Source organism: Marinifilum sp. JC120, from assembly GCA_004923195.1.
In the GTDB taxonomy this organism is placed as follows: domain Bacteria; phylum Desulfobacterota; class Desulfovibrionia; order Desulfovibrionales; family Desulfovibrionaceae; genus Maridesulfovibrio.
This window is the reverse complement of sequence record RDSB01000020.1, coordinates 1-57,671: the sequence shown is the minus strand read 5'-3', so window position 1 is coordinate 57,671 and position 57,671 is coordinate 1. Positions and strand designations below refer to the sequence as shown.

Here is a 57,671-nt window from a genome sequence, read left to right as displayed (position 1 = left end):
GTCTGGCTCAGGCTCCGTCCCGGAACTGACACACCTCTGCTGTCTTCCATTGCCCGGGTTATTCTGGATGAAGGGCTTGCCAATGTGGAAACCGTGGCCGCGGTCACGGAAGATTTTGAATCCTTCCGGGAAGGATTGCAGGCTTTTGATCCCGAAAGTGTCGCCGCCATCGCCGAGGTTCCTGCCGAAGATATCCGCAGGGCGGCCCGTCTTATCGGCGGTTCTGCCAACGCTGCTTTTTATTACACCATGGGCGTGACCCAGCACACAACCGGCACCAATAACGTTCTTTCCGTGTCCAATCTCGCACTGCTTACCGGTAATCTCGGGCGGCCCAAAACCGGTGTGAATCCATTGCGGGGCCAGAACAACGTTCAAGGTTCATGCGATATGGGCGCACTGCCTAATGTGCTGACCGGATACCGTCCTGTGAGTGACGATGGTGTGCGGGCTGTTTTTGAGTCTCATTGGAATGTGACGTTGCCTGAAGCACCGGGAATGACCATCCCGAAGATGCTACATGCCATTGAAGAAGACCGCTTCAAGGGACTTTTTGTTTTCGGCGAAAATCCCATGCGTAGTGACCCGGACATCTCCCATGTGGAACATTGCCTGCGTCATGTTGATTTTCTTGTGGTTCAGGATCTTTTCCTTACCGAAACAGCCGAGTTGGCTGATGTTGTCCTGCCCGGGGCCAGTTTTGCCGAAAAAGATGGCACTTTTACCAGTACCGAAAGACGTGTTCAGCGTGTCCGCCAAGCGGTGAGTCCGGTTGGGGACAGCCGTCCTGACTGGAAAATACTGACAGAGCTGTTGGAGCGCATGGGACGTTCGGAACGGTATGCGAGTGCTTGCGATGTCTTTGATGAAATGCGCTTGCTGACTCCCACACATACAGGCATCAGCTACGAGAGACTTGAGTCCGGGGGGCTTCAGTGGCCCTGTCCTGACGAGTCGCATCCGGGAACCCCTATCCTGCACGTGGGCGGTTGCATGCGCGGTCCCGGAAAATTTGTGCCGCTGGTTCACCGCGAGCCTACGGAATTGCCGGATGCCGAATATCCACTGACCCTGACCACGGGAAGGGTCGTGGCCCATTATCATACGGCTACCATGACCCGTCGCTGTTTCGGTCTGGCAGGGACATGGCCTGAAGAGCTCGTGGAGATTCATCCGATTGATGCTGCCGAATATGGCATTGCCGACGGTGATCTCGTGCAATTAAGTACCCGCCGGGGAACCGTCAGGGCTCGTGCATGGGTTACGCAACGGGTTCGACGTGGTCTCGTTTTTATGACCTTTCACTTTTCTGAAAGTCCGGCCAACCTACTGACTACCTCGGCAGCTGATCCGGTTACCGGCACTCCTCAATTGAAAGTATGTGCCGTTTCCATTTGTAAATTTAAGGAGTCTACCGATTCGGTGTCTCCGGTATCCATAAAGGAAGAAGTTTCATGTCATACCCTTTGACCCCATTTATCCTTGCCAATGCAGCCAAATGTATTGGTTGCCGGGCCTGTGAACTGGCCTGCGCTGCTGCCCATTTGCGGGGCGGTGTTTCTGTGGGGAGTCTACAGGGGCCCCTTTCCCCGCGGCTTTACCTGATCCGGACTGATGACGTTTGTGTCCCGGTGGGATGCCGTCATTGTGAGGATGCCCCTTGCGCCGCAGTTTGTCCCAATGGAGCCATCCACCGTACCAAGTCCGGTGTGCAGGTAGATGCTGAACGTTGTGTGGGTTGTAAAACCTGCCTTGCTGCATGCCCCGTCGGAGCCATGGAGATGGCCCAGATATGGAAGAATGGTCAGCCGGTTCTTCGCCGTGTGACTGACCCGGTCGACCCTGATTCTTATAGTGTTGAACCAGCTCTGCTGGCCAGTAAGTGCGACCTATGTCACGAACGTAAAAGCGGCCCGGCCTGTGTGGAGGCCTGCCCCAAGGATGCCTTGACGCTGGTAGACCCCATGAAAATTAAAAAACGCCGCAGCCTTGAAGCTGCATTGGCCCTTGCCGGGGTCGGAGCCAGAGCAGGGGAGGAGTTGTAATGACAACCATTTCCCAAGTCGTATTTATAGATCCTAAAGTCTGTACCGGATGCCGTCGCTGTTCAGAAGTCTGTCCGGTGGATGCCATTATCGGCAGCGAAGGTGAACCCCAGTCCATTGATACTTCCCGCTGTGTTGTCTGCGGGCAGTGCGTGCTGACCTGCTCGGCCTTTGTTACCCCTTTTGACGATGCTGCGGAGAATCTTCCGGCCATGCGTCGTGAGCGCGGGCTTTCCGAGAATGATTCCTCTCCTTTGTTTGCTGCCCATTTTCGTAATGATACAAGGTGTGTGGCAAATATGCTGGCCGATCCTTCTAAAAAGTCAATGGTCCAGTGCGCCCCGGCGGTACGTACTTCAATTGCTGAAGAATATGGCCTAGCTCCGGGCACCCTGACTCCGGGACAATTGGCCGCATCCCTGCGTCGTCTCGGTTTTGATGCTGTTTACGATACCATTTTCGCGGCGGATGTGACCATTATGGAAGAGGCTTCAGAACTGCTGGAGCGGGTGGAGTCCGGTGGCACCTTGCCTATGTTTACATCCTGCTGCCCCGGCTGGGTGCGTTACATGGAAACCGCATGGCCTGATCTGACCGATCATCTTTCAAGCTGCAAATCGCCGCAGCAAATGGCCGGAGCACTTTTCAAGACTTATGGTGCTGAGATTGCCGGTGTTGGGCCGGAGGCCATCGCCAGTGTAGCGGTCATGCCCTGTACGGCTAAAAAGCATGAGGCCGCACGGCCTGAGATGCAGGCCAGCAGCCACCCTGATGTGGATGCGGTTCTCACTGTAACCGAACTGGCGGCCATGCTGAAGGAAAGGGGAATCAATCTTGCCGAGATGCCTGAAGAGGAATTTGATATTCCTATGGGGCTATATTCAGGGGCTGGAGTTATCTTTGGAGCGTCCGGTGGTGTTATGGAGGCTGCGCTTCGCACGGCTATTGCAGTTACTACAGGCAATGATGTCTGTGAAAGCGGCGTGATTTTTTCTCCGGCAGGTACAGGTATCCGCAGGGCTTCTATAGACGTGGCTGGAAAGACTGTTCGTGCAGTGATTGTTTCAGGACTGGCCAACGCAGCTCCTTTGCTTGAAGAAGTCCGCGCCGGAAAGGCCGATTTTGATTTCATGGAGGTCATGTGCTGCCCCGGAGGTTGTGTAGCCGGAGGGGGCCAGCCTAAATTGCTGCCCGGAATTGATCTTGCCGATGCTCTTGCCCGTCGCCGTAGCGGTCTGCATCGTCATGATAAGGAATTGCCGGTCCGCGCTTCGCATAAAAACGAGTCCGTTATTGCTTTGTATGAAAAGTTTTTGGAAAAACCTTTGGGACATCGTTCGCATGAACTTTTGCATACGCACTACGGAATGGACAGCGAGGGACACTCGTAATGAATGCTTTTGTTTTGGCTGACCCTTCCCGCTGTATCGGTTGCCGGGCTTGTGAGATCGCTTGTGTGGATGCCCATATGGATTCTGACATGGGTACGGCTATGGAAAGAGGGCTTACTTTCAGTCCGCGTCTTTCCGTGGTGCGCGAGTCCGGTGTTACTGCGCCCATACAGTGTCGACAGTGTGAGGATGCGCCTTGCGCGGCAGTTTGTCCTTCCGGAGCCATTACCTTTAACGGTAGGTCGGTGGTGATCGATGCAGAGCAATGCTTCGGGTGCAAGGCATGTCTTGCCGCCTGTTCGGTAGGAGCCATGCAGGTCGGGATAATCAATGGAGAACGCAATGTGCCTGTGGCCCATAAATGTGACTTATGTGCCGGACACCGTGAGCAGCCTGCATGCGTTTCCGTGTGCCCGGCCGGGGCACTGCGTGTTTTTTCAAGTGAGTCCTTGCAGCAGCTGACTGCTTCAAGGAGACGGGAAAACGCGCGTCGCGTGGCGTTTGAGCACAACTAGGGGTGTATTTCCAATGACATCACAGGACTCCATTTATCGTGCCGTAGTCGAGGACCAGACAGAGCTTATTCGCCGTTTTCGTCCAGACGGACGATTTATTTTTGTTAATCAGTCTTGTTGCCGTTTTTATGGCAAAAGTTCCGAGACCCTTCTCGCGTCACATTTTCAGGATCTTCTGGACCCTGATGAGCGTGAGGCCATTGTCCGACAGGTATATTCATTGACGCCTGAGAACCCGGAGATTGTCACCGAGCCCCGTTACACCGATGAGGACGGAGAAGCCCATTACGTGCAATATGTCACCCGGGCCATCTTTGATGGCGAGGGCAATGCTGTTGAATATCAGTCGGTAGGCCGTGATGTTACGGCCCATCGGCAGGCCGAAGCCACCCTTGCCGAGGCCCGTTCCGCCATGGAGCGCGCCAGCCGGGTGACCACTTTTGCCGTTATCGGTGGCGGTATCGCTCACGAGATCAACCAGCCGTTGAATGCCATACGTCTTCTTTCTGCATCGGGGCTGCTGATGGAAGACCGTTCCGAAAATCCCAACAAGGAAGTCGTGCGCATATTGCAGAATATAGCCGGACAGGTGGACCGCATCGACTCCATTGTCAATCATCTGCGTGAGCATCTGCGCTGGAATCAGTCCGTAAGCTGTGAGCTATGCAACCTTGGCGAGGCTGTGCAATCTGCTATGTCTCTGCTCAGTGCCCAGATGATTGCCCGGGGCATAATTTTGGAGCTGAACATAGACCCTGAAACCAAACCAGTTGCCGGGACCAGTATCAGGTTTGAGGAGTTGGTCATGAACCTTGTCGCCAACGCTATGCAGGCGCTGGAAGTGAGCGACGTTGAGCAGAAAACTATTTCTATCCGGGTTGTGGCGCAGGGAGCTGATTCTGTGGAATTGAGTGTGGCCGACAATGGTCCCGGATTTGATCCTAAGCTGGCCGATGAGCTTTTCGAACCGTTTTTTTCCACCAAATCACCGGGCAGTTCCATGGGGCTCGGGTTGTCTATTGTGCGCACTATCGTGCAGGGCGCAGGAGGCTCAATTATTGCGGAAAACCGTCCCGGAGGCGGGGCATTGCTGCGGGCCATACTGCCAGCGGCTGAAAAGGGGAGGACATAAGGAATATGCGTATCCTGCTTGTTGACGATGACGCGGCTACCCGTGAATCCCTTGCCGAATATCTGACCCTGCTCGGCCATGCGGTTACCCCGTGCGCGGAAGCAGTTTCCGCGTTGGGCATCTTTCGCAATCATGATTTCGAAATGGTCCTTTCGGATATCCAGATGCCGGGTAGAACCGGTATCGAGCTGGTACGCGATATAAAGGGCCTTTCCGGTTCCCATTCTGCGGACGTGGTCCTTTATACCGGGCACGCCGACCTTGAATTTGCCATCGGTGCCTTGCGGGCTGGAGCATATGATTACCTGACCAAGCCCATTAATCTTGAGGAGCTCGGCGCGGTTCTGGACCGTGTAGCTGAGCATCAGTCATTGCTACAGGAGAACGAAAGGCTGACCGGGAAATTTGATGAAGCTGTGGCCGAGGCTACAAGCGATGTGCGGGGCGAGCTTTCCCAATTGCGTGAACTGCTCGCCAGACAGGCCGGGCTGGACAATGTTGGAATATTTTCTGAACCCATGTGGGAAGTGGTCAATCAAGCCCGCCGTTATCACGGGGATCGCGATCTGCCTGTGCTTATTCAGGGGGAAACCGGGGTAGGCAAGGATATTGTGGCTAAGCTGATTCATTACGGCGATGATAATTCCCTGTCGCCGCGTCCTTTTGTGGACATTAACTGCGCAGCACTGCCAGCCAATCTTTTTGAGAGTGAATTGTTCGGCTACGAGGCAGGGGCCTTTACCGGCAGTGCCACCCGTGGAGCACGGGGGAAGATTGATTTGGCCGCTGGGGGGACTCTTTTTCTGGATGAGATAGGTGAAATCCCGGTGGGATTGCAGGCTAAACTTCTGCGCGTAATTGAAGATAAAAGTTTTTACCGCGTGGGCGGGTTGAGCAAGATCAAAACCGACATACGAATTATCGCCGCTACAAACCTTAATTTGACCGAGCGCATTGAACAGGGATTTTTTCGTAATGACCTTTATTACCGGCTTAGGGTGGGCAGCATCATAGTCCCGCCGTTGCGTGAACGGACTGATGACATCATTCCGCTGGCCCTATTGTTTCTGAAGTCTTTTTCGGAGAAACGGGGCAAGGCATTTAAAGGAATAAGTCCCGAAGCGGCAGAGATTCTTATGGGTCATCCATGGTCCGGTAATGTGCGGGAACTTAGGAATGCCATGGAATGGATTTCGGTCATGCATGATGCACAAGTGTTGCGGTCCGAACATCTGTCCGGTTTTTTTGCAGGTATGGTGCGGAGTACTCCGGTGCGGGAAAAGAGTCCGGCAGTATGTAAGACAGAGCAAAAGAAACAAGCAAGACCCACTGATGAAGATATAGACGCCGCCCTTGCAGAAACAGGCGGCAATAAGACTCAGGCTGCAGCGCAACTGGGTATTTCCATTCGCATGCTGTACTACCGGCTTGCGGCCAGAGAACAGAACGAGAATAAATAGATTCGCCCGGACCCGGATAATTTTGTAAGGGCCGGACACCGGAGAGCATATGAAACCTGACAGCACAGGATTAAGCAATTTTATAGATGAAGAAAAAATCTGGGCAATCGTAAATTCCACAGAGCGGACCGCTGCGGCTCAGGTGCATGAAATTTTGGACAAGGCGCTGGAAGCCAAAGGGATATCTCTTGAGGAGACAGCTAGGCTGTTGCAGGTCGAGAGCCCGGAACTGAATGAGGCCATTTTTAAGACCGCCCGTAAAGTCAAACAGACCATTTATGGCAATCGACTGGTCCTTTTTGCTCCTCTTTATATCACCAACGAATGTTTCAACCGCTGCGTCTATTGTGGTTTCAAGGATACCAATAAGGATCTACTGCGCCGCACCCTCAGTGCCGATGAGATCAAACAGGAAGTTTCAGTGCTGGAAGAGCTGGGTCATAAGCGGCTGCTTTTGGTTTACGGAGAACATCCCAAATTCGGTGCCGATTGGATTGCTGATACCGTGCGCACCGTATACGACACTGTTTCTGAAAAGAGCGGTGAAATTAGACGGGTGAATATCAACTGTGCCCCGTTGGATGTAGAGGGCTTTCGCAAGCTGCATGAGGTCGGTATCGGCACCTATCAGTGTTTTCAGGAAACTTACCATCGAGAAATCTATGCGGAGCTTCATCCTGTAGGCCACAAAAAAGATTATCTCTGGCGGCTGCATGCCATGCACCGGGCAATGGAAGCGGGTATCGATGATGTGGGCATGGGCACGTTGCTCGGTCTCTATGACTACCGCTTTGATACCATGGCCTTGCTTTCTCATGCCGCAGAGCTGGAATCCAAATTCGGGGTGGGACCGCACACCCTTTCATTTCCCCGGCTGGAACCAGCTCTCAATGCCGAGATTGCTTTTAATCCGCCGTATCCCATTTCAGACGCACAGTTTAAGCGGATGGTAGCGGTCCTGCGGCTTGCGGTTCCCTATACCGGGCTTATCTTGAGCACCCGTGAGAACAAGCAGATGCGCCAGGACTTGCTAGACCTTGGTGTCTCGCAGCTTAGTGCCGGATCACGGACCTACCCCGGAGCATATAGCGACCCTGATTACGACCGTCCTGAAGTGCAGCAGTTCTGCGTCGGAGACAATCGCAGCCTTGAACAGGTCATCAGGGAGATTGTTGAACATGGCTATGTTCCTTCATGGTGTACAGCTTGCTATCGTGCGGGCAGGACAGGAGAGCATTTTATGGAGTTGGCTAAAAAGGGTTTCATTCAGGAATTTTGCCACCCCAACGCTCTGCTGACATTTAAAGAATATCTGCTTGATTATGCCCATACATCCACACAGGATATGGGTAATTCTTTGATCAGCCATGAGCTGGAAGGCTTAGCCGCAAAACGTAAGAATGTTGTGGCCGACAGACTGAACCGTATTGAAAAAGGTGAGCGTGATCTGTATCTATAGCAGGTCGGATGATTCGAAAAACATTCCACACACCAGATAAAGATTAATTAATCTTTTAGTCTAATCGTAGCTATCCTCCCAGAGTTCTGCTGGACACTTTCAATAACTTTGGGAGCCAAGACTTGAATAAGAATTTTATTCTCGTCGTAATAGGCTGCCTTGATTCGATATTGGCCGACACCGAGAGTGGCGACAGTATTCATAGCCCATCCTGTAATGGCTCCGCCAAGCAACGCCCCAAGAATGAGTACGGTAACGGTATAGGCAATCAAGGTGTTTTTTTTCATATTTTTAATTCCTGTTTTTGAAATGACTCGTGCTTTGTTTTTATTACTTCAATAATAAGTATGGCGTCAACAAGACAAAAGGTCCATCTAGAAATTCAGGCAGTGCCTTTTCCTGAACATCATTCAGTAGAATAGTGCCGATGCCTCCTGCTATATTTGTATACAACTTAAGCCCCAAGCGTACCGTCCCCCAATGTGTGTACCAAGTGTGTACCGAAGTGTATCCAAAATCCCGGTACACATCAGAGTACACACAAAAGGTGCCGCCAGAGGAGGGCTGTAGTGGTATAGAAAAAGCCGGAACCCAGCTTATTTTAACGTAAGCATAGGCCCCGGCAATATTTTTAAATTTTGTCTTTCAAAGTCTATCGGGATCAATTCCATCAGTTGTCTTCAAAAGAGAATGAAATTGTAGACACCTGTTTTTTTAAACAGGTGGATGCCATCCCATGGGTGAGTATACTGCTGTGAGTAGGTTTAGGCCTTAATACAGCAGTCTTCAATTAGACTTTTAGTTCTTTATGAACCCTGTCGGTTTGGGCAGGGAATATAAATTGTAGGTCGATTAAAACAGCTTATACTCTATCTCCAATTGTTTTGTAATTATCAGGAAGACATCCCCACGATGTCTTTGTAATACACCCCACCCAACGCAGGATTGTAATCTATAAGCAAAAAATGAACCAAAAATATTAAGTAAATTATGTCGGTTGATTATATTATTTTAGACTTACCGGCAGTGGTTCATAATTTAACCTATTACTATAACTGTTGCATGGTTCAAAGTTCGTTTTTGTGTTTAGGGGATCGCTCTGATCCCTTTGTTTCAGGCCGTTTAAAGGATTAAATGAACTAATAACACACATTCTCAAGCTTAATGAGTCAAAGTGACACCAAATGTAAGGGCAGTAAACCTGTGGCCCTTTTTTACTATTCAGTTGATTCCGTCTTTTGTTTAATGCAGTTTATTGTTCGTTATAACAGTGCGATACCTCTTGGTGTGATTTTTTTTTAGAATTATGAAATTGATTATTGCTTTCATAGCACAAAAAAAGCTGGTCTTAAACAAAAAATAGTGGCTCATTCACAGAATGCAAAATCTAGAATATTTACAGAGAGCATTCGCATGACAGGTACAACGAATGAATAGTTTCATATCCATATTCGGAAGAGGGGTTTTGCGTGAATGTTATGAAGTAAGGCAAAGGTCTGCTGAAGGCGTTCTGGCAGCGGCATTTTTTTCTACTTTCGGAGTCGGGGCATTTACCTTTGCAATGTCCTTGGGTGCCCAGTCCTCGGGGATTTCCGCAGCGTTTTTGGGGCTCGCTTTTTCAGGTTATTTTTTCGCCCGCTTGGTTCTGGCTCCTGTAGCAGGATATGTTGCGGATTTTTTTGGGGCCTGCCCTTTACTAATATGCGCTGCCGGGGCGGGGGCTGTCATCCCTTTCCTTTATCTCATTTATCCTACTGTTGAGGCCCTTGCCGTTATTCAAATCTGTCTTGGATTTTGTTCCGGCATAATAAAGCCCGTAAGCATGTCTCTGCTCAGGGATTGTGTTCCTGAAAGTAGTCGCGGACGGTTGTTCGGTGCTTATAATACTTGCATGTATAGTGCTTTTGTCCTTTGTCCGCTTGCTGGAGGAGGAACTGTCGGCATTCAGGAGAAGATGGGAGAATTGAGCCTGATCTGGCCCGTTCTGGGGATGGGAATTTCCTTTCTTTTTCTTTTCCGGGGCAGCATGGGAAGCATTTCGACTGCCGCAGGTAATGGCGTGAAGGACAAAGGCGTGCCGTGGCGTGAACCGATTTTTGGGGCTTTGCTTATGGCTGTGCTCGGACGAACTGCTGGTGCATCGGTTGTAATTACTTTTTTACCCAGGATGATAAGTGAATATTTTGGACTAGGTGGACTCTGCGCTGGTATTCTTTTTGCCTTACCCAGCCTCGTTCTTATTGCGATAATGCCTGTTGCTAGCAAATGGGCCGATCAGCGCGACCGTGCCGGGTTGACTTTTCTAGGCATGGGAATTTGCTCTGCCTGCCTGTTTGGCTATGGGCAAACTGATTCCCTATGGATTCTTTGCCTACTGGTTGCAGGCATGGGGCTAGGATCAGCCATATCGTTGCCCGCTTCCATGTCTTTGGCTGCTGCCATGGGGCGGGGAAGGGTTATGGGAATTTTTTTGGGGGCATCCAATCTGGGCTTCGTTCTCGGCCCCGCGTTGGCTGGATTTGCGGCTGAAGCAGGGGGGATGGCTGATGCATTTGAGCTTACGGCGTTGTTCAGCTGTCTGTGTCTTTTGCCCACTTTTTTGGTCATGTCTAAAAGAGTTCATGTTCTGTGATTTAAGCTGATTACAAATAGATTTGTGAACGAAGAGATAAAAATTCAACAACCGGTTGACCTTTTTGTTTGTTTTAGATAAGGAATAAGTCCAACGTAAATAATATCCGCGCGTATTACCCCACACCTTCCGGATCTCATATTCGGAACGCAGCGGAGATTTAGATTCATTTCATACCCCCACCCAATCAAGGAGACGTCCCGGCGATTTCGCTGTGGCGAATTGTATTGTTGCACCCGATTTCAAGTCCGTTAACCTTTTAAGGACAAGGTGTATTCTCCATGATTAAGCTCAAAAAAGGACTCGATCTTCCTATCTCAGGTGAGCCCGCAATGGATATTATCGAAGAAAAATATCCGGGAAGCGTGGCCGTTCTTGGCGGCGACTATGTCGGTATGAAACCGACCATGGCCGTAGCCGAGGGAGATTTGGTTAAGTTGGGTCAGCCGATTTTTACCGATAAAAAGATCGACGGAGTCGTCTTTACCGCTCCGGGAGCCGGCAAGGTCATTGCTGTTAACCGCGGTGAGCGCAGGGCATTACAGTCTGTGGTCATTGAGCTCGATGAAACGGTCGGCGAAGTGGAGTTCCCGGCGTATGATTCAGAACAACTTTCCGGCCTTAGCCGGGATGCGGTTGTCGAGAATCTCGTGAAGTCGGGATTATGGACCGCGTTTCGTACGCGCCCGTTCAGCAAGACTCCGGCCCCGGACTCACAACCCCGTTCAATCTTTGTCACGGCAATGGATACCAATCCCCTTGCTGTTGACCCTGTACCCATCCTTTGGAAAGAGTCGGATGCATGGCTGGACGGCCTGCGTGTACTGACTTGTTTATGCGACGGTGCTGTAAATATTTGCACCGCCGGAGGAGCCACGCTTCCGCTCATTCAGGAAGTGAGCATGCATATGTTCTCCGGACCGCATCCAGCCGGACTTCCCGGTACACATATCCATTTCATTGATCCGGTAGGTCCGCAAAAGACAAACTGGCATATCGGTTATCAGGACGTCATTGCCATGGGTAAGCTGTTCACCGGCGGACGCATCGCAACCGAGCGTTATGTGGCCCTTGGTGGGCCCATGGTCAACCGCCCGCGTATTATCAAGACCCGTTTGGGGGCAAGCTTTGATGATCTGCTTTCCGGGGAGCTTGCTTCTGGAGCTGTGAGGCCCATTTCTGGTTCGGTGCTTAGCGGTACCAAAGCAGAAGGACCGTTAGCCTTCCTCGGACGATTCCACAACCAGATTTCAGCAGTGGAAGAAGGCGGCAAACAGGAATTCATGGGGTGGCTGGCTCCGGGCAGGGATAAATTCTCTATTAAATCCGTGTTCGCGTCTGCTTTCAGCAGAAAGAAAAAGCAGTTTGCTCTGAACACCCTGCTGGGAGGCAGTCATCGCGCTATTTTTCCCACCGGGGCTTTTGATCAGGTCATGCCGCTGGATATCCTGCCCACCTATCTGGTGAGGGCCATGGCGGTGATGGATACGGATGAGGCTCAGGCACTGGGTTGTCTGGAGCTGGATGAGGAAGACCTTGCCCTGTTGTCCTTTGTGGATTGCGGCAAGAACGATTTCGGGCACATGCTGCGCGAAGTCCTCACCCAGATCGAGAAGGAGGGCTAAGGATATGAGAAAACTGCTTAATAAACTTCACGGTGCGACCACCGGAGACGGGAAATACACCAAGTATTATCCCGTTTATGAGATGATCGACACCTTTTTGTATTCGCCCACCGAGACCAGTTCCGGTTCTCCTCACGTGCGCGATGCCATTGATCTTAAACGGGTTATGATTACCGTGGTCTTCGCCCTGATCCCCTGCTTTTACATGGCTATGTGGAACACCGGTTATCAGGCCAACGCAGCTCTGGCTTCCATGGGCCTTGAGGCCGGAACAGGCTGGCGTTGGTCGGTCATGAGCGGGCTGGGGCTGAGTGCTGACCCCGAATGCTTCGGGGCCAACATTCTGCTTGGCGCGCTTTACTTCTTTCCCATTTACATCGTCTGCAACATTGCCGGAGGATTCTGGGAAACACTCTTTGCGGTCATCCGCAAGCATGAGATCAACGAAGGTTTTTTGGTTACCGGATCGCTGATTCCGCTCATCGTTCCTCCGCATATCCCGCTCTGGCAGGTGGCCCTTGCTACCAGTTTCGGCGTAGTTATCGGTAAGGAAATCTTCGGCGGAACCGGTAAGAACATTCTTAACCCGGCCCTTCTGGCTCGCGCTTTCCTCTTCTTCGCCTATCCGGCTCAGATTTCAGGAAACAACGTCTGGGTCCCGGTGGATGGCTTCTCCGGCGCCACCCCGCTGGCTCTTGCTTCCGAGGGCGGCATCAATGCTGTTACTGCTAAATACTCCTGGTGGGACTGCTTCATCGGCACCATTCCGGGATCTCTTGGTGAAACATCCACGCTGGCCTGCCTCATCGGCGGGGCGGTGCTGATTATCACCGGAATCGCTTCATGGCGGATCATGGTCTCCCTGCTGGCAGGGGCATTTGCCACCGCCATTCTCTTCAACGGAGTAGGCAGCGCCACCAATCCCATGATGACCGTCAGCCCGCTCTGGCATCTGGTCATGGGCGGACTCGCTTTCGGTATGGTCTACATGTCCACCGATCCGGTTTCATCGTCTATGACTCCCAAGGGGCAGTACTACTACGGCGCGCTGATCGGGGTCATGATTATTTTGATCCGTACGGTCAACCCGGCCTATCCCGAAGGTGTAATGCTGGCGATTCTTTTCGGTAACGTGTTTGCCCCGCTCATCGATAATTATGTCATGCGGGCCAACATCAAGCGAAGGATGGTGCGCAGTGTCTAACGATTCCACTAAAAAAATATTCACTGTGGCCTTTTCCTTGTGTCTGGTTTGCTCGCTGCTGGTTTCAACAGCAGCAGTAGGACTTAAGTCGATTCAGCAAGACAACAAGGTCAAGGAACGTAAGGAGAATATCCTCAAAGCCGCGGGCATCTACAACGAAGATGAGTCCGTGGACGAACTCTATAAACAAATCGTGCCTAAAGTGGTTGATCTGGCTACCGGCGAGTATGTTGATATGGATGCCGCAGCTTACGATCAGCGTAAGGCAGCTAAAGAACAGGCTTCAAGCATTAAGATTGCTTCCGGAGATGATCTGGCCGGAATCGGGCAGCGAGCCAAATACGCCAGTGTCTACCTGCTCAAGGACGGCGATAAGCTGAAGCGTGTGGTCCTGCCTCTGCACGGCAAAGGTCTCTGGTCTACCATGTACGGTTTTATCGCTCTTGCCCCGGACTTCAACACAGTCAAGAACTTCGGTTTCTACGAACATGCGGAAACCCCCGGACTTGGCGGCGAAGTGGATAATCCCAACTGGAAGATTCTCTGGGTGGACAAGAAAGTCTTCAATAAGAATCACGAACCGGTCATTGACCTGATTAAAGGTAATGTCAGCCCGACTGATCCTATGGCCCAGTATAAAGTGGACGGCATTGCCGGTGCTACTTTGACTGTCAACGGCGTTGAAAATCTGGTGCGCTACTGGCTTGGAAAGGGCGGCTTCGGCCCCTACCTCAAGCGACTCGCAGCAGAGGGAGGTGAGCAAAATGGGTAAGTTCAGGGAAGTAATGCTCAAGCCGCTTGTGGAAGACAACCCGATTACGGCTCAGATTCTCGGTATCTGCTCCGCACTTGCGGTAACTACCAAGCTGGAAACAGCTTTTGTAATGAGTCTGGCAGTTATCTTTGTCTGCGCAGCCTCCAACGTTTCGGTCAGCTCCATCAGGCAGCATATTCCGTCAAGTATCCGCATCATCGTCATGATGACCATTATCGCTACGTTGGTAATCATTGTGGATCAGTTCCTGAAAGCATTCGCTTATGGGGTCAGCAAGCAGCTCTCGGTGTTTGTCGGATTGATCATCACCAACTGCATCGTCATGGGCCGGGCTGAGGCTTTTGCCATGCAGAATACTCCCAGAATGAGTTTGGCGGACGGTATCGGTAATGGATTGGGCTACGGTCTTGTCTTGGTGGTTGTTGCTTTCCTGCGTGAACTTTTCGGTTCCGGAAAGATTTTCGGCTTGACCATCCTCAAGTTGGAGTCGGCAGGCGGCTGGTATGAGCCGAACGGCCTTATGCTTCTGCCTCCCAGTGCCTTCTTCATCATCGGCCTGCTTATCTGGGGTGTGAATGCCTATGAAAAGCAAAAGGCAAAACGTTAAGCCTTAAGGAGAGCAAGCTGTGGAAAACTTAATTAATATATTCGTTAAATCGATCTTCATAGAGAACCTGGCTCTGGCTTTCTTTCTGGGCATGTGCACCTACCTTGCGGTGTCCAAGAAGGTTCAGACTTCCATGGGGCTGGGCGTGGCTGTTATCGTGGTCATGACCATCACTGTCCCGGTAAACAATCTGCTCTACAACTACTTCCTGCGTGAAGGAGGCCTTGCCTGGGCCGGGTTCGGGGATACCGACCTGACTTTTGTGGGGCTTATCTCTTACATCGGTGTTATCGCGGCTATCGTCCAGATTCTGGAAATGACCCTCGATAAGTATTTTCCGTCGCTATACAACGCGCTGGGCATTTTCCTGCCGCTAATCACGGTTAACTGCGCTATTCTCGGGGCCTCCCTGTTTATGGTCGAACGTGATTACAACTTCGTGGAATCCGTGACTTTTGGTTTCGGTTCCGGCGTGGGCTGGGCTCTGGCCATCGTGCTTTTGGCCGGTATCCGCGAGAAGATGAAGTACTCCGATGTTCCTGAAGAACTGGAAGGACTGGGGATCACTTTTATAGTGGTCGGACTCATGTCCTTCGGATTTCTGTCCTTCTCAGGCATCCAGATGTAGGAATGACGGACGTTTCAAACGTCTGTTGATTTATGAACAGCTAAACTATGGGGAAGAACCATGGTTGAAATAATACTCGGTGTGGTGATGTTTACCGGCGTGGTCCTCGCGCTGTGCGTGTTCATCCTTCTGGCCCGGGCCAAGCTGGTCCCCAGCGGAGAGGTGAACATTGAAATTAACGGTGACCCGGAAAAGACCGTAGTGGTCCGGCCCGGCACAAAACTTCTCGGCGCACTGGCGGAAAAGGAAATCTATGTTCCTTCGGCCTGCGGTGGCGGTGGTTCCTGCGGGCAGTGCAAATGCCATGTCCATGAAGGCGGTGGCGATATTCTGCCAACTGAAACTTCCTTCATTAACAAACGCGAAGCCCGTGAGGGCATGCGTTTGGCCTGTCAGGTCAATGTTAAACAGGATATGAAGATCGAAGTTCCGGCTGAGATTTTCGACATTAAGAAATGGGAATGCACGGTCAAATCCAACATTCCCCGGGCAACTTTTATCAAGGAGCTTACCCTTGAATTGCCCGCAGGTGAAAATGTCGATTTTCGCGCTGGCGGCTATATCCAGATCGAAGCCCCGGCCCACACCGTCCACTACAAGGATTTTGAAGTGGGCGAGAAATTCCGCGAAGACTGGGACAAGTTCGATCTCTGGCGTTACACCTCAGTGGTCAAAGAGCCTATCGTAAGGGCTTATTCCATGGCCAACTATCCCGAGGAAGAGGGCATTATCATGCTTAACGTGCGAGTCTGCCCGCCGCCCCCGTTTGCCCCTGATGCTCCTCCGGGCCAGATGTCTTCCTTTATCTACGGCCTCAAACCCGGTGACAAGGTGACAATTTCCGGTCCTTACGGCGAGTTCTTCGCCCGCGACACCAATGCCGAGATGCTTTTTATCGGCGGTGGTGCCGGTATGGCTCCCATGCGTTCACATATCTTCGATCAGTTGCGCCGTCTGGCTACCGATCGCAAGGTCAGCTACTGGTACGGTGCCCGTAGTCTGCGTGAGATGTTTTACGTGGAAGAGTTCGACAAGCTGGCCGAGGATTGCCCCAACTTCAGCTGGCATGTGGCCCTTTCCGATCCGTTACCTGAGGACAATTGGACCGGATACACCGGCTTCATTCATCAGGTACTTTACGATAATTACATCAAGGATCATCCCGCTCCAGAGGATTGCGAATTCTACATGTGCGGACCGCCGATGATGGCTTCCGCTGTGGAGAAAATGCTCATGGATCAGGGTGTGGAAAAAGAGAACATCATGTATGATGACTTCGGCGGCTAATATACCTACTGCGGCCCATCAGGGACCAGAGAACCTTTTCCTAAAGGGGTTCTCTGGATTCTCCTGAAACTTTTATCAGGGCTTCGCTGTCAGGTTAATAAAAGGAATTATGGATGAACAGAGTTTGGTCTTTCTTGAGTATGGCAGTCTTGCTTTTTGCTCTTGTCGGGTGCGGCAATGATACTGTGCCTGTGAAATTGCAGGGCAAAGCTATTGGCACGACGTATTCAATTATGGCTTACAATCTGCCGGACGATCTTGATGCGCAAAAAATGGATCAAGGTGTGGAGAAGGTTGTGGCTGATGTGAATACGGTCATGTCCCTCTTCAAGCCTGATTCCGAATTGTCACGTTTTAATGCGTATAAAGGAGCGGACTGGTTTCCGGTTTCAACGGAACTCGCCATGGTGGTCGGAAAGTCCAAACAGGTCAGTCTGCTTACCGGGGGAGCTTTTGACATAACAGTGGCTCCGCTGGTCAAGCTTTGGGGATTTGGTCCGGATAAGCGGCCTGAGAAAATTCCTTCTATAGAACAGATTAAAAAGGCGCAGGCAGAAATGGGTGCGGATTTTATTGAAGTGCGCATTGATCCTCCTGCTCTCAGGAAACTCAAACCGGGTATTTCCATTGACTTGGCAGCGATTGCCAAGGGCTATTGTGTGGATGCTGTGTCCGGATGGCTGAAAGAAAACGGCGTTTCTGATTTCATGGTTGAAATAGGCGGTGAGATCAGAACTTCCGGGATTAAGCCGGGTAACGCTTCATGGCTGATCGGGGTGGAAAAGCCCGTTGCCGGAGGACGGGCCGTGCAGGCCGTCATTGAACTCAGCGGCAGGGCCATGGCTACTTCCGGTGATTACCGCAATTATTTTGAGGCTGAAGGGAAGCGTTATTCTCACATTATCGATCCGGTCAGCGGCAAACCCATCAGCCACAACCTTGTTTCAGTCAGCGTGGTGGAGGATTCCTGCATCATGGCTGATGCCCTCGCTACCGCACTGATGGTGCTGGGACCGGATCAGGTTCTGAAGCTGGCTGAAAAACATAAATTGTCAGCTTTTTTCATCGTGAAAACAATTGACGGATTTGCAGAAATCGCCACAGGAGATTTCCCTCAACATAAAACAATGAAGTGAGGATTTAGCTCATGGAAAATATAATTTTGGCTGCTGTTGTTTTCGGGCTGGTCTTTCTGGCTCTGGCTATCGGAGTCATTTTTAAACGCAACTGCATTCGCGGTTCCTGCCAGGGTTCCGTACAGGCCGGGGACGGTTCAGGCTGCCGTTGCGGTAAATATGATTTTGAAAAGAAGCTCATTGATAAAAACAATTCTTCACTGAAGCCGCTTTAAAAGCGACCGGGGGAAACAATTATGATGACCACAGTTCAGACTGCCAAGGATGTAATTGAACAGACTCGTGCTTTTCACAACAGACTGGTTTCATTTTATAAAGACCTTTCCTATCAGGTAGATAAGGAACGGGTTAAAATTCTGCTCGAATACATGAGCCGCCACCATGAAAATTTGGTGGGAATAATGGATGAGTATGAGTCCCGGATTTCAGAGCAGGTCCTCAATACATGGTTTATGTATGTGAATAAGGAGTGTGACTTAAGTCCTTTCTTTAGTGCCGATCTCGGCCCGGAGATGACCGCTCAACAGGTCATGCAGCTTGCCGTTGATCTGGATAAATGTTTGCTGGAAACCTATGAAGCCATGCTCCAGAATGACATCCCCGACGATGTCAGCGCGGTCTTTCAGGGATTTGTGGATATGGAAAAACGGGAAAAGATCAAGCTGGCTAAGAGCGCTTTGAAGATTGAAACTTTATAGCGTTTGTTCGGTGTTTTGGAAATTAATATACAATGACTAGTCTAGCCATTCTTTTTGGGCAATAAACGTCTTTGTTCGCAAATATGCGTACAAAACTAGGTAGTTATCGGGTGTATTGAAATTAGCCAGGATAGAGATAGACCACACAAATCAAGGAATGACAGGCGTTTCCGCCAGATAATTCGTAACCAGCAGGCCGTCGGTTCAATTCCGATCGTTGGCTCCATGAAAAAGTAAAGTCTCACAGTGTGTTAGTGCATTGTGAGGCTTTCTTGGTTTAGCAATAAGGTGTGGGAATCGTACTTCCCTCCCCAAAAAAAATTTCCATGTATGCTTAAGCTACTGCATTCACGGTGCATAACAGGCTCAGGTGTTGCTCCAACAGAAACGTTTATGGACTGGGATGTTTCAAGGGTATTAGTTCCTGTTCTACGGTTGCGGTCATGTTAAGCTGCAAACCTTCAGCGAAGGGGGCATGATCCAGCGTCGTTTTCAGTTAGTGCGGAAAGGCAGGAACCCTTTAGAAGTCACAAAAAAAGCCTGTTCGGGTGAACAGGCTTGAAAAATTAGGATAGTAAAAACGGTGATTAAATTTTGTTAGTTACTCACTTGTTTTTACTGTAACCTATTGAAATAATTGGCTGGCAATACAGGATTCGAACTTGTGACCTTCAGCTCCGGAGGATACGCAAACGAATCCGGTTCCTGTTATTTAAGGGGGTTAACACCCATTCTTACCCATTGAAATCTATTTAACTCACCTGAAAAGGTGAGTAAAAGGTGAGTGGGGTGAATTACATTTTAAGAATAGTTCGTGCCAGTTTTCCCCGGTGGAATTCCGAGAAAAACTGGCCGCTTAAATTCACCCTTTATGGGGACTTTTATACCTGTCTACTTGACGGGGGTCACACCAAGTCCGGGATTTTTAATATTAATACCCAAGGACTCACTCTTAAAGGGTGAGCCCTTGGGTAATGTTAGTTAAAAATAGTTGAGTGCTGTCTTAAAGAGTCCACAACATCTTTGCATTTGCGATCAACACTATCGAAATCCATGTATGGCACGTAGTATTGTTCCAGCTCAGAATGGGTGTTCTTTGCATACAGCAAACTTTCAATCGCATCTCCAAGAATTTCTTCGTATCGTTGCTTGGCAGAACTAATTTCTTTCTTTTCGGTTTTAGTTAATGTGTTCGCGCAATCAGCCAAGCTGTATGTTGTCATAGGATTGTTTGCAGGCATCAGTTCGGGCTGAACAGTAACCATTATTTCAGCCTCAGGAATATGAATGTGTTCAATAACTGTTGGGTCTATAGGCTTATGATAATATTCAACCACAAGGTTTTTTAACTGCGCTTGTTTTCCTATCTGCTTCATTAATGTGCTTCGTCCTGATCCCGGTTCTCCTATAAGGCCTATTATTTGTGTATTGTTGTGTACGATCGTGTTGGCTAAATGCTCTTCGCCAAATGGAGTAATGGAAGACACAAAGCAATTACGTTCCGAACCAAATAGTTCCATTTTATCCGCAGCTGGTAAAAAGGAGCATATGTCCTGTTTCATGGCTTCCATTTTTGAAGGATTCAGCGCTGAAGTGCTTATTATTTCTGCATTAACTAACAAGAGACGTGCCGCCTTAAGCTGGTTGTAAACCTTGTGAAATTGACCTTCTGCCATTGAGTTGATTTCAATAATTTCTTTGCGGTGTTTGCGAATTCCCTCTACATTCCAGTAGTCTCCCAGATTTAGGATCTCATCAACAGCTCCGGGGTTGCGCGGGTCATATACGTGATGCCCGGTTGCTGCTACAACAATTGATTTAATTTCAGGGATGGTAACAGCGTCGTATGATTCTGGGTCAAGTGAGCAATGTTGATATTCCAAATCGTATCCTTCTTTGGTGAAAGCGTCCCCTATCTGCTTGATAAAGGTTGATTTTCCGGTTCCCGGCCCTCCTTTGACAATAATCATTTTTGCATTGTCCATATCTGGTAAAAAATTAAAAAAAGAATGAAATCCTTCAGCTGAATTACAACCAAAAAAGCATCGCGAGGTGTGAGATTGGTTTTCCATGATTTGCTCCTTTCGTTAGGCTGCTTCATTTTTTGAAGAAGCGTCGAAAATGCCGGTTAACCCGAGGTCGTTAACCCTCGTGTTAATCTTTGACTTGTCCATTAGATACAGTTCTCGTTTTTGCATTTCTTCAAAGTAAATACCTCCGGAAAAGGTATACCGTTGTTTTAATCCGTTCTCTTTATTTAAACCTTCTGATTCGGTGGCTATAATATCACCGCAGGCCAGTTCTCTTGGGAAGTACATTTGTTCATCATCATTTATAAGGGCAGCAGCATTGTAGCCGGCTAATGTCCCTGTCGCCATGGCTTCAGTGTGCCCGACAAAAAAACCTGACTTTTCACCTCCGCAGAATAGATTTTTTGTCCCGGTAACTTTCATAAGATCGTTTCTGGGGGCTCGGCTCAAGAATCTCACAGAGTTGGCCATGCTACTGCCATGGCTATATAGAGCGTTTGTAAAGCCAGGGACCATACGCAGTTTGTCGACTGGAAAATATGGAGTCATCATTTTGGCATGACCACCTGTATCAAGTAAGACAATGTTTCTTGCAAAATCTGGAAGGGCATACTGACGGCATGACTTTTTGTTGAGCATACTTTCATGAATCAACTGTTCCGGTAACGGTGTTACAGATACTCCGCTCTGTTTTAGCTCCAGCTGAATATCTTCGGAGAGAGATTCCTTACGAATTTCGCACGAGCCACTTAAGGAACCTATTGCTCCGTCTTGTCGTATGCCCACGATATCTTTAATCCCCATACGGTCCGTGAGACTGATTCTTGGACCAAATGAAGGACAACGAAGCATGCACATAGCGCATCCAGTACCGTAGCGATGGCAATTGCCCATCGATCCCGCTGATCCTGTGCAATCTATAAAGACGTCTCCTTTCACAAGTTTATTGTCGGCTAACTTTACTGCTTGTACATATCCGTCTGAGCACTGAATGTCCGCGACTCGGGAGATGAAACGGAGATCAACACCCTTTTCAGTTAACAATCGACGTACGGAAGATTCAACTTTCGAAGTCGAATACAAGGTTGCGTGTTCATGCCCAGGGAAATTTATATCTACATGCGTGGCAGCTTTGTCAGTGGCTTCAATCAGTTCTCCGGCCCCAAGCTGACGGAGTTCTTCTGCTGCTGTGTATCTGCCGTTATTTCGCATGATACCGCCAGCCAGACCGCATCCCAGCAATAAGTCTGTGCGTTCAAGAAGAATTACCTGCGAGTTGTTTTTTCGTGCTGCCAGTGCGGCTGCACAACCGGACCAACCACCGCCGATTACGATTATGGTGCTCATGGTTTACCCTTTATGTTTTAGTAGATTAGTCATGGGTAAGACAGGTCTTGCAGGCCCGTATTAAAGTCCCGTTTCGGTTTGTAATGCACGCACCGCATATTCCTTCTCCGCAGCACATTTTATGAGTACTGGATGTCGCCATGCGAGGTTTTAAGCGAAGTTCTGACATTGCTTGTTTTAAAAAGGTATGTTGCTCTTCGCAGCCTCCGCTGAAGACAGAATATGGCCTTATTCTCCTCAATATATTTGACATTTCCTGCTTACCGTTCTGTGATTTCAGATTTACAAAAGTAGCAGAGGGAATCTCCTGAATGTAAGGAACTATGAAAGGGTAATCTTTCGCGCCATATATCAATGTTATTTTATTGCCATTGCGTAGTAGGGTCCGTGCTATGTTCGGTCCGCACACTTGTGCCATACCTGAAAGTATTAGCACCACCCGCTCATTATATACATTTTCAATGTACTTATGTCCTAGTATGCCGTTCCAGTATGGACCTCGAAGCCATAGTTCATCTTCGCAGGCTGCTAAGGTTTTGGTTTTAGGACCTAGTTTGGTATAGGCCAATGCAATTTCATTTCTTCCGGGGAAGGATTTTATGACTGCCAAAGGTGTGTTGTAGTAGCTTTCCTGTTTGCCACGGACAAAGACAAAGCTTCCAGGTCTGGTCAGTTGTGCGGCAAGTTTTGCAGTGGTTTTAATGTGTAAAATTTCAGTGCCCTGGCCGACATCTTTTCTGGATATGATTTTTGCAGATTGACTTTCCCGCTGATTGCTTTGACCGATAAGCCATTCGCTTTGGGCAAGGATGCATGTTCCTGTCCAGTCACAATCGCACTTGGCTTCACCTCGAATTATAGAGCAGACAATACACTCTCCTGATTCTGCAAGGTGGCAGGGGCAAAATTCACTCCCGGCATCGATGCATTTCAGGCGTTGGGTTTTCTGTTGGTTTGAATGCTTAGGAGTTGATAATGCAAGAAAATCTGCTGTAGATGCCCTGTACATATTGGTTCTCCTTGAATGTTATTTATTTTTTGTCAGTTGTGTTTCACGGTATTTGAGCATTCCCAGTGCATAGAATCCGGTAAGAACTAGAGTGATTTCTTCGTAGCAGTCCATATATCCGAATGATTTTGGGATATTCACAAAAGCCCAGATAAGTGTCAGGAAATAGATATCTCTGTCTGTTTTATGGGAGGCAGCCAGCAGGGCTAAGGTAAATCCTGCTAATGGGCAGGGATATCCGGGCAGGGCAATCATCGGGTGTCCAGTGAAGTAGCCAAGTACTGGAAAGAGGAAAGCCATTAGTATGAAGAATGCCGTTGTTAACTTTACACCCATAGATCGTGATATTTCGAAATGAGTGTTTTTCGTAACGAGAAGGTCAATAATGAATAAAAATCCAATGACAGCGTAAAGGGGGCCGGCTAAAAAATTAGCCATTGGGCTTTTGCCACATGCGATAAAAAAGCAAGCTACCGAGTTCCATAAGAATGCCAGTGCAAAGAAAATTTTGGTAAAGGTATCAGTTGCTTTGCCCGGTCGGGTAAAGACCATCCAAGTTACAATTCCCATACCTATAATAAGGGCAATTTGAACTATCAGGGTGTCATCACGAAAATCCTTTAAAACATTCCAGAAAATTTGAGTTTGTGTCATAGTCGTTATCCTTTATTCTGTTAAATTAATGATAGTTTTCGTCTTGGCGTTCTATGTATAAACGTCGTGTTGTTTTATCCAGAAGTTCAGAATGATCGTGGGTTACTTGGATTACTGCTGCATTGCTTGTTTCTAAAGAAGATTCCAGAAGGGACCTCATATTATCTTTCAGTCTTTTGTCTAAACCTGTGAATGGCTCGTCCAGTAGAAGTATTTGGGGGCTGACCGCAAGGGCTCTGGCAATTGAGACTCGTTGGCGCATGCCTCCTGAAAGTTGATGGGGAAGCATTTCTTCGGACTTGGAAAGCTCCATGCGACTCAAAAAATAACGAGATCGGTCAATGGCTTCATGTTTATTAATTCCTAAAGCACGAAGTGGCAGAGCAACATTGTTCAAGGCCGTATCCCAAGGAAGCAGACGTGCTTCCTGAAATACGTATCCAACGTGAGAAGTTCCTATTTCCATGCTTCCTGAATCCGGTTTTTCCAAACCTGCTATTATGCGTAATGCTGTAGATTTTCCGATACCGCTGGGACCAAGCAGTGCTAAAATTTCACCATGGTTAACCTCCAGATTAAATCCGGATAGAACCGGATTTTTTCCGAATTTTTTATAAATATTTTTTAACCTTATGATGGGCATGTCTGTTTCCTTTCTATGGCTTTGCGAGCGGGGCGCAGCATGAGAACTTCCACACCGCCTATGATGATCATTGCCAGCATTGTCAGTGCATAGAGGGTATCCGTTTGAAGATTGGTTCTGGATATAGCCAATGCATGTCCAAGACCCTTGTTGGTCCCAAGCATTTCCGCCAATACAACCAGTCGAATGCAGTTTCCGGTGGCTATGACCACTGCAGACAGCAGTGGCCTTGCAAGAGCCATTGCGTATATTCTTGTTAAGCGCATGTGTAATGGCATGCGGTAAACTCTGGCCATTTCTATGAGATTGCTGTCTACGTTCATCATGCTTTCAGCCACGTTTACGTAAACAATGGGGGCAATCATGGTAGCGGTAATGCTTACGACCATAGTAGTACCCATGCCGAACCAGAGCATAAATACAACCACAACTATTATGCCGGGGATGCTTGTGAGAATCCAACGAATTGGCGCAAGCATAAGGCGCAAGGGTTCTATTAATCCGGCTAAAACGCCAAGCATCGCGCCGCTGCCGATCCCGATGCATAAAGACAAAGCAATACGCTTTAAGGTCGGGACCAGATGTGTCAGCAGAAAAGCTTTATCTCCAAGAAGTCGAAATAAAGCGGCCACTGTTTCAACCGGTGCTGCCACGACCAATCCTGAATAATTTTTGGCTAAAGCTTCCCACCCTAAAATGAGCAACATAAAACCGAGAATATTATAAAATGCGGGAGGTAATTCCAATGACCGGAAGTCAATCATTGTCCCACCTCAAACAAATCACCGTTCGGTATGGGACCACCAATGGCGGCAGGGGAGAGCTCTTTGATTTTAGATAAGAAAAATATTGCATTCTCCTGCGCCTTTTTACCGTTTAAGATGTGAATCTCGAGATTATTTATTGCTCCGGAATCAAGTTGTGCTGCTAGGGCAGGGAATTTTTGTCGTGTAATAGTTAATGCTTTGGAAGGGTTTTTCTGTACCCACTCATATGCTTGCATGTGGGCCTTGCGGAAAGTTTGTATCAGATCCGAGCTCTCAGCCTTCTCTCCGAAGAAAGTCATACTTGTTGCAGCAAGACGATGGCCGGGAAAACTTTTCATCCAAGTTTTACTCATGCTTATCCTTCTGACCAGCAGAGGCGAGCCATTGGCGTGTTTTTCCTGAGAGCGCAGTATGGCGACAGATACAGTAGGTTCACTTAGCATTGCGTGGTCTCCCTTACCCGCCAGTAAAAGATTAACCGCTTCCAAAGCTCCGCTTGTATGTCTGATGGATATTCCGTTTGGCTTATCCCCCAATGTCGCTTTAAAGAATAGTTCCGGCATTTCTCCCGGTCCAAATGGGAAAAGAAGTGTTCCCTTAAGTGACTCCAATGTATCCGGACCCGGTCTGTTTGATACAATCCAGACCGGGGATTCATAAAGCTGGGCGATGCGTACATTAATCCCTTTATTGAGCAAAGTGGCAGCTGCAGCTGTAGTTATGATAGCTGCATCAATCTGCCCACCAACGATCATGGCCCGGAGCATGTCCGGTGAATGCCAGGGAATGAATTTCACATTAAAATGCTGGTTCCAAGCCTGTGCTTCCTGAGTCATAGCGATTAGGGGAACACTTTCAGCAATGGGGGGACCTGAAAGAACAATAGTAGGGCGTTCCTTGCACTGCGCTGGGCATGCAAGGGCTAGTAATAATGCGATTAAAAATATTTTTTTCATAATGTTATCTACTTTTGCGGGCAATTATCAGTTCTGACGGGCCAAAAGGCAAAGTCATGATTCTGATTTCTATTGTGGAAAAACCGGCTTCATGAAGATAAGAGGCTATTTCTCCCTGCTCAAAGGAAACATCCTGTCCTTCTAAGGCCAGCGAAAGGCGGGACAAAACCATGTCTGATGGCTGAGTTCGTTCACAGGTCAGCCCTTCATGTAGGCTGATAAACAGTCCTCCGGGATTAAGAGCATCGTGTATGCGGGAGAACATGGAACTGAAATCCTTAACAAAATAAAGAGTCTGGCTGGTCCATATCAGGTCGTAATCTTGTCCGAAATCAACCTCATTATAATCTCCGGCAATCGTGTTCATACGAGATTCGAGCCCAGCGGAAGCAATTTCTTCCTGTGCAACTTCTATAAGAGGGGGCATATCGCATAAAAATCCTTCCATACTCGGATGATTGGAAACCACTTCTATGCACATGATACCGGGGCCGCATCCCAGATCCAGCATGCGCTGTATGTTTGAGTATTCCGGTAAAGAAGAAATAAGAGAATCTATGCGTTTTGCCATGCCTGCCTTTTGGTAGTTGGCTAAATGTCGTGCTGATTCTTTCCACTTTTCTTCTCTGTTCAATAGATTTCTATCTTCCACTTTTGGTGGTCCTTGTAGGATTAATTCGGGAATACGGAAAAGATTGCGATGCTGCATCTGAGATATATTATTAACCATGCCACCGAGATAAGTCGGACTTGTTGTCAGCAGGTAGGATTTTGAAAAAGGAGTGTTAGTATAAGTTCCATCTTCCTTGTCAGCAAAACCCAAGGCAGTCATGGCGTCGAGAAAGTATATAAGATTGGACTCACTTGCTTTGATTTTTAGAATTTCAGCAATGCCTTTTGGATCTTGTGTTGTTTCCAAAATGTCCGGCAGTTTCATCTTTATGGCAGTTTCAAGTACAGCCATACGTGTCGGGCCAACCATTAATTCAAAAAGGAAATCCAAATCCTGTGAGGGCATAAGTGTATTTAGTTGTTGTGTCATTTTTAGAAATTCCAGTTTAGAGTGAATCCGTAGGTCATGGGAGCACCGTCTTCAGCCAATGTCGAACCGGACGCAGTAGCGACTTTTTTTACCGAATAGGCCGTATCGAAAATATTTTCAGACCATACGGATAATTCTAAGTCGCCAATTGTATATCCCAGACGGAGGTTTACGGTCTCATATGCATCCCCCTTAAGTTCATTGGCTGCATCAAAATACTGCTCTCCGGTACCTAATAGGTCTGCAATTACAAAAATTCCGCTTTCATGGTTGTACTGGACACCCAGATTATATGTGTATTCAGGAGCCCAAGGCAGCTTTTTACCACTGTAGTCAATAGTTGTTCCGCCCGCTGTAGTCGTCCAATTGTCAATTTCAGAGTCTGCGTATCCAAAGCCGGCAATAAATTGCAGCTCGGGAATTGGGCTATAGCTACTTTCCACTTCTATCCCTTGGGTGTGCGCGGAAGCTGCATTGCTAAATTTCCAAGCTCCTACGCCTCCGCCGGCTACGGATTCTCTAACTTGTTTGTCGGTAACATCAGTATAAAAAGCAGTGAGATTGAAGGTCAGTATGTTATCAAACCAGTTGGTTTTGATTCCAGCCTCGTAGTTGAGGGTGTGTTCTGCGTTATAGGCAAAGCTGTCAGCATCTGTGGCTGAATAAAAGTTGAATCCTCCAGCTAAGAAGCCTGTAGAAACAGTGGTATAGGCTGTGATATTGGGATTAAAGTCATATGCGAGAGAACCCATTGGGAGGAATTCTGTGTCATTAATAGACTTTTTATAGGAAGTGGCCCCAGTACTGGGAGTATAGGTTTGTTTACCTGTGTTATGGGAAATATCCAGGCGTGTTCCACCGGTAAGGCGCAGCCCTTCCAGTATTTCATAAGTAGCTTGCCCGAATAAAGCACCAGATGTCGATTTACTATTGCCGGAGCGTTTAGAGCTTCTAGCTGGCTTTACATTGGTAAAATCAATACCGGCATTAATATTCTCGTAGTTTCCATTAAAGCCCAATAACCAAGTAAGGTTGCTTTTTCCTTTTGAAGCAAGGCGGAACTCTTGGTTCCAACTCTCCATATCCATGTTGAGGTCCGAATAGGAAATGGGCTTGGCGGTCCTGTCTGAATCATGATGATGTACACGGTCGAAAGTACGGTGACTGGTGATGGAAGTCAGTTCCATTGTCGACCATGTATGCTTAACTTTTATTGACTGGCCGATTTCTTCTTCTGTTGCTTTGTCGTTTTCATTGCTCGTAACCTTGTTGCGGTCAGTCGCACTCGGTCCGTCAATGTAGCGCAGAGCGCTGATACCAAGATTACGCAACGCACCGTCTAAGTTGAAGGTAATGTCCCACGCATCATCCGGGGTCCAACGAATCGTACCGCGTCCATTGAAGTTCTCTTTACCATATACATCGTCATCATTTGTCAGGATATTGGTGTTGTATCCATCAGTTGTCAGCCCCTGCATGCTAAGGCCGTAGTAGAGTTTATCTTCAGTGATAGGACCGCTGGAACTGATTCCCAGCCTCGCGGTGTAGTAGTTGCCGACTTCCAGCTGCATCCTGTTGCGCTGCTCATTGTCCGGCTGCTTCATGACTATATTGATAACTCCTGATTCACTATTCTTACCGTACAGTGTCCCCTGCGGCCCACGCAGAACCTCGACACGCTCAACGTCAAATAAATTCTGGTTACTCATGTAGCCAAGGGGATATGCCACATCGTCGACATATAGTCCCATAGGGCTGAACAAAGATGTATCAATAGTGGAAATACCGCGGCAGATAATTGATCCGCCGGAGCTGGTATCTTTGATATAGATGTTTGGGGCGTAACGGGTCAGGTCTTCAAGATTATCGATTCCGCGTGTTTCAATAAAGATATCGTCCAGTACTGAAATATTGCCCGCAAATTCTTTTGCAGTGCCTTCACGTTTAGTCGCATACACCATTACCGGTTCCATAGTGACAGATGTCTGATTGCCTTGAGGATAATTGTCTTCAGCCAGGGCAATTGAAGAACTGAATAAAAAGATTATGAATATTAAAAAAGCAAGTTTAGTTTGTTTCATTGTGTTTGACCCTTTGAATTTTAGTTAATTGAATTTGATATTCATGGTCAATACACTCGCGCAATAAGCGTGACTAATCGTGCTAGGGCAAAAATTAACGCTGCAAGGACTATTTGTTCAGGGAGGGCTGTAAAAGTCGCTGATTTGTCTGAAAGTGTTTTGGCAGAAGCCCAAATCTTTTTCTAAACGCATTGCTGAAATGACTTAAATTCTGGTAGCCTATAACATATGCGACTTCAGTAACGTTTTGATTTCCTTGTTGTAGAAGTTCATACGCCTTTTGCATTCTGAATTCTCTGAAATAGCCGAAAACAGAGGTGTCATAGACCTGCCTAAATCCGTTTTTTAATTTTCTTTCATTAATACCGACATGAATTGCAAGTTCACGCAGGCTTGGCGGATTTTCCAAATCGCTGATAAGAAAATTGCTTGCTTCACGAATTCGTTCGACATCGTCCGGGCGTAAGGGCTGCGATGCAGGGTGGGTGTTTGTTTCAGATTTGATATAATCATGAAGCTGTATGGACAGCAGATCCATGACCTTGCTTTCCAGAAAAAGTTTGCGCAATCCACCTTCATATTGGCACTGGATAATTTGAGTTAAAAGATGCTGCTTGGCTGGATTACGAGGCCCAAACCAGTGGATAGGTTTGGTTTTGCAATTATTAAGAGTTTTCTGAAAATCTCGAGGCAGCTCGTTCATATTGTCCATAAAATATTTACGGAGAAATTGTTGAGAGACAATTATGCCTAATACACAAGATGTTTGGTCTTTAGGCCGCTCAATTATCCCACGGGATTTTGGCAGATAGAATATGCCGTTTGATCCACTCTGCATCTCGTCTACTTGGTTGCGCAGTGCCCCACTTGAAAAAGAGCATCTATTTTTTCCAGAATATGTAAAACCAAATTGTATAGGGGCTTCGTTTCTGTCAAAGCGGGCTACAAGGTTTAGTTGGGGAGTGGTTTTAGCAATAGTAAGAGTCAAGCCGGGGCGGAGCAAAATGTTCTGGAAACATCTTGAACCTAGAATTCCACTTTCGGCTGAAATCTTAAGTGCTTTGTGTTGCTGAGAGATTTCGGTTGTGGTTATAGCTGATTCCACGGAAGAGCCTCCACTTTTGTTTGGTTGAATTTCTGTTCAAATAGTTCAGTAGAGAATGAGTGTCAATGTCATTTGTTTGGGGGAGAATTGAGAGTTAATAACAACCCGTCAAATATTTAAAAACATATCTAACAGCAGGCCGTCGGCTCATCTCCGGTCATTAATTATGTGAAAAAGTATAGCCTCGTAATGCGTTAGCATATTACGGGCTTTATTTTTTGAATCCAACTTAAAGTTATTTGCCAAATTTATTGACAATAGTAGTTTTGGTTTTTAGTTATTCAAACGTTCTTTTGAATATTTGAACATAGTTTGCTTAGATGTCTAAAGGGAGCTGTAAATGCCGTCTGTTTTAAGGAAATTAATCCCGGCTGTAGCTGCTGTTACGTGTGTTTTCATATCAATTCTGATCACTGACGGTCAGGGATACGAACTTAGGGTAACCGCAGCAGCAGTTGTTCTTCTTGTCTGTTGCTGGGGATTCCGTTTGGTCTCCGAAGGGGTAGCAGCTGTCTTGTTTTTCCTGATCTTGGCTGGAAGCGGGGCCGTTACAGCAAAGCATGTATTTGTGGGTTTTTCCAGCCCGGCATTCTGGTTGGTCTTTTCTGGGCTTGTTCTTGGCAAAGCGATCGCAAGTTCAGGACTCAGCAATCATCTGGCTTCATTGTTAAGCCCGAAAAGAGGAGCAAATTATGCTGCGGTCTTGGCTCGGATCATTGTAGCATCAACTCTTTTTGCGTTTCTGGTCCCTTCAGCTCTGGGACGAATAATGATTTTGCTTCCTATTCTGACTGGTCTCGCCGAAAGATACAGATTCAGCAAAGAGGATAATGGTTACGCAGGTATTTTGCTGGCAGGGGTGTTTGGCACGTATTTACCTGCATTCGCAATTCTTCCTGCCAACCTCCCGAATATAATCCTCTCCGGGGCGGCTGAATCAGTATACGGAATTCATATCGGGTACATGGAATACCTGTTACTGCATTTCCCTGTGCTGGGATTGGTAAAGGGATTATTGCTCTGGTGTTTTTTGACTTGGATGTTTCCGGCACAAATAGTTTTTTCCCAGTACGAAGAGGAACGGGTGCCGTGGAAAACTGAACAGAAAATAGCTCTGCTTGTTTTGGGGGCGGCGCTTTGCTGCTGGATGCTTGATTCGTTACATTCCATTTCCCCGGGGTGGATCGGGTTGGGGGCTGCCTTGGTGCTGCTGGTTGAGCCTAAGTATTTTGGTCAAAAATTGCTGGCGGATATTAAGATTGAAACTTTGCTCTTTATAGCCTGCGCCATCAGTGTTGGGGAGGTTATGCGGGTTTCCGGTCTTGGGGAGTACCTTACAAGTAATATTATAGCTCAGATTCCTTTGCAGAAGTATGGGGTTCCAGCCCTGCTGGGCATCACCACCGGAACCGGATTGCTGACATCTTTGCCCGGCATTCCATCAATGTTTGTGCCACTTGCAGGGGAGTTATCCAGGGCGGCAGATATTCCGCTCAAGTCAATGCTTATGCTGCTGGTTCCAGCCTTTTCAACTATCCTTCTGCCCTATCAGGCTCCACCTCTTATTGTGGCCATGCACTACAGCGGCATGGCTTACCGCAAGTTGGCGGTTGCCTGCATGGGAATGGCTCTGCTGACCATTGTGATCCTATTTCCACTTGATTTGTTTTGGTGGAAATTGATCGGCTTTTAAATTGGCGGAAAGAAAGAGCAGGGAAGGTCTTATTGAGATGCAGCGTTTAGGACTTGATGGACTCAACCTGCTTGCCTGCAACGCGCCAGGCGGGAAATCCACCGGCCAGACGTTTTACCTGATATCCTTTAGGACCGAGGACGCGCGCTGCCATGAGCGGAATGAGACAGTAGCGTCCGCGGCAGTAGACAATGCATTGGGAATTGCTGTCGGCTGAGGGAAAATCTTCGAGGGCTTCCTTTTCCATATGAACGGCCCCGGGAACATGTCCTGCACTGTACTCAGAGATCGGTCTCATATCGAGGATCAAGCATTGTTCTTGAGCGCAAAGGTCCTCCGCATCATCGGGAGTGATTTCTTCAACCTGTTCATCAGGGGGGAAGCGGTCTGCCAGAATCCGGTCCAGTTCCGGCAGATTGTCTACAGCAACGCGGTGCAGGATGTCGATCATTGTTACCACGCTGTCATCGGCCAGACTGTAGAATGCATATTGTCCCTCACGCCGTCTGCTGATCAGACCGCATTGGCGCAATAATTTAAGATGGTGTGAGGCATTGGAAACGGAAAGGCTGCTGTGTTTTGCCAGTGATTCCACGTCTCGCTCACCTTGAGCCAGAAGCTCGAGGAGTGCCAGACGGTTGGCATTGGCTAGGCCTTTAGCGACCAAAGCAAAAACATCGTTAAGTCTTTTTTTTTCATTAAGCCGTGACATGTGAAGCTACATACACGGCATAACAGACTGTCGCAACTGTTACGGCTAATCTCTTGACAATGAAAATTGCTTTCAATATTAATCAAATATTCTTTTGAATATTAAATTAGGAGAAAAAATGAAACGAATAATACTAGCTTTATTAGCTTTGGTTTTAGTTTTGATTCAGGTCTCAGCGCTACCTGCCTTTTCGGCAAGTCAAAAGCCATATGTCATTGCCGGACCTCGCGGCGATTGGGGTTTCCCAGCTCCTTTGGCACACATCAAAAAAGGACCTGGGTATGCTCTGACCAGTCTTATTTTTGATACCCTTGTCTGGAAAAAACAATCAGGGGAATTTATTCCAGCTCTTGCTGAAGCATGGGAGGAAAGTGGCGATGGAACAAACTGGCGATTTTCGTTGAATAACAAAGCCAAATGGCACGATGGCCGTCCGGTCACGGCAAATGATGTGGTCTTTTCCATAAATTATCTGAATGCCAGATCGTATCCCTTTGCAAAGCTTGACGTCATTGAGTCAGCAAAAGCTGTAGACGAACGCACAGTCATGATTAAGCTCAAACATCCGTTTGCTCCTTTTATTGCTTTTGTGGCCGGAAGCATGCCCGTTCTTCCTGAGCACATATATAAGAACCTTGATGAAACGAAATTTTCCTCCCTAAAAGCAGCCATAGGTTCAGGGCCGTATAAACTTCAGGAATATAGCAAGACTCACAAACGGTATGTGTTTACGGCCAATCCTGATTATTATGCCGGAAAACCTCTGTTTTCCTCAATTCTTTTTCTGAAGATGTCTCCCGGAGCGGCTGTGAAGGCACTCATGCAAGGGAAGATCGACATGATGCGCAAGGTTCCGAAGTCTCAAGTCGCGTCGTTGAATGGAATTGGACTCCAGATACTCGAGACCGATTCAGGTCATCCGGTCAGACTTCTTTTTAATCATAAGAAACCACTTTTTAAAGATCTCCACGCCCGCAAAGGGGTGGCTTTTGCGCTGGACGCGAAGAAACTTGCCGCTATTGCCGCTAAAGGAGCAGCCTTGCCCAATGAGCCGGGCGGTATGCCGTATTCCAGCAATTGGAAAGAAAGTGATGTTCAAAGATATCCCTATTCACAGGACAAGGCTTTAGAGCAATTCAGCAAAATGGGCTGGGGTGCGGGTCCTGATGGTAAAGTAGCGCAAGACGGCAAGGCTGTTCATCTTCGGTTGTTGACCGAGAAAAAACATATGGGTGCGGCTAAGGTCATCGCAAGTCAGCTTGCCGGGTTGGGGATTGTTGTGGATGTGACTTCTGCCGCTCCCAATGTTTTTAAAAGCAGGCTCAAGAGTATGGATTTTGATATGGCTCTGGCATCGCGCTCGGCTTTAGGAGATCCCCAGAATTACGCCAATGTTGTTATCGGTAACAATCCGTACAGTGATCGTTTTACCGCTGATTCCGAGTTGGTTAGGCTTCTTGAAGCTCAGGCTGAGGCCGTTTCCGATGATGAACGTTTGCCCATGGTTAAAGATGCGCAGAAAATTTATGCTCGCGAGCTTCCCGCTTATCAGCTCTATACACCCATTTGGTTTGCAGCAGCTAACGGGCGGACAAAGGTCTGGTTTACCAAAGGCGGTATTGGGCATGGTGTTCCGCTGCCGCTTAACAAGCTCATTTTCATAGAGTAGTGTTTATGTCCAATAATTCCAAGTGGCGGCAGACTCTTAAGTTTGCCGCTGCCTTTATTCTTCTTTTGCTGGTGAATTTCATGCTGCCACGTCTGTTGCCGGGGGACCCTTTGCTGGTCTTTTATGGAGAAGAGGCGGTTACGGATTTTACTCCCGCAGCGAGGGAGGCCTTGATTGTCAAGATGCATTTGAATGCTCCTCTAGGGGAGCAATTTATTAAATATATTGCCGGAGTCGTTTGTCTGGATTTCGGCTATTCCTACCATCATGGCCGACAGGTTCTTGATTTGATATTGGATTTTGCGCCTTGGACCATGGCACTGACTGGGCTGACCCTGATTTTCTCCACCTTGCTAGCCGCTTTTGCTAGTTTGCGGGGAGCCTGGGATGAAGGGGGAAGGTTTGACCGGGGAACGATCAGTTTTTTTATGATTTTGAACTGTATCCCTCCGTTTATTCTGGCCATGTTGCTTTTGAGGACATTCGCCATAACGTTTGATTTCTTCCCGCTCTCAGGGGGCTGCTCAATTTTTCTGCCCCAGACTGCTTGCGGTAGGCTTGCCGATCTGGCTTGGCACGCTGTTTTGCCTGTAGCGAGTCTGATGCTTCACGAAGTTCCAAACCAGTTCCTGCTGCTGCGGGCCGAAGCTTTACGCTGGAAGGGTAAACCATTTGTCAGCGTTTTTCTGGCTAAAGGCATTCATCCCCGAACCATCAAATATAAGCACCTGCTGCTCTGCATTACTCCGGCTGTCTTTGCCAGAGTCGGTAAAAGCGTGGCTGCGCTCATGGGCGGGGCCATGTTTGTGGAAATCGTTTTTACCTACCCGGGGCTGGGACTTTTGGTTTTTGAAAGTCTGCAAACTCACGATTACCCGACCGTTCAAGGAGTGATGCTGACCATCGGTAGTTGTACCCTTTTATTCAACTTCATGGCTGATCTGGTCAATGACAGTCTGTTGCATAGGATAAGTTCATGAAACAGCTGATATCTCTTTTGGCTATACTGGGCGTGACATTCTCTATTCTATTTATTCCCTTGCCGAATGTACATGTGTCTACCGACATACTTGCTCAGCCGTCAGCAGCACACTGGCTTGGAACCACGGCAACAGGCATGGATACTCTGAGCCTACTTGCTCTGGGCGCAATCGCAACCATCGGGGTGGGGTTAAGTGCCGGGATTATCACCGTTGTGTTGGTGATTATGACGGCTTATCTGACAGAAGTCACTTCATCCCGAGTGCAGTGCTTCATCATGCTGCTGGTGGATATTCTGATTGCCTTGCCGGAAACGGCGCTTTTGCTTTTGTTGGCAACTTTTTTAAGGCCCGGCCCGTTGGGGCTTATCTTCATCCTTGTGGTCACTTCGTGGGCTGGAGAAATTCGTATTTTTGCAGTGGCAATCCGCAGCGAGTTGGCCCGCGACTCTGTGTACGCGGCTCGACTTTTCAACGGTGGGCATATGCATATCTTCTCCAAGCATATCGCTCCGGCGATACTGCGGCTTGCTTCAGCCCGGACAGTAGCCTCGACGCGTCGTGCGACTCTTAAGCACGCAGGGTTGGCCTTTCTGGGGTTTGTAAACCCTCTTACTCCGTCCTGGGGTGGAATTATGCAGGAGGGTTTTGAATATATACATACTAATGCGTGGTACTGGCTGATGTTGCCGCCAATTGTCAGCCTGTCGTTGTATCTGCTGCTAATTTTTAATGTTGGGGAATATCTCGCGAAACCAAAGATAAATAATCATGATAATAAAAAAACTGAGCATTTCATACAACGGCAAGAGTGCACTGAAGGGAATTAACCTGACACTTAAAAAAGGGGAACCTCTGGCTATTCTCGGTGAATCCGGGGCCGGTAAGACATCTCTCGGACTGGCTGTTCTAGGTATGACTCCCGGAGTGACTACCGGGGAAGTTCTCTTAAACGGATCAGGGTATGAACTGGGAAAGATCACGGAGGACTCAGGATATCGGGGCAGAAAATGCGCTATGCTCCATCAGGACGTTGATGACGCATTTAACCCTTTCTGCACCATTGGTTCCCAGATAACGGAAACACCAGGATCAAAGGGCCGCTATGGAACCGAGCGCTGGAAGCAGGCCAGAAAAAGGCTTGAATCAGTAGGCCTTGACCCTGATTTGGAGAATGCTTATCCCCGAAAACTCAGCGGGGGACAGCTCAAGCGGGCACTGCTGGCTTCAGTGCTGGTCAATGACCCGGATTGCCTCATTTTAGATGAACCGACCGCCGCTCTGGACGGTAATTCAAGGGATGGATTTCTTGAGCTTGTTAAGCGCATAGCTCCAAACAAGTACATAATGATCATTACCCATGATCGTGAGGTGGCCCTGCAGCTCTGCCCTTGGACAGCCATACTTTACGGAGGGCGTATCGTTGAGCGAGGAAGAACTGAAAAGGTTCTTGAGCAACCCCGCCACCCATACGGTAGAGGGTTGTTACGCACGGCAATAACCCCGGACCGGATTAAGGATTTGCAGGGTATACCGGATAAGACCACCTTGGAAGATAGAGGATGTTCCTTTTACTGCCGCTGCACCCAGCGAACCGAAAAGTGCAGAATAACCCCGCCCAGTCTTGCCGGAACTGAAGAGCATTCAGTTGCCTGTCATCGTGGAGGGATTATCCGGGTCATTGAATGCAAAGGTTTGTGTATCCAAAGGCACGAAACTTCGCTTTTGAATGAACTTAGTTTCAACCTTTTGGAAGGAGAAACCCTTGCCCTTGTGGGGACAAGCGGTTGCGGGAAAACCACACTGGCTCACACTCTTATGGGACTTGAAAAATTAAGTGGTGGAGATATTCATTTCGAAGGTAAATCTGTCTCTGCCAAAAGCAAAGATTTCCGATCAAAAGTATCATATCTGGCGCAACATCCGAGAGCATCTGTGGCCCCGCATTTTACGGTTCGTGAAGCGGTTGAGGAGCCGCTTCTTTTGGAAACAGAGTATAGTGAAAGCGAAAGAGTGGAAGAGGTGAGTAAAATGCTCGAAATGGTCCAGCTGTCCCCTGCGGCCGCGGGAAAAATGGCCCATAGTCTCAGCGGAGGGGAGTTACAACGTGTTACTCTGGCCCGGGCTTTGGTTCGTAAACCGCGGGTCATGATTCTTGATGAGCCTACGTCCGCGCTGGATATCAGCACTCAGGCCAAGATTCTAAGGCTTTTGCTGGATACTCAGGAGAAGACCGGAATGTCCATGCTGCTTATAACTCACGATTTGCTTATGGCTCGCAAGGTTTCAGACAGAATTTTGAATTTGGACGAGTTCAAGGTGGGGGATGACCTAGTGTGAGCAGTAGTTTAATGATTTGAAATCGATTTATATGGAAGTAATCTCCCTGTCCGCAAACTGTCCGAAAATTTGCGTACAAATGTGGTACAAAACAGACCCTATTGTTGTTTTTACTGAAGTGTCTATGGACTATGTTGTTTCAAGATTATTATCGTTCGTGTTCTACGGATACGATTATATTTAGGCTGAAATATCTGAAGAAACCTTCCGGTGGTTTGAGCTGCAACCTTCAGCGTCGTCTGGATCAAGTTGGCATGATCCAGCGTCGTTTTCAGTTAGTGCGGAAAGGCAGGAACCCTTTAGAAGTCACAAAAAAAGCCTGTTCTCTCGAACAGGCTTGAAAAATTAGGATAGTAAAAAAGGTGAGTAGGGGAGAGGGCAAAATTTAGTTTTTGACTGAGAGATAACAACTTACTCGGCTAGGTAGCTTGATGTGGTTTAAAAGCCGCTTCCACAACTGGAAGCGGCTACGAATGTTTATTTAGCTAATGTTAAACGTTTTTCAATCCATTGATAACACTTTGTAGTTCTTCAGATAAATGTGAGAGTTCATCAACAGCAAGTGTAGACTCTTCCATTGCTTGAGATGTTTGTGAGGCAATCCGATTCACCTCTTCAGTGTTTCGGTTGATTTCCTCAGACGCTGCTGACTGCTCTTCAGATGCTGTGGCTATTGCGCGAACCTGATCTGCAGTAGACTCTACAATTCCAACAATCGAAGAAAGGGAATCTCCTGCTTCTGTTGCATATCTATTGCTATTCTGCACCATCTCCGAAGCTCTTTCCATATCGTTGATGCTGTTTTGGGTGCCAGATTGAATTGCGGAAACTGTCTCGCCGACCTCACTGGTGGCATCCATTGTTTTTTCAGCAAGTTTACGGACTTCGTCTGCAACAACAGCAAATCCACGGCCAGCTTCGCCTGCACGTGCTGCTTCAATGGCGGCATTTAGAGCTAATAAGTTTGTCTGGTCTGCAATATCGGTGATAACGTTCATGACATTTCCAATGCCTGCAGCTCTTTTGCCCAGATCTTCCAGTCCTCCGGACATTTCTTCTGCTGCCGAGTGAACATCTACAATGCTTTGAATGACATTATTTACAATGCGTCCACCGTTTTCAGCCTGTATCTTTGCTTCATCTGCGCTTTCTGCTGCTTTAGAAGCATTTTGAGCCACTTCGTAGACGGAAGAATTCATCTGTTCCATTGCAGTTGATGCCTCAGTGGTTCTAGCAAGTTGTAACTCTGCTCCAGATCTTGACTCACCAATTTGCGAAGAAAGTTCCGTCGATGAACTGGTAACTTGTCCAACTATCTCTTCAAGATGGTGGGCAGCTTGCAACATACCTTCGCGCTTAGCTTCTTCAGCCTTTTTTCTTGCCTCTTCTGCTTGAGACAGGGCTTCTTTGGCAAGGCGGGTTTGCTCTTCAGCTTCAAGTCCTTTCTCTTCTGAAACCTGGATCAGCTGGCTAAGTTCCGCAACCATATTTTTCAATGCTTGTTGTAGTGTCAGCAACTCTCCGTTGAATTTTGAGCTTTCGGGAATTGCATCAAACTCGCCTTTGGATACGGATTGGGCTGCAGAAACCAGAAGATGAATAGGAATGACTATGGATCTGGCAATAATCCATCCTGCAAACCCTAGAGCTAAGGCAATGATCAGTCCGATGATTGCAATGTCAAAAAGAGTATCGTGAACGTCCTCGAGAATCTCAGTCTTATCAACCATAAGAATGAGCTTCCAGCCAAGTTCAGGTGAAGTATAGACTCGTGCAAATTTTTCAGTTCCATCTAAGTGTATTACTTCTACGCCGTTTTCGAGTTTGGACAAAATATCCAGCCCTGGGCTTTCAACCCTGTCTGCTTGTTTGAACAGATATTTATCATGGACCGGATCTGAAAGAATTGTGTTGTCTGCTTCCAGCAGCATAACATAGCCGGTTTTGCCGAACTTGATATCCGTGATTACGTTTGTGAGTGTCGCAAGGTTGATGTCAATAGCGGCTAAGCCGATAACCTGCCCATTTTTTCTGATTTTAGAGGTGATTGTGCTCACCGGGGTTCCGGTAGTTGCGCGGTATGCTTTGCTGACGTGCATTTCGTCAGAAGATCTCATAGCCTCTTCGTACCAAGGCCGAGCTCGAGGGTCGTATCCTTTGGGCATGGAGCCTTCAGGGTACATATTGTATCCGCCGTTATCCATCCCTACGTATACATAGCTGTATGCTGGGTGACTTTTTGCCACACTCGCAAACAAATCGTGAATTATGAGTCCCTCTTCACTCAACATATCACGAGAAATATAATCAATGGATTTATCCAGAGTTAGGTTAGGATTCTTTCCATACGAAGCAGTAATCGAACTATCAATAGCTAGAAACTTTGCATTCATTTGTGTTTGCTTCATATACTCTGAAATGAAATTATTAACCTGTTTTAATTCACTCAAAGACGAATCTGCAAAAGAGCTTTCGGCCATCTCAATTGTTTTGAAATATACTATCCCAGACAACCCCCCGATTGATACGAGGACTGAAATTAGAACCAATACAATCAGTTTGTTTTTAATACTCAACTTCATTTTGAACCACCCCTTATTAAGTATTAGTTGCTTGTGTCATGTTTATTTGTTGTATTGTCGACATGAATACTATTTCATTATTGTATGTATGACATTTTTGTCGTATCTGTGTTTTTTGCTTCTCCTTGATTTTGGTTACGTTATTTTCTTCTTTTAGGTATAGACTTTGAGTTTTATACTGTAGTAAAGAAGTCTGTTTTCCTATTGCACTAAAGTATTCTCATGAGTGTTTTTTTCTATTATTATAAGAAAGTTTGCAAATAATTGTGAGCACTGTTTAGAATTGTCACAGAATGTATGAGTTTTGTATTAGATGTCTGCTTTACTAGAGTAATGAAACATAAGACCCGCCCGTGGAGGAACGGGGCGGGTCTGACGTGAAACCAGCGGAAGTGGAGTGGCGGTTATTTTTTAGTTTTTGGTGCTTCGAATACGCTGATTTCAGGCAATTTTCCTTTATATGGTTCTATTTGAACCAAACTGGTATTTGCGACTACGGCTTGCGCCAACTTTGAACTTCCCTTATCCAAAGTGAGGACGTTGGCACTGCCGTATGCGCACAGGGATTTCGGGTTGCCGGGTTCTACAGGATCATACCATCCTCCTTCGCATAGGCGCACAACACCTTGGCGAATGTTATCCGTTACCAGTGCTCCAGCCAAAACTTGTCCACGATCGTTGAAGACGCGTACGACATCGCCGTTTTTAATGCCGCGTTTCTCTGCGTCAATTTTGTTGATCCACATCGGTTCACGGCCTTGGATCGTGTAGAGTTTGCGCAATTCCTTTACATGGTTGTTCTGGGAGTGCAGCCGATGCCGCGGGTGCGAAGTCAGCAGATGTAACGGGTAAGTCTTGGCTTTTTTGCATCCAAGCCATTCGGCCGGTTCAATCCATGATGGGTGCGCTTTGCAGTCATCGTAACCCATCTTTTTAATAGTCCTTGAGAATATTTCGATTTTTCCGGAGGGAGTTCCGAGCGGTTCAAGTAACGGATCTTCACGAAAATCGCTGTAACGAACCCAGTCTTTGGCTGATTCTGGAACTTTAAATTCTAGGATTTCGCCTTTGTCCCAGAATTCTTTAAAGGGAGGCATGCTTATCCCTTTACGTTTTCCATCTGCGGCGGCCTGATTGTAAAAGGATTCGAGCCATTGCATTCCCGTTTTTCCTTCTGTGAACTTGCTTCCGATACCGAGTTTTTCAGCCACAAAGGCAAATGCTTCATAAGTTGGCTTTGATTCATATAACGGTTCAATGGCGGGTTTGAGAGGGATCAGGAAACGGCCGTCTTCGCTGGTGGTTATGTCAGCGTATTCTGCCGGGGTGGAGATGGGCAACACGATGTCGGCCATACGTGCTGTGGGGGTCCAAAACATTTCGTGGACTACGATGCATTCAGGCTTTTGCCATGCGCGAACAGCGGATTCACGTTGCGGTTGGCGGGTATGGGAGTTTCCATATCCGTTGTATACCATTTTGATGTCAGGATAGGTGATCTTGCGTCCATTGTAATCAATGGTTTTACCAGGATTGAGCAGCATATCAATATTGCGTGCTGTCGGTATCGGAGCGGGGGCTCCTTTGGGAGTTTTGCCGCCTGACATGCCTGGTACGCCCGGGGCATTTGCAAACGGGGTGCCCTGACTGGAGTATGTGTGTCCAATGCTGAATCCGCCGCCGGGCAGGCCAATTTGACCCAGCATGCATGCCAGAGTTACCAGCATCCAGTGTGGCTGTTCACCGTGGTCAGCCCGTTGGATTCCCCAGCCGCTCATTAGTATTGATCTGTTTTTAGAAATGGTTTCTGCTAGTTCACGGATGGTTTTTGCCGGAACTCCACATACAGATTCAGCCCACTCAGGTGTTTTAGGGATGCCGTCTGACTCACCGAGAAGATAGGGCAGGAATTTATCAAATCCGGTGGTGTATTCGTCAATAAAAGTTTTATCGGTCAAGCCCTTATCTTGAATGACATGAGCTACGCCAAGCATCATGGCAACATCCGTGTTGGGGCGGGGCGCGATCCATTCTCCTCCGAGTTCCTGAATGGATTCACTGCGGGTAGGATCAATAAAGATCATGCGCTTGCCGCGTTTTTTTAGTTCCTTGAAATATTCAATTCCCTTATGCGTTGGCGCAGGCCATGATATACGCAGGGTGTTCATGGGGTTACCGCCCCAAATGACAACAACATCAGAATTTTCGACGATGACTGGCCATGAGGTCTGCTGGCTGTATACTTCCATGTTGCCCACAACATGGGGCATGATAACTTGAGATGCTCCAGTGGAATAATCACCCATGGCGCGCACAAATCCCCCCATCATGTTGGAGAGGCGGTTCATGCACGCTCCTGCACTGTTTACTTTACCAAGCATGTACCAGCCGCTTGGAGTAGCATACACGGCGTCCTGGCCGTACTCTTTTTGAATACGCTTTAGGTTTTGAGCGATCAATTCAGCGGCCTTATCCCAACTGACTCGAACGAATTCTCCCTTTCCCCGTTTTGAAGCGTCGGATTTGTGTCCGTTCTTCAGGAAATCCTTACGGACCATGGGATACTTTACGCGAGCAGGGGAGTGTACAAATCCCGGCATGTTGGTCGTCATTTCGTTTACAGAACAGTCCTTATCAAAGGGTTCAGCTTTAATGATCCGGCCGTTCTCAGCATGCAGTTTGCAAATACCCCAGAAAGTCGCACACGATCCGCTGTTTGCTCCCGTGGCGGAAGCATAGGCTGAACTGATCAACATGGAAGGTCCGAGTAGTGATGCGGTTACTCCGGCAGCAGCATATCCTAAAAATTTGCGCCGGGAGAGTCCTTGGGGGTTAGTTTGTTTTGATTTAGTCACACCATCCTCCTTTTATTGTTTTTAGCTGGCTTTAGCAGCATTATTGGAAGTCCAGTCGGGCGTTAACGGTAGTTGTAGAATTCTTCGGGTAAGTGAGGCCAGGGACGCGTAAAATTTGCTACGGTCATTGTTTTCACAGGCGTTTAGGAATTGTGGGAACCATACATTGATGTGATCCCTGATAAATTTTTCATGGTATTCGTCCCATGATTTGTCAGGATTCAGGTATGAATTTTCTTCAAGGTATGCCAGAAATTCCAGCTGAATAGCTGCATGATCGGCAGGTTCGGTGCAGCAGGGCTCAAGGCCCATTTTGCATTCAGCCATGAGTTTTAGGCATTGGTCGATGCACTGCATTTGAGTTCCGTCGGATGCTTCCGACCATGCATGTTGATGTGGAGGGGCCGATTTAGGCCCTCCCACGCCGTGAAACAGCCATGAAAATGCTGATGCGAAATCAAGAGTCGTATCAGCAGACGGTTGGCGGTTATGTAGCAGTTGTTTTATCTGTTCCAGTTCAATGGCTTCCGGGAAGGCCTCCTGAAACTGTTCAAGAAGTTCTTTTCCAGCGTTGTTCTTGTAGTTTTCAACTTCTTTGAGAGTGAGTTCGCGCATAAACAAAGTTGATAACCAACGTAGAAGCAGTATTCTGTGTTCAGTTTGATTCAAGGTTTCGTTCTGCATGATCTTTCCTTATTTATGAGTGGGATTGTCCGACAATGTCTGAAGCCCTTAATTGTAGATATTTCAGCAAGAAACGCGCATTGTTTTTGCTCAGGGAAACGCGGTTGCCCATGGATTTTATCCCGCCGATCCATTGGTTTGCAGTGAAGTGGGTAGCCGGAGTCTGGGCGTGGCAGCCCCCGCATGCTGCGGAATGAAGTTCACTGCCGTATTCGTTAAGCCGATTGATATCGGAAAGAAATTGGCCCCCTTTTATCCAGCAGTCGAATTCGGCTGTGTTCCAGCAGAGGCCTGTATCGGTATCGACTATGGGAGGACCGCTTATTACTTTGTCCAGAGCGCTTTTGCTGAGTGCAACAGAGAATATGCGGCGACCGCTTTTTTCGCAGATTACCCTTTCAGCACCGACTTGCTGCCATCCTTGGATGCGTACTTTGGCCCAGTCTCCGGATGTTTCAATTACTTCAAGTTTGGTGAGGGGAAGCACCCGTCCTGCTTTAGGGCCATCCTTTTCCATGTAACAGGAGGTTATGCTTATGGGGTAAACTGCTTCGGCATTGAAGTCCCCGTTTTGGGCGTCTTCCTTAATCTCTTCGTAAAGCATTCGGAATCCTGCTGAGAGGTCCGGCATTGTATGGGCAATTCCTTTATGGCAGTCGATGCAGGTTTGGCCTTCTTCCAAGCCTTTCTTCATTGTCTTTACGGAATCAGCTTTTTTGAATGCGGCAAAATCAAATGCTTCCACGTGGTGGCAGTTTTTACATTCACGGGAATCGTTTTCTTTGAAATCCTTCCAAACATTTTTTGCCAGTCTTAGTCTGTTTTTTTCAAATTTTTCAGGGGTATCAATGGTTCCCTTCATCCAGCTGACAATTTCAGTCAGTGATGCTGCTTTTCGTTTAAGCATAGGGAAGACAGCCTGCGGAACATGACAGGATGAGCATTTCGCCCTGACCCCGGAAGGGTTGGAAAAATGCTTTGTTTTTTTGAATTCAGGGAAGACTGTTTGTTTCATAGTGTGGCAGGACAAGCACAATCCATTTCCATCACCATCACCTTCATTTTTTATTGTCCCGGCTCCGGCTCCGACGGCGACAAAGATGCATAGCAGTGCATAGACTGATCCTTTTTTTAACCACCGAAGTCTGTGTCTTCCTGCTTTTTGTTTGTTTGCCATTAATAATCTCCTCTTATCCTTTTTCAGGGTGTTTCGCCCTGAGGTCGGCAAAGCAAGTAGGGTGCCATGGCTTTTGAAATTCTTTTTCTCATTAAATCAAGTGTTTGGTGAGAGTGTCTTTTTGTTAAACAAACAATAAAAGTGGAATGCTCCAGTAAAACGGGAGATCTTCCAATTGATTTGGATGTGGAAGGGTGATCTTGGTGAGTTTATCTGCGGTGTTTTATTTACTCGCTATCACTAATATAAGTGGGGATTGTGTGCTTCGAGGACTGCGTGAACTGCGCTTTGAGTTTTCCTTAATTGTTAGAATCGAGGAGATATCAGTTTCCATAAAAATTGGAAGGCAACATAGAAAACAGATAGGGGCGGTTCCATTTTTTTTGGAAAAGAAGTGTTTTTTTGTTGAGATGATTTTTCTTATGTGTCAGAAATTAAAGAGATATTTTGGTTTTTAGGTTTGGTTTGATCTTTGCTTTAGTTTGATCAAAACACTAAACCAGGGGGGAACTTTTCGTGACTACAATGAATTTATCCACAGCTGATGCGTATAGGGCGATAGGTAAGTACTCTTTTGAAGAATTTATTGAGATGGCTAGGTTGTTTCATAATTATCCGGCTCCGGGGCTTCTTGTGGGTGGGTATATGGTGACCGAAGCTTTGCGGTATATGCCGGAAGATGTTCTATACGAGGCTATTTCGGAAACGTCATGGTGCCTTCCTGATGCTATTCAAATGTTGACTCCCTGTACCATTGGAAATGGTTGGATGCGGGTCATGAATTTTGGAATTTACGGCATGAGCTTATACGATAAGTTCACCGGTGAAGGGGTTCGGGTGTGGCTTGATCTCGAAAAGATTCCCGAAGATTCTGAAATTCGTGTCTGGTTTTTAAAAGCTAAACCCAAGAAGGATCAGGATTCAGAGTTATTGAGGCATGAGATTGGTGTTTATGGTCCGGATATCCTTTCCATTAAAAGAATAAATGTTGCCGAGGGTCAGCTCGTTAAGCGTAGCAAGGGAGATATTGCAATCTGCCCCAGATGTAATGAGGCATACCCGGTTGTTCATGGCACGATTTGCCGATCCTGCAGAGGTGAGTCTCCATATTTGCCTACAGCAGTATCTGAGAGCGTTCTCTATCCGGTTCCGGAACAGGTTAAGATTTTGAATGCAGAAGAAGCTGTCGGAAAAGAAGCAGCCCATGACATGACTCAGATTATTCCCGGTGAGGATAAAGGAGCTGCTTTCCGCAGGGGGCATACTTTCGATGTTGGTGACTTGTGCAGATTGCAGCAGATGGGGAAGAACCGGATTTTTATTCAAGAGGATGAGCTTGGCGAGGACTGGGTGCACGAAGACGAATGTGCAAAGGCTTTTGCTGAGGCGATGTCTGGATCTGGCGTCACCATTGGAGGGGAGCCGCATGAAGGCAAGGTAACACTTAAGGCCGAGAGCGATGGTTTACTGGTTGTTGATCGTAGTAGATTGAATGCTTTCAACCTTAGTCCCGGAGTCATGTCTGCTTCTAGAAAAGGGTGGACTGTTGTGCGCAAGGGGGCCGAGATTGCAGGAACAAGAGCTATCCCGCTTTATATGCAGCGCAGTGATTTTACTGCGGCAATGCGTGTTCTGGATCAGGGGCCTATCTTTAAAATTCTGCCTATGAAAAAGGCTAAAGTAGGTATTTTGATTACCGGCAATGAGGTTTTTGATGGAACCATTGAAGATCGTTTTGAAGAAACTTTGCGTACCAAGTTGGCTGGTTTTGAATGTTCTGTAGTTGATGTTGTTTTTGCTCCGGATGAGCGAGATACAATTTGTAATGCAGCGCTGAAGCTGCAGGAAGCAGAATGTGATTTGATCATTACAACAGCGGGCCTTTCGGTTGACCCTGACGATCTTACACGACATGGTCTTGTTGATGCGGGAGCGCGTGATTTGATTTATGGCGCACCGATCCTTCCAGGGGCAATGACTTTGCTTGGAAAGATCGGCAATGCAAATTTGATTGGTGTTCCTGCCTGTGCTTTGTTTTTTAAGCGCACAAGTTTTGACTTGCTGCTCCCCAGATTGTTGTCAGGGGTTGATATTACCAGGGCCGATCTTGCAGAAATGGGAGATGGCGGTATGTGTCTGGGCTGTACTAATTGCACCTTTCCCAAGTGTTCGTTTGGGAAATAATAACCAGTTGAGTGATGAATCGAATATTTATAGCGTTTGTGTTGGCTCTAGTCCTGTTGATGGCTACGTCATGTATTCCTTCTGACGTGCAGAATCCACTCACTGAAGAAGAAAAGGAGTGGATTGCGCGTAACAGAGATATGCGAGTTGGGGTTTCTTTTCATTACCCTCCGTATGAAGAATACGGCATCAAGGACAAGTATGAAGGACTAAGCGCAGACTATATTCGGTTGGTCAATGAGAAAACAGGATTAGGTTTTGTTCCTGTAAGGTTCAGGAACAGGGGTGAAGTGCTGCATGCGGTTGAACTGGGGGATGTTGATGTTATCGCAGCTCTTGAGATGACCGATGACCGTAGGAAATTTCTCGACTTCACCCAGCCTTATGTCAATGTCCCTGCTGCGATAATTACCCGCAAGGAATTCAAGGATGAGTTAACACTTGAAAAACTAGGAGGTATGCGGATCGGTGTAACTGTATCACCTGAATTCGACAGTTATCTTCTGAAGCATTACCCCGGTGATTATACTATCGTTCCAATGAGCGGGGGGTATATCGGGGGATTACGGTCTTTAGCTGTCGGAGATGTGGATGCCTTGATTTGTGATATGGCCCTGGCCTCTCGCTATATAGCCAATGCGCGTATCAGCAACCTGAGAATTGCAGGAATTACTAATTATAGCATTGATCTGCGGATAGCTTCTCTTAAAGATAAGCCTGTCCTTGGACAGATACTCCGCAAGGGACTGGCAATGATACTCCCTCATGAACGTCAGGTTATTGAGGAAAAATGGCTGACTCTACATTATAGACCCATCTGGACTAACTGGAAGTTCTGGATGGGTCTTTTGTCTGTTCTGGGGATAGTCTTGGGGATAGTTGTTCTGGTTTTGGTCTGGAATAGAAGTTTAAAGAAGCAGGTTAACCAGAGAACTGCAGCTCTTTTTTCTATAAATAAGGTTTTGTTGGGATCACTTGAATGCCGCACTGAACTGGACGTCATGACTCAATGTTTAGTTGAGGCAAAGTCGATTTCGTATAGTGAGCAGGCTTTTTGGGGAGAGATAGAAAGAAAAGAGTTGGTTCCTTTTCTGCATACGGAAGGAGAAGGGAATTCTGCTTTGAGGAGCGAGTTAAGGGGAAAGGGAATCGCGTTGGGGCAGGAGCAGATTGAGATGCTTTCCAATGGGCAGGTGGCTCTTTTATCAATTGCCGAGGCTGGCCGTGATCCGAACCACCTGATAATTGTTCCCCTTCAGGTTATTGATGGAATTCCTATGCGGGTTATTGCTGTTATGCGGAAAAACAGAATGTACATTTCCGCTGAAATTGCATTACTGGTTGAGGTCCTTTTTGCTTTTGAAGAAGCCTTGCAGCGTAAGCGGGCTGAAATTTCACTGCATGAGAAGGAACTTCAGCTTCAGAGTGTTCAGCGTATGGAGGCCTTAGGGAACCTTGCCGGTGGGATCGCGCATGACTTTAACAATATTCTTGGGGTAATTATTTCCAGCTGTGAGTTGATAGAAATTTTTCACACAGATGCCAGTACGGAAATTCAATCCAAGGTGAATGCTTCGCTTGCTGCAGCTTATAGGGGGCGGGATCTGGTAAGTCAGATTTTAACCTTCACCAGAAAGGGGCATGAAGAAGTCCGGTCATTGAGGGTGGGTCCTATTGTCGCGGAAACAGTCCGGTTCCTGCAGGCTTCCCTGTCTGCTTCTGTAAAAATTAATTATTCCATTGTGGACCCGGAACCCATTGTTTTTGCAGATCCTACTCAAGTCCATCAGGTCCTGATGAACCTATGTACCAATGCTGCCCATGCCATGGAAGTTTCGGGAGGGCTGCTGTCGATTTCTGTTACTTCGAAGAATATTCAAAGTGAGCATGAGATTGAAGGATTGTCCCGGAAAGGGTTGCACCTTGTCCTTGAGGTTCGTGATTCCGGGGAAGGTATCCAGCCTGATGAACTTGCACGAATTTTTGATCCGTTTTTTACAACAAAATGTCCCGGCAAAGGAACAGGACTGGGACTTGCCGTGGTTCAGGGGATTGTAAAGTCCTGGGGCGGGGCGGTTGTGGTTGAAAGTATCCCGGCCAAGGGGACTGTTTTCAGGATTTTAATGCCGGCCGAGCGGGAAGGAGAGAATGTTTCAGCTCCCTTGCTGGACGGCATGGAGCTAGGAAAAGGGACGGGCAGTATCCTTTTAGTGGATGATGAGCAGGATCTGGTTTTATCCTGTTCGGAATTTTTGACAGGCTTAGGATATACGGTCTGTTCGGAAACAGACAGTCAAAAAGCATATCGGCTTTTCATGCAGAAGCCGGAGAATTTTGACCTGATCATCACGGATTACAATATGCCCGGTCTTAACGGAGCCCGGCTGTCTGAAAAGGTGTTGGATGAAAAGAGTGATATCCCCATAATTATGTGCAGCGGATATAGTGATTCTTTTGATTCGAGTGCGGCAATATCCATAGGAATCAGGGAGTATCTTAAGAAACCTGTAAGTCTTAAGGAGTTGGCTTTAGCTGTTCGAAGATACATAGAGCCTGGATTTAAATAAAAACCGTTTTGGTAAAATGGAGGCATGATATGGCAAAGGTTCTTGTAATTGATGATGATCCCTTAGCCTGCAACTCGCTTATGGAATTAGCACGTAAGATGGGACACGAAGCAGAGTGTGCATTGTGTATCAGGGATGGACTCCAGAAAAATACGACCGGGGAGTTTGATGTTGTTTTTTTGGATATCAGGCTTCCGGACGGTAACGGATTGGATATACTTCCGCAGCTCAGGGAACACGAAGCGTCTCCCGAGGTAATAATTCTTACCGGTCTCGGCGATCCTGACGGGGCTGAGTTGGCTATCCGCAGTGGAGCATGGGATTATTTACAGAAACCCCTTTCTCCCAAAAAAATAATGCTGCCCTTGCAGCGGGTTCTCAAGTATCGCAGTAATCTTCATGAATCTATTGCCTCAAACTTTTCTGTAAAACGATGTGGTGTAATCGGCAACAGCTCTGCAATCAGGCAAGCGCTGGAAAAGCTTGGAACTGCGGCACAGAGCGAAGCAAGCCTGCTCATCACAGGTGAAACCGGTACCGGAAAAGAACTCTTTGCCAGAGCCTTGCACGAGAACAGCCGAAGAGCACAAAGGCCGTTTGTAATAGTGGACTGTGCCTCCATTCCATCCACGCTGTTGGAAAGTACTCTTTTTGGTCATGTGAAAGGGGCGTTTACTGGAGCAGAGAATGCAAGCAAGGGTTTAATACTGGAAGCAGACCGGGGCACGCTTTTTTTGGACGAAATAGGAGAGATGCCACTTGAGTTACAAAAAAAATTACTCCGGGTCTTGCAGGAAAAAAAATACCGTCCTGTCGGTGGAAGTCAGGAAGTTTCAAGTGATTTTCGCCTTGTGGCTGCGACTCATCGCGATCTCATCAGTATGTCTCAGAAAGGGGTATTTCGTAATGACCTTTTATATCGTCTTGGAGCAATGACCATAAAACTTCCGTCTTTGCGTGAACGTAGGAATGATATTGAAGAGTTGGTATGCAGTTTTACTGAGCGTATATGTAAAAAAAATTCAATAATACCCAAAACATTTTCTACTGATTGTATTGAGGTGCTGGGGCGTTACGAGTGGCCTGGAAATGTTCGGGAGCTTGCCAATGTAATTGAAAATGCCATTGTTGCTGCCTCCAGCTGTAAAGAAGTTTTTGCTAAACACCTTCCGGAAAGAGTCCGGATTGCAACTTTGAAGAGTTCACTCACTCCTCGTGAAGCAGGTAATGATGAATTCTGTATGGAAAAAGAGATTGTTAGCTACAAGGAGTTCCGTCAGCAAGTTATGGAACAAGCCGATAAGGATTACTTTGTCCGTCTTATGGAAATTGTCGATGGGGATGTGGAAAAAGCGTGTGTTGTTTCGGAGTTGGGCAAAAGTAGGGTTTATGCTCAACTAAAGTTGCACGGCATTGATAAGAAGTAGTTTCCAATTATATCGGAGTAGACAATGGGTGAGAAGATTCTTTCTTCCAAAAGTAGTGGAAAGTTGAGAATGTTTAAATGCTTAAATGTCTGAAATTGTTATTTTTATGTTCTGGCACGACAATTGATAGGCTTTACCCGTGACATGAGTCGTTCGCAGTTAAAGCTCGAACAGATAAACGATTGAGGGTAAACAATGAAAGAAAAAGAAGCAGAACAAGTAGATGCTAAGGGAAGTGTTAAAAGAAGAAGCTTCCTCAAATGGAGTGCTGCCCTTGGTGGGGTAGCTGCAGTGTCGGGTGCAGGAATGTTTTACGGACTTCGCCCGGTGGAAAGTGATGAACCTGTCTCTGATAAGGTCGTCTGGACATCATGTAACGTAAACTGCGGCAGTCGCTGTGCTTTACGTGCCCATGTGAAGGACGGAGTCGTCACCAGAATTGAAACCGACGACAAAGGGGATGACGCTTACGGAAATCATCAGGTCAGGGCTTGTCTTAGAGGGCGTTCAATGCGTCATAGGATTTATGCTCCTGACAGGTTGAAATATCCCATGAAACGCGTCGGCAAGCGGGGCGAAGGAAAGTTTAAGCGAATTTCTTGGGATGAAGCTCTGGATGGAGTCGCTAAAAGTCTTGGTGATACCATTAACAAATGGGGTAATGAATCTGTCTATTTAAATTATGGAACAGGTAACCTTGGTGCGGTCCTTTCTAAGTCATGGCCGACCGGTTCCACTCCCGTTGCCCGCCTAATGAACACTCTTGGAGGGTATCTGAATCAGTACGGGACATACAGTGATGCCCAGATTGATATGGCCTTGCCGTACACATTCGGTGACGGTTGGGTTCGTGGGAACACTCTTTCCGACATTGTAAACAGCAAACTTGTTGTATTGTTCGGTAATAACCCGGCTGTAACACGTATGAGTGGTGGCGGTCTTGTACATGATATTACTCAGGCAAGAAAAAATGGCTATGCAAAGATCATAGTTATTGACCCCCGTTTTACCGATACGGCGACGACCCTTGCTGATGAGTGGATTCCCGTCAAACCGGGCACCGATGCAGCCCTGATCTGCGCATTGGCTTATGTCATGATCACAGAGGATATTGTTGATCATGATTTTATTAAGCGTTGCACCGTGGGCTATGATGAAGAGTCAATGCCCGAGGGTGTTCCTGCTGGAAATTCCTATAAATCTTATATCTTAGGAAAGGGCAAGGACGGCCAGCCTAAAACCCCTGAATGGGCTGCCAAGATTACAGGTGTTCCGGCCCGTCGTATCGTACAGTTGGCTCGTGAGATTGCTCAGGCAAAACCATGTTATATCTCACAAGGTTGGGCTGTTCAGCGTCAGGCTAACGGAGAGCAGAACTGCCGCGCAGTAAGTATGCTTCCCATTTTGACAGGTAATGTAGGTGTTCAAGGTGGTAATACCGGTGCGCGTGAAAGTGGCTACGGTGTTCCTTTTGCCAAGTTTCCTGTTCTTGAAAACCCTGTGAAAACAGCCATTTCCTGTTTCATGTGGACCGATGCAATTGAGCGCGGAACTGAAATGACTGATCTCAAGGACGGGGTTAAGGGACGCAAGAAGCTGAAGGCACCCATCAAGTTTATCTGGAACTACGCCGGAAACTGTCTCATTAACCAGCATTCGGATTGTAACAGAACCTCCGAGATTTTAGCTGATGACAGCAAGTGCGAGACTATTGTTGTCATTGATAACTTTATGACCCCCAGTGCGAAGTTTGCAGACTATTTGCTGCCTGCAACTACGAACTTGGAAGAGGATGATTTTGCTCCTCAAGGTTTTGCCTCGGAAATGGGCTACGTGATTTTTGCCGAGAAAGTTATTGAGCCGCTTTTCGAAAGCCGCACCATCTATGACATTTGTGCCGGAGTTGCTGAACGGCTTGGCGCTGGCAAAAAGTATACTGAGGGTCGGACCAGAGAGCAGTGGGTTGAATATATCTATTTGCAATCCCGTAATAAACTGCCGGATCTTCCGCCGACGTTGGGTGAAGCGTTCAAGATGGGAATATACAAAAGTAAAAATCCCGGACTCCCTCCAGTTCCATATAAAAAATTCAGGGAAGATCCTGAAAACAACCCGGTTAAAAGCCCTTCAGGCAAGTTGGAGATTTTTTCCAAGCGCCTTTGGGAAATCGGAAAGACATGGGAACTTCCTGAAGGTGATGTTATTAGCGGGCTGCCGGAATATGTCCCTACCTGGGAGGGCGTGTCCGATCCCTTGAAGAAAAAATACCCTCTCCAGCTGATTGGTCATCATTACAAGCAGCGGACTCACTCAACTTACGGAAACGTTGACTGGTTGAAAAAAGTGGCACCGCAGGAATTGTGGATTAACACCATTGATGCGGCGGAAAGAGGAATTGCTCATGGCGATGAAGTCAAGGTCTTCAATAATCGAGGGGCTGTCATCGTCAAGGCCAAGGTTACTCCGCGTATGATGCCCGGTGTGCTTAGCCTGCCTGAAGGAGCATGGTATACCCCCGGTGCAAACGGAACAGACAAAGGCGGATGCGTGAATGTGCTGACCACATTACGCACCTCTCCGTTGGCAAAGGGAAATCCCCAACATACCAATCTGGTTCAGGTTGAAAAAGCATAAGAGGGGACTGACAAATGATAAAGAGACCTGCATTTTATATAGATATGGATGCCTGCACCGGGTGTAAGACATGCATGATCGCCTGTATTGATAAAAATGACCTTCCGGACAATGTGCTTTTCAGGCGCGTTACCGAATATGCCGGTGGAGATTGGGTCCGTAAGTCTGATGGGACTTATGAACAGGATGTTTTCGCCTATTATCTTTCAATTTCTTGCAACCATTGTGAAAATCCGATCTGTGTGCGTTCCTGCCCAACTCAGGCCATGCATAAAGATGAAAACGGAATTGTCAGTGTGGACCATAATAAGTGTGTTGGCTGCCGTTATTGTGAATGGGGATGTCCTTATTCTGCTCCTCAGTATCTTTCTGAAAAAGGAAAGATGGGGAAATGTGACCTATGCCGGGATTACCTTGCGGAAGGTAAGGAACCCGCTTGTGTCTCCGCATGCCCGCTGCGTGCCTTGGAGTTTGGAGAATATGAAGATTTGGTTGCAAAATATGGAAAGTTGCAGGTGGTGGCGCCTCTTCCTGATTCATCCATTACCCTCCCCAATTTGCTGCTGACCCCCAACCGAAATGCGCAGCCGGCAGGTTCGCGTGCCGGTAAGATTCGAAACCCCGAGGAGGTGTAATGATGCTCTTTCACGAATGGAGTTTAGTTCTTTTCACTGTCCTGGCTCAGGCGGCGATAGGTATGCTTCTGGTTTCCGAACTTGCAAGAATGGTTACCGGGAATCACGCAGGAAAGGCATTCTCATGGCAGCTTCCGGTTGTATGTGTCGTAGCTGTGTCGTCTTTGATCTTCTCTTTGACACATCTGGGAACACCAACCCACAGCTTCTTTACCATTATGAATATTGGCTCTTCATGGTTAAGCAGGGAAATTGTGGCAACTGGAGCTTTTGTGGCTTTTGCTTTGGGACTGGCCTGCGTCCGTATGAAAAGTCATGAAAACAAGGCTACGTTTTTGTCTGCCGGGGCTATAATACTTGGATTAGGGTCTGTTTATGCCATGTCCAGAGTTTACATGCTTAAAACTGTTCCTGTCTGGGATGGATTATCCACCATGCTTGGTTTCTATGGAACTATGCTTGTAGTTGGAGCTGTTGCCGGAGGAATAGTCTTTGCCGTGCAGAGTAGGCGTGTCCTTGAACTCAGTAAAGAAGACCGCGATTTGGCAATGAAAGTGTTTATTTTCGCAGCCGTCTCGGGCGTAGGACTGAAATTCGTAGGAATTCCTTTGGATATGATAAGCCTTGATGCAAGCAATAGTCTCGGGGTTTCTGGACTCAGCATACTTGTTTCAAGCGGGCTCGGCCTGTTGGTTGTCAGGACGCTACTCTTGTTTGTCGGGATAGTGCTGTTCGTCTGGGGGGCTTACAAGGTGTCCATTACTGATGGATACAGCTCAATGCTGACATTCGGGATTTGCGCCTGTGCTTTTGTCTTTGCCGGCGAAGTTCTGGGTAGGCTTATGTTTTATGGTACCTACTTGAGAGTGGGGCTTTAATTTATAAAAAAGGGTCCGGATTTATTCCGGACCCTATGAGCAGCTTATGGATAAGACAGAAAAATATATGGCGGTCTCAATTCTTTGTGGTTTTATGAGCAAGGTGTTTTTGCATTCTCCGGAAGTTGACCAGTTGAATCAGTTTGACGCGGGGGAACTCTTATCTGAATGGGCTTTAGAGGGTGACGTTAAAGCCTTGGGAGAGAGGTTTAGTAAAGTTGTAGAAAAGGAACAGAAAAATATTAAGAGCTTGCAAGATGATTATCATTCCTTGTTTGTTCATCCGGAGTCGTCTGTTCCTATGTGGGAGTCTGTCTGGACAACCAAAGAGCGTCTGTTGTTCGGAGAACCAACTTTTGAAGTGCGTGAATTATATAACGTTCACGGCCTTGCTGCACCGAATATCAATATAGAGCCGGACGACCATATTGGGCTTGAGCTGGGGTTCATGGCTTATCTATTTCTTAATGCCGCTCAGGCTGAGAGCGTTGAAAGTGATAGGTCTCCGGAATTATATGTTAACGATGCCCGTGAGTTCGCGCAAAACCATCTAAGCAAATGGGCTTTGCCGTGCCTTGTTGAGGTCCGTTCTAAAGCTTCTACTGAATATTACAGACGTTTTGCTGAGTTTTGCGCAGCTGTAATTGGTTCTTTAGAGGATGTTTTTGCTGAATAAGTAAACTGGATAGGACAATGACGTTCAAGCCGGAAATCAACAATAAGAAGTGCCTCCGCTATAAGGCTGGAGAGTGTGTTGAATGTTATGAGGCATGCCCATCCAGTGCAATTGAGCTCAAGGGGGTGCCTGAGCTGAATTACAGCCGCTGTGTATCATGCGGTACTTGTGCCGCGGTTTGTCCCAGTGGTGCTTTGTCTCATCCGGCAGTCGCGAAACTTCCTGATTTTTCTCACCTCCCTGACAACACCTTGGGCATCCGTATCGGTTGCCATGCTATCCCCACATCTAAGAAAGATGGAGTGTGGCAGCTGTCCGGATGTCTTTCCTCGCTTAGTCTGGGTGCCCTTGCGCAGTTCTTGTCTCTGGGCACCCAGATTACCCTTTTACATGGGAATTGTGCGCAATGTGAAAAGGGAGACGGTGCGGTCGTTTTATCTAAAAATATGAAAATACTTTCTTCTTTTTGCCCGGAGATGAAGGGAAAGATTAAGAGCTCTAGAGTAAAAAAAGGGGCAATGATTTCAAAGAATCAAGTGTCGCGGCGAGGCTTCATAGGAATGCTTGCCCCTCGTAGGGATATTGTTAAAAAGAAAAAAATTACAGAGCTTGGAGTCGTTGAAGCTGAGGGAACTGTGCGGGAAAGATTCCATAAGGCTTTGCAGCTTCTTCCTTGTACCGGAATGCTTCCAGAAAATTTCCATATTTCTAAAGTGTCGGCGACCTCCTCTTGTACGGGGTGTGGCGCTTGTGCAAAGATCTGTTCTGTTAATGCATTGGAGCTTGTCCGAAGTGACTGTGAATTTGCGCTTCAGTTTACAGCCTGGCGATGCATTGACTGCGGTTTGTGCGAGAAGTCCTGTCTAGCTAAATGTCTCAGTCGTGAAGCTGGCGGGCTGGAGTTGCTGCAAGAAACCACACCCCGTACACTCTTTTTTTCATCGTATGAAACCTGCAAGCGGTGTGGAGCCGATGTTGTTAAACTGGAAAATGGCTACTGCCAGATCTGTGCCCGTAAGATTGGTGGGTAGTCCCCCCAAAAGTCGAATACTCTGTCACTGAATACGGCGAGACTCTCGGACCTTTAATTTTTATGATGAAGGAGTGGGGCAGAAGCATTTCGGGCTATAAAACGACCTGTTTTTAAATACTGTCTACTACCTCAGCTGCACTTCAATGTTGTTTTAGGAATGTAAATGTTCTTATCGTACTCTGTCCGCAAAGTGTCCGTAAATTTGCGTACAAAGCTCGGTAGTTTTAGGTAGTTTTCGGCAGTTTTGGAAATAGGCTGAAATAGGGGAATGGCTTATGAATCAAGGGATAACGGGCGTTCCCGGCGGAAAATTTGATCTCCCGCCAGACAATTCGTAACCAGCAGGCCGTCGGTTCAATTCCGATCGTTGGCTCCATAAAAAGTTAGGCCTTACAGTGTGTTATAGCATTGTGGGGCCTTTGGTTTTTAGGAGCGATTGAACTGAAATAGTGCGTACAATTTGCGTACTCTTGTTATTTTGTCCCGTGAAAACGGCTTTATTGCTGTGTTGGGCTACTGATTTGTGATCAGTTGGTAATCACAAAAAAAAATTTGTATAAAATAAACTGTGCGCTTTCCCCCGAAATTAGGACCACGAGTTAAGGTGGAGTCTGCGTCCTAAAAACGATAAGGAAGGACGTATGAGCAAAACAGGAAAAAGACGGAAGCATTCGGACAAATTCAAGGCCAAGATAGCTCTGGAAGCAATCCGGGGAG

At 47.3% G+C, this 57,671-nt stretch carries 47 protein-coding genes and 1 pseudogene (1 of these 48 running past the window's edge); 32 read left to right on the top strand and 16 right to left on the bottom strand.

Features of this window, described 5'->3' with window-relative positions; genetic code table 11:
- The 7 genes in view from D0S45_17040 to hydG are tightly spaced (at most 49 nt apart) and all read left to right on the top strand, a layout consistent with a single transcriptional unit that may run on beyond the window.
- Positions 1–1,470, top strand: the 3' portion of a protein-coding gene (locus tag D0S45_17040) for a formate dehydrogenase subunit alpha (protein ID TIH12856.1). The gene continues 630 nt to the left of window position 1, outside the view; the window shows 1,470 of its 2,100 coding nt (coding positions 631–2,100); its start codon lies off the left edge, out of view; it ends in the stop codon at positions 1,468–1,470.
- On the top strand, positions 1,455–2,045 hold the full coding sequence (locus D0S45_17035; GenBank protein ID TIH12855.1) for a 4Fe-4S dicluster domain-containing protein: 591 nt from the start codon (positions 1,455–1,457) through the stop codon (positions 2,043–2,045). The genes D0S45_17040 and D0S45_17035 overlap by 16 nt, the downstream gene beginning before the upstream one ends.
- Positions 2,045–3,436 carry a 4Fe-4S dicluster domain-containing protein gene (locus tag D0S45_17030; GenBank protein ID TIH12854.1) on the top strand — a complete coding sequence of 464 codons (1,392 nt, stop codon included), beginning with the start codon at positions 2,045–2,047 and terminating at the stop codon, positions 3,434–3,436. Before D0S45_17035 ends, D0S45_17030 begins: the two co-directional genes overlap by 1 nt.
- Positions 3,436–3,951 carry a 4Fe-4S dicluster domain-containing protein gene (locus tag D0S45_17025; protein ID TIH12853.1) on the top strand — a complete coding sequence of 172 codons (516 nt, stop codon included), beginning with the start codon at positions 3,436–3,438 and terminating at the stop codon, positions 3,949–3,951. The genes D0S45_17030 and D0S45_17025 overlap by 1 nt, the downstream gene beginning before the upstream one ends.
- Before the next feature lie 13 nt (positions 3,952–3,964).
- A complete protein-coding gene (locus D0S45_17020; protein ID TIH12852.1) occupies positions 3,965–5,083 on the top strand; it encodes a PAS domain S-box protein in 1,119 nt (372 codons plus the stop codon).
- 5 nt (positions 5,084–5,088) lie between these two features.
- Entirely contained in the window at positions 5,089–6,543 is a 1,455-nt protein-coding gene (locus D0S45_17015) for a sigma-54-dependent Fis family transcriptional regulator (protein ID TIH12851.1), read from the top strand.
- A 49-nt stretch (positions 6,544–6,592) separates the two neighbouring features.
- Positions 6,593–8,002, top strand: a complete 1,410-nt coding sequence (gene hydG / locus D0S45_17010; protein TIH12850.1) for a [FeFe] hydrogenase H-cluster radical SAM maturase HydG — start codon at positions 6,593–6,595, stop codon at positions 8,000–8,002.
- Between the two features lie 47 nt (positions 8,003–8,049).
- Here the strand turns inward: hydG and D0S45_17005 are convergent, their stop codons facing one another.
- Positions 8,050–8,289, bottom strand: a complete 240-nt coding sequence (locus D0S45_17005) for a hypothetical protein (protein ID TIH12849.1) — start codon at positions 8,287–8,289, stop codon at positions 8,050–8,052.
- A gap of 1,142 nt (positions 8,290–9,431) precedes the next feature.
- Here D0S45_17005 and D0S45_17000 point away from each other — a divergent pair.
- The 10 genes from D0S45_17000 to D0S45_16955 all read left to right on the top strand — a co-directional run bounded on the left by D0S45_17000 (position 9,432) and on the right by D0S45_16955 (position 18,594).
- Positions 9,432–10,634: an MFS transporter gene (locus D0S45_17000; protein TIH12848.1), complete on the top strand. Its 1,203-nt coding sequence runs from the start codon at positions 9,432–9,434 to the stop codon at positions 10,632–10,634.
- A gap of 281 nt (positions 10,635–10,915) precedes the next feature.
- Entirely contained in the window at positions 10,916–12,259 is a 1,344-nt protein-coding gene (locus D0S45_16995; protein ID TIH12847.1) for a Na(+)-translocating NADH-quinone reductase subunit A, read from the top strand.
- A gap of 4 nt (positions 12,260–12,263) precedes the next feature.
- A complete protein-coding gene (locus tag D0S45_16990) occupies positions 12,264–13,463 on the top strand; it encodes an NADH:ubiquinone reductase (Na(+)-transporting) subunit B (GenBank protein TIH12846.1) in 1,200 nt (399 codons plus the stop codon).
- Complete coding sequence (locus D0S45_16985) at positions 13,456–14,235, top strand: Na(+)-translocating NADH-quinone reductase subunit C (protein ID TIH12845.1); 780 nt, start codon at positions 13,456–13,458, stop codon at positions 14,233–14,235. Before D0S45_16990 ends, D0S45_16985 begins: the two co-directional genes overlap by 8 nt.
- Positions 14,228–14,845, top strand: a complete 618-nt coding sequence (locus D0S45_16980) for an NADH:ubiquinone reductase (Na(+)-transporting) subunit D (GenBank protein TIH12844.1) — start codon at positions 14,228–14,230, stop codon at positions 14,843–14,845. Before D0S45_16985 ends, D0S45_16980 begins: the two co-directional genes overlap by 8 nt.
- A 19-nt stretch (positions 14,846–14,864) precedes the next feature.
- Positions 14,865–15,473: an NADH:ubiquinone reductase (Na(+)-transporting) subunit E gene (gene nqrE, locus D0S45_16975; protein ID TIH12843.1), complete on the top strand. Its 609-nt coding sequence runs from the start codon at positions 14,865–14,867 to the stop codon at positions 15,471–15,473.
- 60 nt (positions 15,474–15,533) lie between these two features.
- The gene (locus tag D0S45_16970; GenBank protein TIH12842.1) at positions 15,534–16,760 is read left to right on the top strand and encodes an NADH:ubiquinone reductase (Na(+)-transporting) subunit F; all 1,227 of its coding nucleotides are present in this window, start codon (positions 15,534–15,536) and stop codon (positions 16,758–16,760) included.
- 113 nt (positions 16,761–16,873) lie between these two features.
- A complete protein-coding gene (locus D0S45_16965; protein TIH12841.1) occupies positions 16,874–17,896 on the top strand; it encodes an FAD:protein FMN transferase in 1,023 nt (340 codons plus the stop codon).
- A gap of 11 nt (positions 17,897–17,907) precedes the next feature.
- Complete coding sequence (locus tag D0S45_16960) at positions 17,908–18,111, top strand: hypothetical protein (GenBank protein ID TIH12840.1); 204 nt, start codon at positions 17,908–17,910, stop codon at positions 18,109–18,111.
- 21 nt (positions 18,112–18,132) lie between these two features.
- A complete protein-coding gene (locus tag D0S45_16955) occupies positions 18,133–18,594 on the top strand; it encodes a hypothetical protein (GenBank protein ID TIH12839.1) in 462 nt (153 codons plus the stop codon).
- Between the two features lie 977 nt (positions 18,595–19,571).
- Here D0S45_16955 and D0S45_16950 read toward each other — a convergent pair.
- From D0S45_16950 to D0S45_16905, 10 genes are all read right to left on the bottom strand, one after another.
- The gene (locus D0S45_16950; protein ID TIH12838.1) at positions 19,572–20,666 is read right to left on the bottom strand and encodes a hypothetical protein; all 1,095 of its coding nucleotides are present in this window, start codon (positions 20,664–20,666) and stop codon (positions 19,572–19,574) included.
- Between the two features lie 15 nt (positions 20,667–20,681).
- A complete protein-coding gene (locus D0S45_16945) occupies positions 20,682–21,971 on the bottom strand; it encodes an FAD-dependent oxidoreductase (protein TIH12837.1) in 1,290 nt (429 codons plus the stop codon).
- A gap of 25 nt (positions 21,972–21,996) precedes the next feature.
- The gene (locus D0S45_16940; protein TIH12836.1) at positions 21,997–22,980 is read right to left on the bottom strand and encodes a sulfide/dihydroorotate dehydrogenase-like FAD/NAD-binding protein; all 984 of its coding nucleotides are present in this window, start codon (positions 22,978–22,980) and stop codon (positions 21,997–21,999) included.
- A gap of 18 nt (positions 22,981–22,998) precedes the next feature.
- Positions 22,999–23,634: a hypothetical protein gene (locus D0S45_16935; protein TIH12835.1), complete on the bottom strand. Its 636-nt coding sequence runs from the start codon at positions 23,632–23,634 to the stop codon at positions 22,999–23,001.
- 25 nt (positions 23,635–23,659) lie between these two features.
- Positions 23,660–24,277 (bottom strand): ABC transporter ATP-binding protein, encoded by a 618-nt coding sequence (locus D0S45_16930; protein TIH12834.1) that lies wholly within the window; start codon positions 24,275–24,277, stop codon positions 23,660–23,662.
- Positions 24,265–25,041, bottom strand: coding sequence for an ABC transporter permease subunit (locus D0S45_16925; protein TIH12833.1), 777 nt, complete (start codon positions 25,039–25,041; stop codon positions 24,265–24,267). The genes D0S45_16930 and D0S45_16925 overlap by 13 nt, the downstream gene beginning before the upstream one ends.
- On the bottom strand, positions 25,038–26,000 hold the full coding sequence (locus tag D0S45_16920) for an ABC transporter substrate-binding protein (protein TIH12832.1): 963 nt from the start codon (positions 25,998–26,000) through the stop codon (positions 25,038–25,040). Before D0S45_16920 ends, D0S45_16925 begins: the two co-directional genes overlap by 4 nt.
- A gap of 4 nt (positions 26,001–26,004) precedes the next feature.
- Positions 26,005–27,042, bottom strand: coding sequence for a methyltransferase domain-containing protein (locus D0S45_16915; protein ID TIH12831.1), 1,038 nt, complete (start codon positions 27,040–27,042; stop codon positions 26,005–26,007).
- A 2-nt stretch (positions 27,043–27,044) separates the two neighbouring features.
- Positions 27,045–29,123: a TonB-dependent receptor gene (locus D0S45_16910; GenBank protein TIH12830.1), complete on the bottom strand. Its 2,079-nt coding sequence runs from the start codon at positions 29,121–29,123 to the stop codon at positions 27,045–27,047.
- A 109-nt stretch (positions 29,124–29,232) separates the two neighbouring features.
- Positions 29,233–30,228, bottom strand: a complete 996-nt coding sequence (locus D0S45_16905) for an AraC family transcriptional regulator (GenBank protein TIH12829.1) — start codon at positions 30,226–30,228, stop codon at positions 29,233–29,235.
- Positions 30,229–30,568: 340 nt separating this feature from the next.
- On the opposite strand from D0S45_16905, the gene D0S45_16900 reads away from it, so the two are divergent.
- Positions 30,569–31,921, top strand: coding sequence for a hypothetical protein (locus tag D0S45_16900; protein TIH12828.1), 1,353 nt, complete (start codon positions 30,569–30,571; stop codon positions 31,919–31,921).
- A 46-nt stretch (positions 31,922–31,967) separates the two neighbouring features.
- On the opposite strand, the gene D0S45_16895 is transcribed toward D0S45_16900, so the two are convergent.
- Positions 31,968–32,633, bottom strand: a complete 666-nt coding sequence (locus tag D0S45_16895) for an ArsR family transcriptional regulator (GenBank protein TIH12827.1) — start codon at positions 32,631–32,633, stop codon at positions 31,968–31,970.
- Between the two features lie 118 nt (positions 32,634–32,751).
- Between D0S45_16895 and D0S45_16890 the strand changes: the two genes are divergently transcribed.
- Genes D0S45_16890 through D0S45_16875 form a run of 4 tightly spaced genes read left to right on the top strand, consistent with a single transcriptional unit; the run spans position 32,752 to position 37,622 of the window.
- Positions 32,752–34,302 (top strand): hypothetical protein, encoded by a 1,551-nt coding sequence (locus tag D0S45_16890; protein ID TIH12826.1) that lies wholly within the window; start codon positions 32,752–32,754, stop codon positions 34,300–34,302.
- A 5-nt stretch (positions 34,303–34,307) separates the two neighbouring features.
- Entirely contained in the window at positions 34,308–35,282 is a 975-nt protein-coding gene (locus D0S45_16885; protein ID TIH12825.1) for an ABC transporter permease, read from the top strand.
- A complete protein-coding gene (locus D0S45_16880; GenBank protein ID TIH12824.1) occupies positions 35,279–36,112 on the top strand; it encodes an ABC transporter permease subunit in 834 nt (277 codons plus the stop codon). The genes D0S45_16885 and D0S45_16880 overlap by 4 nt, the downstream gene beginning before the upstream one ends.
- Positions 36,054–37,622, top strand: coding sequence for an ABC transporter ATP-binding protein (locus D0S45_16875; GenBank protein TIH12823.1), 1,569 nt, complete (start codon positions 36,054–36,056; stop codon positions 37,620–37,622). The genes D0S45_16880 and D0S45_16875 overlap by 59 nt, the downstream gene beginning before the upstream one ends.
- 491 nt (positions 37,623–38,113) lie before the next feature.
- Here the strand turns inward: D0S45_16875 and D0S45_16870 are convergent, their stop codons facing one another.
- The 4 genes from D0S45_16870 to D0S45_16855 form a co-directional block, all read right to left on the bottom strand.
- Positions 38,114–40,204 carry a methyl-accepting chemotaxis protein gene (locus tag D0S45_16870; protein ID TIH12822.1) on the bottom strand — a complete coding sequence of 697 codons (2,091 nt, stop codon included), beginning with the start codon at positions 40,202–40,204 and terminating at the stop codon, positions 38,114–38,116.
- Positions 40,205–40,608: 404 nt separating this feature from the next.
- Positions 40,609–43,059, bottom strand: a complete 2,451-nt coding sequence (gene torA / locus D0S45_16865; protein TIH12821.1) for a trimethylamine-N-oxide reductase TorA — start codon at positions 43,057–43,059, stop codon at positions 40,609–40,611.
- A gap of 21 nt (positions 43,060–43,080) precedes the next feature.
- Entirely contained in the window at positions 43,081–43,743 is a 663-nt protein-coding gene (locus tag D0S45_16860) for a hypothetical protein (protein ID TIH12820.1), read from the bottom strand.
- A 13-nt stretch (positions 43,744–43,756) separates the two neighbouring features.
- On the bottom strand, positions 43,757–44,920 hold the full coding sequence (locus D0S45_16855) for a cytochrome C (protein TIH12819.1): 1,164 nt from the start codon (positions 44,918–44,920) through the stop codon (positions 43,757–43,759).
- 203 nt (positions 44,921–45,123) lie between these two features.
- On the opposite strand from D0S45_16855, the gene D0S45_16850 reads away from it, so the two are divergent.
- The 10 genes and pseudogenes from D0S45_16850 to D0S45_16805 all read left to right on the top strand — a co-directional run bounded on the left by D0S45_16850 (position 45,124) and on the right by D0S45_16805 (position 57,068).
- Positions 45,124–45,378 carry a hypothetical protein gene (locus D0S45_16850; protein ID TIH12818.1) on the top strand — a complete coding sequence of 85 codons (255 nt, stop codon included), beginning with the start codon at positions 45,124–45,126 and terminating at the stop codon, positions 45,376–45,378.
- 67 nt (positions 45,379–45,445) lie between these two features.
- Positions 45,446–47,104: a trehalose-binding protein gene (locus D0S45_16845; GenBank protein ID TIH12817.1), complete on the top strand. Its 1,659-nt coding sequence runs from the start codon at positions 45,446–45,448 to the stop codon at positions 47,102–47,104.
- 14 nt (positions 47,105–47,118) lie between these two features.
- Positions 47,119–49,671: a response regulator gene (locus D0S45_16840; protein ID TIH12816.1), complete on the top strand. Its 2,553-nt coding sequence runs from the start codon at positions 47,119–47,121 to the stop codon at positions 49,669–49,671.
- Between the two features lie 29 nt (positions 49,672–49,700).
- Positions 49,701–51,098: a sigma-54-dependent Fis family transcriptional regulator gene (locus D0S45_16835; GenBank protein ID TIH12815.1), complete on the top strand. Its 1,398-nt coding sequence runs from the start codon at positions 49,701–49,703 to the stop codon at positions 51,096–51,098.
- Between the two features lie 195 nt (positions 51,099–51,293).
- On the top strand, positions 51,294–53,732 hold the full coding sequence (locus D0S45_16830) for a dimethyl sulfoxide reductase subunit A (protein TIH12814.1): 2,439 nt from the start codon (positions 51,294–51,296) through the stop codon (positions 53,730–53,732).
- A 14-nt stretch (positions 53,733–53,746) separates the two neighbouring features.
- Positions 53,747–54,367, top strand: a complete 621-nt coding sequence (gene dmsB / locus D0S45_16825; GenBank protein ID TIH12813.1) for a dimethylsulfoxide reductase subunit B — start codon at positions 53,747–53,749, stop codon at positions 54,365–54,367.
- Positions 54,367–55,245: a hypothetical protein gene (locus D0S45_16820; GenBank protein TIH12812.1), complete on the top strand. Its 879-nt coding sequence runs from the start codon at positions 54,367–54,369 to the stop codon at positions 55,243–55,245. Before dmsB ends, D0S45_16820 begins: the two co-directional genes overlap by 1 nt.
- Positions 55,246–55,291: 46 nt before the next feature.
- Positions 55,292–55,921: a hypothetical protein gene (locus D0S45_16815; GenBank protein TIH12811.1), complete on the top strand. Its 630-nt coding sequence runs from the start codon at positions 55,292–55,294 to the stop codon at positions 55,919–55,921.
- A 17-nt stretch (positions 55,922–55,938) separates the two neighbouring features.
- Positions 55,939–56,952, top strand: a complete 1,014-nt coding sequence (locus tag D0S45_16810; protein ID TIH12810.1) for a hypothetical protein — start codon at positions 55,939–55,941, stop codon at positions 56,950–56,952.
- A pseudogene (locus D0S45_16805) lies at positions 56,952–57,068 on the top strand (transcriptional regulator). The gene D0S45_16810 and the pseudogene D0S45_16805 overlap by 1 nt, the downstream one beginning before the upstream one ends.
- Positions 57,069–57,671: the final 603 nt, after the last annotated feature.

Bases quoted from the DNA above. Each gene is read 5' to 3' on its own strand.
- D0S45_17005 (TIH12849.1), bottom strand. From the start codon at position 8,289: ATGAAAAAAAACACCTTGATTGCCTATACCGTTACCGTACTCATTCTT.
- D0S45_17030 (TIH12854.1), top strand. From the start codon at position 2,045: ATGACAACCATTTCCCAAGTCGTATTTATAGATCCTAAAGTCTGTACC.
- D0S45_16950 (TIH12838.1), bottom strand. From the start codon at position 20,666: ATGGAAAACCAATCTCACACCTCGCGATGCTTTTTTGGTTGTAATTCA.
- D0S45_17025 (TIH12853.1), top strand. From the start codon at position 3,436: ATGAATGCTTTTGTTTTGGCTGACCCTTCCCGCTGTATCGGTTGCCGG.
- D0S45_17000 (TIH12848.1), top strand. From the start codon at position 9,432: ATGAATAGTTTCATATCCATATTCGGAAGAGGGGTTTTGCGTGAATGT.
- D0S45_16915 (TIH12831.1), bottom strand. From the start codon at position 27,042: ATGACACAACAACTAAATACACTTATGCCCTCACAGGATTTGGATTTC.
- dmsB (TIH12813.1), top strand. From the start codon at position 53,747: ATGATAAAGAGACCTGCATTTTATATAGATATGGATGCCTGCACCGGG.
- D0S45_16815 (TIH12811.1), top strand. From the start codon at position 55,292: ATGGATAAGACAGAAAAATATATGGCGGTCTCAATTCTTTGTGGTTTT.
- D0S45_17035 (TIH12855.1), top strand. From the start codon at position 1,455: ATGTCATACCCTTTGACCCCATTTATCCTTGCCAATGCAGCCAAATGT.
- D0S45_16995 (TIH12847.1), top strand. From the start codon at position 10,916: ATGATTAAGCTCAAAAAAGGACTCGATCTTCCTATCTCAGGTGAGCCC.
- D0S45_16930 (TIH12834.1), bottom strand. From the start codon at position 24,277: ATGCCCATCATAAGGTTAAAAAATATTTATAAAAAATTCGGAAAAAAT.
- D0S45_17020 (TIH12852.1), top strand. From the start codon at position 3,965: ATGACATCACAGGACTCCATTTATCGTGCCGTAGTCGAGGACCAGACA.
- D0S45_16880 (TIH12824.1), top strand. From the start codon at position 35,279: ATGAAACAGCTGATATCTCTTTTGGCTATACTGGGCGTGACATTCTCT.
- D0S45_16890 (TIH12826.1), top strand. From the start codon at position 32,752: ATGAAACGAATAATACTAGCTTTATTAGCTTTGGTTTTAGTTTTGATT.
- D0S45_16820 (TIH12812.1), top strand. From the start codon at position 54,367: ATGATGCTCTTTCACGAATGGAGTTTAGTTCTTTTCACTGTCCTGGCT.
- D0S45_16920 (TIH12832.1), bottom strand. From the start codon at position 26,000: ATGAAAAAAATATTTTTAATCGCATTATTACTAGCCCTTGCATGCCCA.
- D0S45_16845 (TIH12817.1), top strand. From the start codon at position 45,446: ATGAATTTATCCACAGCTGATGCGTATAGGGCGATAGGTAAGTACTCT.
- D0S45_16960 (TIH12840.1), top strand. From the start codon at position 17,908: ATGGAAAATATAATTTTGGCTGCTGTTGTTTTCGGGCTGGTCTTTCTG.
- D0S45_17015 (TIH12851.1), top strand. From the start codon at position 5,089: ATGCGTATCCTGCTTGTTGACGATGACGCGGCTACCCGTGAATCCCTT.
- D0S45_16940 (TIH12836.1), bottom strand. From the start codon at position 22,980: ATGTACAGGGCATCTACAGCAGATTTTCTTGCATTATCAACTCCTAAG.
- D0S45_16910 (TIH12830.1), bottom strand. From the start codon at position 29,123: ATGAAACAAACTAAACTTGCTTTTTTAATATTCATAATCTTTTTATTC.
- D0S45_16855 (TIH12819.1), bottom strand. From the start codon at position 44,920: ATGGCAAACAAACAAAAAGCAGGAAGACACAGACTTCGGTGGTTAAAA.
- D0S45_16895 (TIH12827.1), bottom strand. From the start codon at position 32,633: ATGTCACGGCTTAATGAAAAAAAAAGACTTAACGATGTTTTTGCTTTG.
- D0S45_16900 (TIH12828.1), top strand. From the start codon at position 30,569: ATGCCGTCTGTTTTAAGGAAATTAATCCCGGCTGTAGCTGCTGTTACG.
- D0S45_16885 (TIH12825.1), top strand. From the start codon at position 34,308: ATGTCCAATAATTCCAAGTGGCGGCAGACTCTTAAGTTTGCCGCTGCC.
- D0S45_16955 (TIH12839.1), top strand. From the start codon at position 18,133: ATGATGACCACAGTTCAGACTGCCAAGGATGTAATTGAACAGACTCGT.
- D0S45_16990 (TIH12846.1), top strand. From the start codon at position 12,264: ATGAGAAAACTGCTTAATAAACTTCACGGTGCGACCACCGGAGACGGG.
- D0S45_16870 (TIH12822.1), bottom strand. From the start codon at position 40,204: ATGAAGTTGAGTATTAAAAACAAACTGATTGTATTGGTTCTAATTTCA.
- hydG (TIH12850.1), top strand. From the start codon at position 6,593: ATGAAACCTGACAGCACAGGATTAAGCAATTTTATAGATGAAGAAAAA.
- D0S45_16875 (TIH12823.1), top strand. From the start codon at position 36,054: ATGATAATAAAAAAACTGAGCATTTCATACAACGGCAAGAGTGCACTG.
- D0S45_16810 (TIH12810.1), top strand. From the start codon at position 55,939: ATGACGTTCAAGCCGGAAATCAACAATAAGAAGTGCCTCCGCTATAAG.
- D0S45_16980 (TIH12844.1), top strand. From the start codon at position 14,228: ATGGGTAAGTTCAGGGAAGTAATGCTCAAGCCGCTTGTGGAAGACAAC.
- D0S45_16840 (TIH12816.1), top strand. From the start codon at position 47,119: ATGAATCGAATATTTATAGCGTTTGTGTTGGCTCTAGTCCTGTTGATG.
- D0S45_16925 (TIH12833.1), bottom strand. From the start codon at position 25,041: ATGATTGACTTCCGGTCATTGGAATTACCTCCCGCATTTTATAATATT.
- D0S45_16970 (TIH12842.1), top strand. From the start codon at position 15,534: ATGGTTGAAATAATACTCGGTGTGGTGATGTTTACCGGCGTGGTCCTC.
- D0S45_16935 (TIH12835.1), bottom strand. From the start codon at position 23,634: ATGACACAAACTCAAATTTTCTGGAATGTTTTAAAGGATTTTCGTGAT.
- D0S45_16945 (TIH12837.1), bottom strand. From the start codon at position 21,971: ATGAGCACCATAATCGTAATCGGCGGTGGTTGGTCCGGTTGTGCAGCC.
- D0S45_16860 (TIH12820.1), bottom strand. From the start codon at position 43,743: ATGCAGAACGAAACCTTGAATCAAACTGAACACAGAATACTGCTTCTA.
- D0S45_16965 (TIH12841.1), top strand. From the start codon at position 16,874: ATGAACAGAGTTTGGTCTTTCTTGAGTATGGCAGTCTTGCTTTTTGCT.
- D0S45_16830 (TIH12814.1), top strand. From the start codon at position 51,294: ATGAAAGAAAAAGAAGCAGAACAAGTAGATGCTAAGGGAAGTGTTAAA.
- D0S45_16835 (TIH12815.1), top strand. From the start codon at position 49,701: ATGGCAAAGGTTCTTGTAATTGATGATGATCCCTTAGCCTGCAACTCG.